The organism is Streptosporangium sp. G12, assembly GCF_052983175.1.
In genome coordinates this window covers 1-56,032 of record NZ_JBRIQO010000045.1, presented here as the reverse complement: position 1 = coordinate 56,032, position 56,032 = coordinate 1, and the positions used below count along the sequence as shown (strand labels likewise).

52 protein-coding genes and 2 pseudogenes are annotated in these 56,032 nt (G+C 70.8%); 30 read left to right on the top strand and 24 right to left on the bottom strand.

All coding sequences use genetic code 11. The features are described 5' to 3' along the window. Window positions 1–174 precede the first annotated feature (174 nt). A complete protein-coding gene (locus ACVCAG_RS42900) occupies window positions 175–516 on the bottom strand; it encodes a hypothetical protein (protein WP_440089078.1) in 342 nt (113 codons plus the stop codon). Continuing rightward, complete coding sequence (locus tag ACVCAG_RS42895) at window positions 456–971, bottom strand: hypothetical protein (RefSeq protein ID WP_440089077.1); 516 nt, start codon at window positions 969–971, stop codon at window positions 456–458. Before ACVCAG_RS42895 ends, ACVCAG_RS42900 begins: the two co-directional genes overlap by 61 nt. A 396-nt stretch (window positions 972–1,367) precedes the next feature. Between ACVCAG_RS42895 and ACVCAG_RS42890 the strand changes: the two genes are divergently transcribed. The 7 genes from ACVCAG_RS42890 (at window position 1,368) to ACVCAG_RS42860 (ending at window position 10,220) form a co-directional block, all read left to right on the top strand. After that, a complete protein-coding gene (locus ACVCAG_RS42890; protein WP_440089076.1) occupies window positions 1,368–3,461 on the top strand; it encodes a BTAD domain-containing putative transcriptional regulator in 2,094 nt (697 codons plus the stop codon). 143 nt (window positions 3,462–3,604) lie between these two features. After that, complete coding sequence (locus ACVCAG_RS42885) at window positions 3,605–4,165, top strand: NAD(P)H-dependent oxidoreductase (protein WP_440089074.1); 561 nt, start codon at window positions 3,605–3,607, stop codon at window positions 4,163–4,165. 112 nt (window positions 4,166–4,277) lie between these two features. Then, window positions 4,278–5,360, top strand: a complete 1,083-nt coding sequence (locus ACVCAG_RS42880) for a CE1758 family FMN-dependent luciferase-like monooxygenase (RefSeq protein WP_440089084.1) — start codon at window positions 4,278–4,280, stop codon at window positions 5,358–5,360. Next, the gene (locus ACVCAG_RS42875; RefSeq protein WP_440089073.1) at window positions 5,357–5,980 is read left to right on the top strand and encodes a CE1759 family FMN reductase; all 624 of its coding nucleotides are present in this window, start codon (window positions 5,357–5,359) and stop codon (window positions 5,978–5,980) included. The genes ACVCAG_RS42880 and ACVCAG_RS42875 overlap by 4 nt, the downstream gene beginning before the upstream one ends. 220 nt (window positions 5,981–6,200) lie before the next feature. Then, the gene (locus ACVCAG_RS42870; RefSeq protein WP_440089072.1) at window positions 6,201–7,562 is read left to right on the top strand and encodes an ATP-binding protein; all 1,362 of its coding nucleotides are present in this window, start codon (window positions 6,201–6,203) and stop codon (window positions 7,560–7,562) included. 271 nt (window positions 7,563–7,833) lie between these two features. Further along, complete coding sequence (locus tag ACVCAG_RS42865) at window positions 7,834–8,703, top strand: poly(ethylene terephthalate) hydrolase family protein (RefSeq protein ID WP_440089070.1); 870 nt, start codon at window positions 7,834–7,836, stop codon at window positions 8,701–8,703. 116 nt (window positions 8,704–8,819) lie between these two features. After that, the gene (locus tag ACVCAG_RS42860; RefSeq protein WP_440089068.1) at window positions 8,820–10,220 is read left to right on the top strand and encodes a carboxylesterase family protein; all 1,401 of its coding nucleotides are present in this window, start codon (window positions 8,820–8,822) and stop codon (window positions 10,218–10,220) included. Here the strand turns inward: ACVCAG_RS42860 and ACVCAG_RS42855 are convergent. After that, the gene (locus ACVCAG_RS42855; protein ID WP_447191527.1) at window positions 10,147–10,578 is read right to left on the bottom strand and encodes a transposase; all 432 of its coding nucleotides are present in this window, start codon (window positions 10,576–10,578) and stop codon (window positions 10,147–10,149) included. The genes ACVCAG_RS42860 and ACVCAG_RS42855 overlap by 74 nt on opposite strands. Window positions 10,579–10,631: 53 nt before the next feature. Here ACVCAG_RS42855 and ACVCAG_RS42850 point away from each other — a divergent pair, with 53 nt between their 5' ends. Both ACVCAG_RS42850 and ACVCAG_RS42845 read left to right on the top strand, forming a co-directional pair. Then, window positions 10,632–10,775, top strand: a complete 144-nt coding sequence (locus ACVCAG_RS42850) for a multicopper oxidase domain-containing protein (protein ID WP_440089066.1) — start codon at window positions 10,632–10,634, stop codon at window positions 10,773–10,775. A 150-nt stretch (window positions 10,776–10,925) separates the two neighbouring features. After that, the gene (locus ACVCAG_RS42845) at window positions 10,926–12,194 is read left to right on the top strand and encodes a mannosyltransferase family protein (protein WP_440089065.1); all 1,269 of its coding nucleotides are present in this window, start codon (window positions 10,926–10,928) and stop codon (window positions 12,192–12,194) included. Between the two features lie 80 nt (window positions 12,195–12,274). On the opposite strand, the gene ACVCAG_RS42840 is transcribed toward ACVCAG_RS42845, so the two are convergent. Further along, window positions 12,275–12,832 (bottom strand): GDP-mannose 4,6-dehydratase, encoded by a 558-nt coding sequence (locus ACVCAG_RS42840; protein WP_440089063.1) that lies wholly within the window; start codon window positions 12,830–12,832, stop codon window positions 12,275–12,277. Window positions 12,833–12,899: 67 nt separating this feature from the next. After that, window positions 12,900–14,012, bottom strand: a complete 1,113-nt coding sequence (locus tag ACVCAG_RS42835; RefSeq protein WP_440089061.1) for a helix-turn-helix domain-containing protein — start codon at window positions 14,010–14,012, stop codon at window positions 12,900–12,902. Window positions 14,013–14,202: 190 nt separating this feature from the next. Here ACVCAG_RS42835 and ACVCAG_RS42830 point away from each other — a divergent pair, with 190 nt between their 5' ends. From ACVCAG_RS42830 to ACVCAG_RS42815, 4 genes are all read left to right on the top strand, one after another. Then, a complete protein-coding gene (locus ACVCAG_RS42830) occupies window positions 14,203–15,801 on the top strand; it encodes a histidine kinase (RefSeq protein WP_440089060.1) in 1,599 nt (532 codons plus the stop codon). Next, on the top strand, window positions 15,792–16,439 hold the full coding sequence (locus ACVCAG_RS42825) for a response regulator (RefSeq protein ID WP_440089058.1): 648 nt from the start codon (window positions 15,792–15,794) through the stop codon (window positions 16,437–16,439). The genes ACVCAG_RS42830 and ACVCAG_RS42825 overlap by 10 nt, the downstream gene beginning before the upstream one ends. Window positions 16,440–16,741: 302 nt before the next feature. Next, entirely contained in the window at window positions 16,742–17,119 is a 378-nt protein-coding gene (locus ACVCAG_RS42820; protein ID WP_440089056.1) for a hypothetical protein, read from the top strand. 198 nt (window positions 17,120–17,317) lie between these two features. Then, on the top strand, window positions 17,318–19,357 hold the full coding sequence (locus ACVCAG_RS42815) for a glycosyl hydrolase family 28-related protein (protein ID WP_440089054.1): 2,040 nt from the start codon (window positions 17,318–17,320) through the stop codon (window positions 19,355–19,357). 156 nt (window positions 19,358–19,513) lie between these two features. On the opposite strand, the gene ACVCAG_RS42810 is transcribed toward ACVCAG_RS42815, so the two are convergent. The 3 genes from ACVCAG_RS42810 to ACVCAG_RS42800 form a co-directional block, all read right to left on the bottom strand. Next, window positions 19,514–20,275 carry an ABC transporter permease gene (locus ACVCAG_RS42810; RefSeq protein ID WP_440089053.1) on the bottom strand — a complete coding sequence of 254 codons (762 nt, stop codon included), beginning with the start codon at window positions 20,273–20,275 and terminating at the stop codon, window positions 19,514–19,516. A gap of 35 nt (window positions 20,276–20,310) precedes the next feature. Then, a complete protein-coding gene (locus ACVCAG_RS42805) occupies window positions 20,311–21,321 on the bottom strand; it encodes an ATP-binding cassette domain-containing protein (protein ID WP_440089051.1) in 1,011 nt (336 codons plus the stop codon). A 304-nt stretch (window positions 21,322–21,625) separates the two neighbouring features. Further along, a complete protein-coding gene (locus ACVCAG_RS42800) occupies window positions 21,626–22,081 on the bottom strand; it encodes a DoxX family membrane protein (protein ID WP_440089049.1) in 456 nt (151 codons plus the stop codon). Window positions 22,082–22,648: 567 nt separating this feature from the next. On the opposite strand from ACVCAG_RS42800, the pseudogene ACVCAG_RS42795 reads away from it, so the two are divergent. After that, a pseudogene (locus tag ACVCAG_RS42795) lies at window positions 22,649–23,005 on the top strand (helix-turn-helix domain-containing protein); the annotation flags it as partial. A gap of 94 nt (window positions 23,006–23,099) precedes the next feature. On the opposite strand, the gene ACVCAG_RS42790 reads toward ACVCAG_RS42795, so the two are convergent. Continuing rightward, a complete protein-coding gene (locus ACVCAG_RS42790; protein WP_447191526.1) occupies window positions 23,100–23,897 on the bottom strand; it encodes a thymidylate synthase in 798 nt (265 codons plus the stop codon). Window positions 23,898–23,952: 55 nt separating this feature from the next. Further along, on the bottom strand, window positions 23,953–24,465 hold the full coding sequence (locus tag ACVCAG_RS42785) for an Rrf2 family transcriptional regulator (RefSeq protein ID WP_440089082.1): 513 nt from the start codon (window positions 24,463–24,465) through the stop codon (window positions 23,953–23,955). An 873-nt stretch (window positions 24,466–25,338) separates the two neighbouring features. On the opposite strand from ACVCAG_RS42785, the gene ACVCAG_RS42780 reads away from it, so the two are divergent. From ACVCAG_RS42780 to ACVCAG_RS42770, 3 genes are all read left to right on the top strand, one after another. Then, the gene (locus ACVCAG_RS42780) at window positions 25,339–25,758 is read left to right on the top strand and encodes a hemerythrin domain-containing protein (RefSeq protein WP_447191525.1); all 420 of its coding nucleotides are present in this window, start codon (window positions 25,339–25,341) and stop codon (window positions 25,756–25,758) included. A gap of 460 nt (window positions 25,759–26,218) precedes the next feature. After that, window positions 26,219–27,556: a cytochrome b gene (locus ACVCAG_RS42775; RefSeq protein WP_447191524.1), complete on the top strand. Its 1,338-nt coding sequence runs from the start codon at window positions 26,219–26,221 to the stop codon at window positions 27,554–27,556. Further along, a complete protein-coding gene (locus ACVCAG_RS42770; protein WP_440089042.1) occupies window positions 27,553–28,656 on the top strand; it encodes an FAD-dependent oxidoreductase in 1,104 nt (367 codons plus the stop codon). The genes ACVCAG_RS42775 and ACVCAG_RS42770 overlap by 4 nt, the downstream gene beginning before the upstream one ends. Window positions 28,657–28,689: 33 nt before the next feature. Here ACVCAG_RS42770 and sigJ (ACVCAG_RS42765) read toward each other — a convergent pair whose 3' ends face one another. After that, complete coding sequence (gene sigJ / locus ACVCAG_RS42765; RefSeq protein ID WP_440089041.1) at window positions 28,690–29,652, bottom strand: RNA polymerase sigma factor SigJ; 963 nt, start codon at window positions 29,650–29,652, stop codon at window positions 28,690–28,692. 396 nt (window positions 29,653–30,048) lie between these two features. On the opposite strand from sigJ (ACVCAG_RS42765), the gene ACVCAG_RS42760 reads away from it, so the two are divergent. Further along, the gene (locus ACVCAG_RS42760) at window positions 30,049–30,255 is read left to right on the top strand and encodes a hypothetical protein (RefSeq protein WP_440089040.1); all 207 of its coding nucleotides are present in this window, start codon (window positions 30,049–30,051) and stop codon (window positions 30,253–30,255) included. Window positions 30,256–30,257: 2 nt separating this feature from the next. Continuing rightward, window positions 30,258–32,237, top strand: coding sequence for a SpoIIE family protein phosphatase (locus tag ACVCAG_RS42755; protein ID WP_447191523.1), 1,980 nt, complete (start codon window positions 30,258–30,260; stop codon window positions 32,235–32,237). Between the two features lie 84 nt (window positions 32,238–32,321). Here ACVCAG_RS42755 and aceE read toward each other — a convergent pair whose 3' ends face one another. The 4 genes from aceE to ACVCAG_RS42735 form a co-directional block, all read right to left on the bottom strand. Next, window positions 32,322–34,775, bottom strand: coding sequence for a pyruvate dehydrogenase (acetyl-transferring), homodimeric type (gene aceE, locus ACVCAG_RS42750; RefSeq protein ID WP_440089037.1), 2,454 nt, complete (start codon window positions 34,773–34,775; stop codon window positions 32,322–32,324). 202 nt (window positions 34,776–34,977) lie between these two features. Further along, complete coding sequence (locus ACVCAG_RS42745) at window positions 34,978–36,015, bottom strand: FAD-dependent oxidoreductase (RefSeq protein WP_440089036.1); 1,038 nt, start codon at window positions 36,013–36,015, stop codon at window positions 34,978–34,980. Between the two features lie 142 nt (window positions 36,016–36,157). Next, complete coding sequence (locus tag ACVCAG_RS42740) at window positions 36,158–36,886, bottom strand: sigma factor (RefSeq protein ID WP_440089035.1); 729 nt, start codon at window positions 36,884–36,886, stop codon at window positions 36,158–36,160. After that, window positions 36,879–37,061 carry a hypothetical protein gene (locus ACVCAG_RS42735; protein WP_440089034.1) on the bottom strand — a complete coding sequence of 61 codons (183 nt, stop codon included), beginning with the start codon at window positions 37,059–37,061 and terminating at the stop codon, window positions 36,879–36,881. Before ACVCAG_RS42735 ends, ACVCAG_RS42740 begins: the two co-directional genes overlap by 8 nt. A 446-nt stretch (window positions 37,062–37,507) precedes the next feature. Between ACVCAG_RS42735 and ACVCAG_RS42730 the strand changes: the two genes are divergently transcribed. The 8 genes from ACVCAG_RS42730 to ACVCAG_RS42695 all read left to right on the top strand — a co-directional run bounded on the left by ACVCAG_RS42730 (window position 37,508) and on the right by ACVCAG_RS42695 (window position 45,117). After that, complete coding sequence (locus ACVCAG_RS42730; RefSeq protein ID WP_440089033.1) at window positions 37,508–38,716, top strand: alpha/beta fold hydrolase; 1,209 nt, start codon at window positions 37,508–37,510, stop codon at window positions 38,714–38,716. A gap of 32 nt (window positions 38,717–38,748) precedes the next feature. Further along, complete coding sequence (locus ACVCAG_RS42725) at window positions 38,749–39,129, top strand: hypothetical protein (RefSeq protein WP_440089032.1); 381 nt, start codon at window positions 38,749–38,751, stop codon at window positions 39,127–39,129. A 103-nt stretch (window positions 39,130–39,232) separates the two neighbouring features. Next, window positions 39,233–40,210 carry an RNA polymerase sigma factor SigJ gene (gene sigJ / locus ACVCAG_RS42720; RefSeq protein WP_440089031.1) on the top strand — a complete coding sequence of 326 codons (978 nt, stop codon included), beginning with the start codon at window positions 39,233–39,235 and terminating at the stop codon, window positions 40,208–40,210. A 512-nt stretch (window positions 40,211–40,722) separates the two neighbouring features. Continuing rightward, a complete protein-coding gene (locus ACVCAG_RS42715) occupies window positions 40,723–40,911 on the top strand; it encodes a hypothetical protein (protein ID WP_440089030.1) in 189 nt (62 codons plus the stop codon). After that, window positions 40,901–41,851, top strand: a complete 951-nt coding sequence (sigJ, locus tag ACVCAG_RS42710) for an RNA polymerase sigma factor SigJ (RefSeq protein WP_440089029.1) — start codon at window positions 40,901–40,903, stop codon at window positions 41,849–41,851. The genes ACVCAG_RS42715 and sigJ (ACVCAG_RS42710) overlap by 11 nt, the downstream gene beginning before the upstream one ends. Window positions 41,852–42,177: 326 nt before the next feature. Then, complete coding sequence (locus ACVCAG_RS42705; protein ID WP_447191522.1) at window positions 42,178–43,395, top strand: FAD-dependent monooxygenase; 1,218 nt, start codon at window positions 42,178–42,180, stop codon at window positions 43,393–43,395. Window positions 43,396–43,411: 16 nt separating this feature from the next. Further along, window positions 43,412–44,128, top strand: coding sequence for a TetR/AcrR family transcriptional regulator (locus ACVCAG_RS42700; RefSeq protein ID WP_447191521.1), 717 nt, complete (start codon window positions 43,412–43,414; stop codon window positions 44,126–44,128). A gap of 248 nt (window positions 44,129–44,376) precedes the next feature. Beyond that, window positions 44,377–45,117 (top strand): isocitrate lyase/phosphoenolpyruvate mutase family protein, encoded by a 741-nt coding sequence (locus tag ACVCAG_RS42695; protein WP_440089025.1) that lies wholly within the window; start codon window positions 44,377–44,379, stop codon window positions 45,115–45,117. Window positions 45,118–45,346: 229 nt separating this feature from the next. Here ACVCAG_RS42695 and ACVCAG_RS42690 read toward each other — a convergent pair whose 3' ends face one another. Beyond that, entirely contained in the window at window positions 45,347–46,057 is a 711-nt protein-coding gene (locus ACVCAG_RS42690) for an acyl-CoA dehydrogenase family protein (protein WP_447191520.1), read from the bottom strand. Between ACVCAG_RS42690 and ACVCAG_RS42685 the strand changes: the two are divergent. Beyond that, window positions 46,010–46,576: pseudogene (locus ACVCAG_RS42685) on the top strand (CoA transferase); the annotation flags it as partial. The gene ACVCAG_RS42690 and the pseudogene ACVCAG_RS42685 sit on opposite strands and share 48 nt — an antisense overlap. Here the strand turns inward: ACVCAG_RS42685 and ACVCAG_RS42680 are convergent. After that, window positions 46,501–46,746 (bottom strand): hypothetical protein, encoded by a 246-nt coding sequence (locus ACVCAG_RS42680; RefSeq protein WP_440089023.1) that lies wholly within the window; start codon window positions 46,744–46,746, stop codon window positions 46,501–46,503. The pseudogene ACVCAG_RS42685 and the gene ACVCAG_RS42680 sit on opposite strands and share 76 nt — an antisense overlap. Before the next feature lie 57 nt (window positions 46,747–46,803). Here ACVCAG_RS42680 and ACVCAG_RS42675 point away from each other — a divergent pair, with 57 nt between their 5' ends. Then, a complete protein-coding gene (locus tag ACVCAG_RS42675) occupies window positions 46,804–47,190 on the top strand; it encodes a CoA transferase (protein ID WP_440089022.1) in 387 nt (128 codons plus the stop codon). Between the two features lie 102 nt (window positions 47,191–47,292). On the opposite strand, the gene fxlM is transcribed toward ACVCAG_RS42675, so the two are convergent. Further along, window positions 47,293–48,465, bottom strand: coding sequence for a methyltransferase, FxLD system (fxlM, locus tag ACVCAG_RS42670; RefSeq protein WP_440089021.1), 1,173 nt, complete (start codon window positions 48,463–48,465; stop codon window positions 47,293–47,295). Between the two features lie 233 nt (window positions 48,466–48,698). On the opposite strand from fxlM, the gene ACVCAG_RS42665 reads away from it, so the two are divergent. Beyond that, a complete protein-coding gene (locus tag ACVCAG_RS42665; protein ID WP_440089020.1) occupies window positions 48,699–49,154 on the top strand; it encodes a hypothetical protein in 456 nt (151 codons plus the stop codon). 154 nt (window positions 49,155–49,308) lie between these two features. Here the strand turns inward: ACVCAG_RS42665 and ACVCAG_RS42660 are convergent, their stop codons facing one another. From ACVCAG_RS42660 to ACVCAG_RS42635, 6 genes are all read right to left on the bottom strand, one after another. Next, window positions 49,309–49,737, bottom strand: coding sequence for a VOC family protein (locus tag ACVCAG_RS42660; RefSeq protein WP_440089019.1), 429 nt, complete (start codon window positions 49,735–49,737; stop codon window positions 49,309–49,311). A gap of 7 nt (window positions 49,738–49,744) precedes the next feature. Continuing rightward, complete coding sequence (locus ACVCAG_RS42655) at window positions 49,745–50,737, bottom strand: NAD-dependent epimerase/dehydratase family protein (RefSeq protein WP_440089017.1); 993 nt, start codon at window positions 50,735–50,737, stop codon at window positions 49,745–49,747. 68 nt (window positions 50,738–50,805) lie between these two features. Beyond that, the gene (locus tag ACVCAG_RS42650; protein ID WP_440089016.1) at window positions 50,806–53,055 is read right to left on the bottom strand and encodes a SulP family inorganic anion transporter; all 2,250 of its coding nucleotides are present in this window, start codon (window positions 53,053–53,055) and stop codon (window positions 50,806–50,808) included. A 72-nt stretch (window positions 53,056–53,127) separates the two neighbouring features. Beyond that, complete coding sequence (locus ACVCAG_RS42645; RefSeq protein ID WP_440089014.1) at window positions 53,128–54,726, bottom strand: hypothetical protein; 1,599 nt, start codon at window positions 54,724–54,726, stop codon at window positions 53,128–53,130. A 183-nt stretch (window positions 54,727–54,909) separates the two neighbouring features. Further along, the gene (locus ACVCAG_RS42640; protein ID WP_362681338.1) at window positions 54,910–55,476 is read right to left on the bottom strand and encodes a YbhB/YbcL family Raf kinase inhibitor-like protein; all 567 of its coding nucleotides are present in this window, start codon (window positions 55,474–55,476) and stop codon (window positions 54,910–54,912) included. A 159-nt stretch (window positions 55,477–55,635) separates the two neighbouring features. Beyond that, window positions 55,636–55,929 (bottom strand): hypothetical protein, encoded by a 294-nt coding sequence (locus ACVCAG_RS42635; RefSeq protein ID WP_440089013.1) that lies wholly within the window; start codon window positions 55,927–55,929, stop codon window positions 55,636–55,638. Window positions 55,930–56,032: the final 103 nt, after the last annotated feature.

Sequence of the window (56,032 nt, the reverse complement as noted above, 5' to 3'; positions counted from 1 at the left end):
CTCGATCGTCTCCGTTCGTGCCGCCATGTCGTCCACCGGGTGAAGCTAACAGCGCCCACGGTGTTTACTCAAGCTCGAACCCGCAGTGGCGGGGGAAGTAAGGCGGCCGGTACCGCCGGGCCGATCCCGTACGGCGAGTGCCGCCCGAGAGGCGCGCCGCGGCCTTCCCGGGCGTCACCTGGAGGCAGGACCACGTTGTTCGTCCCGGAGGACGGGGTCCCGGAAGAGGAGGGCCAGGCTCGCCACGTGCAGGAGGAAAACAGCGGTGCCCGCGGTCGATATCGCGTGCCGGTTCCACCAGGGTGCTTCGACCTCGGTGGCCACGTAATTGTGGAAAAGGCTCGTGTCGCTGTAATGCAGGGCGGACTCCAGCAGGGCCAGCGCGTAGGGCAGTCCGAGGACCCCGGCCACCAGGCCGGCCCATATCCGTGCGCGCCCGTGGCCGAACAGCAGGATCAGGCCGCCCACCACGACGGGGACGGCCGGGATCGCGAGGTGTTCGGCGTGGGCAACCATGACACTCCGTGACCGTCGGTCAGCAGAAGGAGACCCTGCACCTGCGCGACCGCGGCGACCACGAGCAGGACGCCACGGAGAGGGGAGTACCAGCCGGGCTGACGCAGATTGACGATGTGCGGCGATTCCCCCCTGCCGGTCACGACCATGTGGGTGGACAACTGCTCGAGGTGGACCGGCCAGAGCGCGGCCACGTAAACGGCGGTCAGTCCGGCGGCCACCGCGAGGAGGAGCGTGGGCCGGCGTGCGCCGCGCCGTACCTTCAACGCGATCACGCCGAAAGCGGCGGTGGTCACCGCGGCGAACACGCCGAGCCCGAGTAGCCGGTCACGGAAGCTCATGCCGGATAGGCTCGCCGCGGAGCGCCACATCGCCGCCGAGATCTCGCTCGGGTCCTCGTAGTACGGCAGGGTGAGCGAGCTCTGCGCGTAGGCGAGCAGCGCGATGAGTACCATCACGGTTCCGGTCAGGGCCGGAGAAAGGATCAGAACGATCGCGATTCTGATCCTGTGGGGGACGACCTCCATGTGATCTTTGACGTGACGGAGCTCACTCGTCGTTCCCGCGCCGACGAATCGCCGCGAGGTGACCTCCTGCCTCGTCCGTCTCGTGGTGTTCGTCGATCCCGTAGGGTTTCCCGGCGGTCTCGCGGGAGCTTCCGCACCCCGCCCGCTCCGGCATTTCGCGTCCACCGGCGGGCGGGCGGATGATAAGCGCAGGCCAGGGCGTTCTATGGGGCTGTGTGCCGCCGGGGTGCGGCGGCGTCATCACTATTCGCATGCGGACTCACGGGAGGCGGCGTGTCCACGTACCGAGTTCATCGCTCAGGTGGTTTGCAAGATGAGCCCGCGGTGACCGAAGGTCTGCGCTGGGAGCTGCTCGGACCGGTCAGGGCGTGGCGCGGGGAGGTCGAGATCGGCCTCGGCGCCCCTCAGCAGCGTGCGCTCCTCGGCGTCCTGCTGCTGCGCGAGGGCGCGGTGACGTCGCAGGACCAGTTGATCTCGGCGATCTGGGGTGAGGAGCCGCCGTCCGCCGCGGCGGGGATGATCCGGTCCTATGTCTCGCGGCTTCGCAGGGTCCTGGAAGACGGTTCGACGGCCGTGGTGATCGAGTCCGTGGCCGGTGGCTACGCGTTGCCGGTGACGGCCGGGACCCTCGATCTCGCCGACTTCCAGCGGCGGATCAGGGCCGCCTACGACGCCCGGCGGATCGGTGACCACGAGACCGAGGCGACCGAGCTGCGCGCCGCCCTCGGGCTCTGGAAGGGCACCCCGCTGGCCGGCGTACCGGGCGGGTACCTCGAGAACGAGCGCACCCGGCTGATCGAACTCCGGTTCGCGGCGATCGAGGACCTGGCCGCCGCCGACCTCCGGCTGGGCCGGCACGCCGAGGCCGGGCCCTCGCTGGCGTCGATGGTGGTCGAACAGCCCCTGCGGGAACGGCCCCGCGAACTGCTCATGCTGGCGTTGTACCGGTCGGGGCGGAAGGCGGACGCGCTCGCGCTGTTCCAGGAGACGCAGCGGTTGCTGGCCGACGAGCTGGGCCTCGATCCGGGGCCGGGGCTGCGGGAGATGCAGCGGCGCATCCTGGCTTCGGACCCCTCGCTGGACACCCCGAGGCGGGACGGGCCGGCGGTGGCCGGATCACGGCACGCCGGGGCCGGGGCGGTCGAGACTTCCAGATCACTGCCGCCGGACCTGCCGGAGTTCACCGGAAGGTCCGGCGAGGTGCGCCGGCTGGCCGGGATGCTGGAGGCTTCCGACACGCAGGTGCCGGTGATCGGTATCGCCGGGCTTCCCGGCATCGGCAAGACCACTTTGGCGGTCCACCTCGGGCACAGGCTGGCCGGCGAGTTCCCGGACGGCCAGTTCTTCGTCGACCTGGGCGCGTCGGGGGACCCTCTCGCGGTCCTGCTGCGCGCGGCCGGGGTCGAGGCACCCCCGGAGTCCTCCGGTGAGCGTGCCGCGCTCTGGCGGTCGCTGACCATCGGCCGCCGGTCGCTGGTGGTGCTGGACGACGCGCGCGACGCGGACCAGGTGCGGCCGCTCCTGCCCGGCGCAGGCGGGGCGGCGGTCGTCATCACCGCCCAGCGGTGGCTGTTCGGGCTGTCCCACGCGCGCTGGACCAAGCTCGACCCGTTCTCGGAGCCGGAGGCACGCGCGTTGCTGGAGCGGATGCTGGGCGCGGCACGGATCCGGGCGGAACCCGGCGAGGCCCGTCGCCTGTACGAGTTCACCGCGGGACTGCCGCAGGTGGTCCACACGGTCGGGGCCCGCCTGGCGTCGCGGCCGGACTGGAGCCTGGCGACCGCGGTGAGAAGGCTGGGTGTCCGCGGTCACCACCCGGAGTGGGGGTTCGAGGAGTGCGGGGCGATCGAGGGCAGGTACGAGTCCGCGGTGCGCGCCCTGCCCAGGAACCAGGTCCGGGCGCTCCGGCTCCTGGCCGTGCCACAGGCGGCCGACTTCTCGCTGAGCGCGGCGACGGCCGTGCTCGATCTGGCGCCGCACAAGACCGAGAGCCTGCTGGAGTCGCTCGCCGATGTTCACCTCGTGGAGACCGCCGGCGAGCGCTACCGCTTCCACAACCCGATTCGCAAGTACGCCCGCTCCCGGGCGTTGCTCGAGGAGGGCGAGGCCGCCTGCCACGCCGCGCTGGCCAGACTGACGCGGTTCTACGCGGCCACGCTGCGCAACGCCCTGCTGGCCACCGACCCCGGCCTCGTCCCCGGCCTCTCCCCCGGCCTCGCCCCCGAAGAGGCCGGGGGAGAGGCCGGGCTGGAGTTCGACGGTGCCGGGACGGCCCGGGCCTGGATGCGGGACGAGTGGGAGAACCTGCGGGAGACCGCCGCGCAGGTCGCCGGGATCGGCGAGGCGCCGGCACGGTGGCTGGCCGACATGATCGGTCGGGCGGGCCTGGGAGAGCCCGGCCGCCGTCAAGCCGGGTAGGCGGGTTCCGCCTGCGGGGAGGGGGCGGCCGCCCCTGCACAAAACGTGAACAAAAAATGCACGCCGAGGTACCAGGCTCAGAGCCGGCGCGGAATCTCCGTCGCCGGTGCGGGACGCCCGCGCGCAACCTCTGAGAGGACCTCATGCCCAAGATCGCGATCATCATCGGAAGCACCCGTCCTGGCCGTGTCGGCGAGGCCGTGGCCAGGTGGGTGCTCGACATCGCCGGACGGCGCGGTGACGCCGAGTTCGAGCTGGTCGACATCGCCGATTTCAAGCTGCCGCACCTGGACGAGGAGCTCCCGCCGGCGGCCGGTCGCTACAGCAGGCCGCACACGCTGGCCTGGGCGGAGAAGATCGCGTCGTTCGACGGTTTCGTCTTCGTCACGCCCGAGTACAACCACTCCACCTCCGGCGCGCTGAAGAACGCCATCGACTTCCTGTTCGCGGAGTGGAACGACAAGGCGGCCGGCTTCGTCAGCTACGGCTCCGTCGGCGGCGCCCGCGCCGTCGAGCACCTGCGCCTGGTGATGGCCGAGCTGAAGGTCGCCACCGTGCGCGCCCAGGTCGCGCTGTCGCTGATGACGGACTTCAAGAACTACACCGAGTTCGCCCCCGCCGAGTACCACGTCGCGTCGGTCGACGCGATGCTCGACCAGGTCGTCTCCTGGAGCAACGCCCTCGCGACGGTCAGGGCGGCGTGATCCGAGGCACCTCGACGGGAGTCGCGGTGTTCCCGGCCGGCCGGTACCGCCTGGGGAGCGGGGCCGCACCGGGGATCGATCAATAACAGATGCCGAAAAGACGGGGATGAAGATGCAAATCGGGATCTTCGGGGTGGGGGACGTGGTCGGTGACCCGGTCACCGGCCGCCCCGTCACGGAGCGTGAGCGGATCAAGGCGGTACTGGAGTACGCCGAGCTGGCCGAGCAGGTCGGGCTCGACGTCTTCGCGATCGGCGAGCACCACAACCCGCCGTTCATGCCCTCGTCGCCGACCACGATCCTGGGCCACGTCGCCGCCCGGACGAACCGGATCATCCTGTCGACCTCGACCACGCTGATCACCACCAACGACCCGGTGAAGATCGCCGAGGACTACGCGATGTTGCAGCACCTGGCCGACGGCCGGGTCGACCTGATGATGGGCCGGGGCAACACCGGGCCGGTCTACCCCTGGTTCGGCAAGGACATCCGGGACGGGATCGCTCTCGCCGTCGAGAACTACGCGCTGCTGCGCAGGCTCTGGCAGGAGGAGGTCGTCGACTGGGAGGGCCGGTTCCGTACGCCGCTGCAGGGATTCACCTCGACACCGCGGCCACTGGACGGCGTACCGCCGTTCGTCTGGCACGGCTCGATCCGCAGCCCCGAGATCGCCGAACAGGCCGCGTACTACGGTGACGGGTTCTTCCACAACAACGTGCTCTGGCCGAAGCGGCACGTCCGGCAGATGGTCGGGCTGTACCGCCGGCGGTTCGAGCACTACGGCCACGGCCCGGCGGACCAGGCGATCGTCGGTCTCGCCGCCCAGCTGTACGTCCGGAAGAACTCGCAGGACGCGATCCGCGAGTTCCGCCCGTACTACGACGCCTCGCCGGTCTACGGCGGCGGGCCGTCGCTGGAGGAGACGGCGCGGGACACCGCCCTGCTGGTCGGCAGCCCGCAGCAGGTGATCGAGCGGACGATGGAGTTCCGGGAGTTCGCCGGCGGCGACTACCAGCGGCAGCTCTTCAACGTCGACGCGCTGGGGGTGCCGCGCGCGGTCGTGCTGGAGCAGATCGAACAGCTCGGGGAGATCGCTCAGGTGCTCCGGAAGGAGTTCGCCGCCGACCGGCCCGCGCACGTGCCGGACGCGCCCACGCACGCCTCCCTGAAAGCGGCGAAGGAGGCCGGACGTTGAAGCGCACCATCGCGGTGGTGGCCGCCGGCCTGCGGCAGCCCTCGTCCACGCGGTTGCTCGCCGACCGGCTGGCCGAGGCGACGCGACGCGAACTGGAACGGCTCGGCGCGGAGGTGGATCTCGAGACGATCGAAGTACGTGACCACGGCCACGACCTGGTCAACAACCTGATCGTCGGATATCCGTCCGAGGAACTGGAGCGGGTGCTCCAGAAGGTCGCCCGCGCCGACGGGTTGATCGCGGTGACGCCGACCTTCACCACGTCGTACAACGGGCTGTTCAAGATGTTCGTCGACGTGCTCGACGACACCGCGCTGATCGGCAAACCCGTGCTGATCGCCGCGACCGGCGGCACGGCGAGGCACTCGCTGGTGCTCGAACACGGGCTACGGCCGCTCTTCTCCTACCTGCGGGCCGTGGTCGTCCCGACCGGGGTCTTCGCCGGTCCCGAGGACTGGGGCGCCGCCGAGGGCACCGAGGAGCCCCTGGCGAGACGGGTCGATCGAGCGGCCGCCGAACTCGCCCGCGAGGTCGACCGCCGCGACCCCCCCGACCCCGCCGACCCCGCCGACCCCTTCGAGGCCCCGGCGCCCTTCAGCAGCCTGCTTCACCCCTCGTAGCCGACCGCGACCGCTTCCCGCGTGACCGGCCGCACGCTCGCCTCCACCCCGACGAAGGTGAGGCGGGCTCTCCGTTCCGCTGCCCGGTGAGCGTTTACGGCCCGGGAGGGCGCGGGAGACGGCCCTCCGGGTGCCGCTCGGGCGCCGCTGGAGGCCGGCACCCACCCCCCTCACAGGGCCGGGTGGCCTATATGGTCCACTGGCCAGGGGGAACCGGAGGATGAGTACAGGACGGCGAAGCTCGATCACGACCCGCATCACTCTGTTCACGGGTGTGGTGGCGCTTCTGCTGTGCTCACTGGTGGCGACGATGCTCATGTTCTCGATCAACCGTTTCGTCACCGATTCCCTCATCGAGGAGATCACCGCTGCCGGCGGCCGCGTGGCCGTGCAAATAGAGCGGAACCGTCTGGAGTACCCCCTGGCGCAGCGCCGGTCCCGCAACCTGCAGGTCGTCGACTCGAAGGGCAGGGTCGTCGCCTCGACCCCGCGGCTGTACGGCAAACCGCCCATGGCGACGTTCACCCCCGACGGAATGAACGTCGCCACCTCCGTCGTGTGCGGCGGTGACTTCCTGCTCGGCGAATGCGACCTCGTGGTCGCGCAGTGGGCCCATCGGGGGGGAGAGAGGTGGGTCGTCTACAGTGCCTCTCCCACGGTTCCCCCGCTGGTCGATCCGTGGCTGGCCACGGCGGTCATCGGGGGCATGGCGGTGCTCGCCGGCACCATCACCTGCATCGGCCACCGGATCGTCACCGTGTCCCTCAAGCCGGTGACCGCCGTTCGCACCGAACTCGACGAGATCAACGCGAACTCCCTCGATCGCCGGGTGCCCGTATCACCCGGCGATGACGAGATCCACGAGCTGGCCGACAGCGTCAACCGCACCCTGGCCCGCCTGGAGGGTGCCATGGAACGTCAGCGGCAGTTCACCGCCGACGCCTCCCACGAGCTGCGCACCCCTCTCGCCGGGCTTCGCGCCCAGCTGGAGGAGGCTCAGCTGCACCCCGGCGAGACCGACCTGAACGATCTGCTCGCGCACTCGCTGTCCGACCTCGACCGGCTGCAGTCGATCATCACCGACCTGCTCCTGCTGGCCAAGATCGAGTGCAGCCCGCCCGGCCTTCGGGAAAGGATCGATCTGGCGACGCTGGTACGGGCGGAGGTCTCGCGGCGGGCGGATCCGCGGAAAATGCGGCTCGTCCTCGCTCCGGAAGTGCCCGTCGACGCCGTGCACAGCCAGATCGGCCGCGCCGTCACCAACCTGCTGGACAACGCCGAGCGGCACGCCAGGGAGACGGTGGTCGTCGAGGTGCGGGCGAACGGCGACGGCGCCGAGGTCATCGTCGACGACGACGGGGAAGGCATCGCCGAGACCGACCGGGGACGGATCTTCGAACGGTTCGCCCGGCTGGACGCGGCCCGCAGCCGCGACCGCGGAGGCACGGGCCTCGGCCTCGCCATCGCCCGTAGCATCGCCCACGCCCACGACGGGACGCTCCAGGTCGGAACCTCACCCTCCGGAGGCGCACGCTTCGTCCTGCGCCTCCGCAAGGCACCACCGGAGGACGACTCCTCGTAGCCGAGCCGTCTGATCCGTCCACGTCCAGCCACACCACCGAGCCGGCCCGCGCCGCCGGCGGCCTCCGCCCGGCCGGGTCCCGGCTCGTCGAACGTGAGCGGGAGGCGTCGCCCGCCCGTTCCCGCGGCGGTCGGAACATCACACAAACTCCGGCGTCGGTGATTGCCGCGATTGCGCAGAGACGGCCGTCGATTCCTCCTTCAGGATGTGCGATCAAACAAGGTGTGAGCCGGACGAAACCTCCGGTTCACCGTGGCGTCAGGAGTTCGCCGTGCTGTGGAGAAAACTGCTCGTCCCGCTGACCTCGATCGCCCTCGTCCTCGTCCTGTCCGCCCCGGCCGGCGTGGGCGCCGCCTCGGCGTCCGCCGCCCCCGCCGCCGGCGCCGCGTCGGCCGCCGACTTCGGCGCCCTCGGCCCCTACGCCACCGCCGTGGAGATCGGGACGGTGAACACCCTGTACTACCCGCGTGACATCGCACGGAGCGACCGCCGCCATCCGGTGATCGTGTGGGGCAACGGCACCTTCGCCTTCCCGGTCGTCTACCGGGATCTGCTGCTGCACTGGGCCAGCCACGGCTTCGTCGTCGCCGCCGCCAACACCCCGCAGTCCAACCTCGGCATCTCCATGCGCGCCGGCATCGACCTGCTCACCCGCAGGAACGCCGACCCGAGCAGCGTCTTCCACGACCGCGTCGACCTGGGGCGCGTCGGCGCGTCCGGTCACTCCCAGGGCGGCGCGGCGGCCGTCGTCGTCGGCGCGGACCCGCGGGTGGACACCGTCCTGCCCATCCAGCCCGGACCGCTGGCCAACATCAACGCCGTACACGGCCCGGCGCTCCTGCTGGCCGGCCAGCGCGACAGCATCGTCCTCCCCGCCCTGGTGAGGGTCTTCTACAACGCCGCCGACCACATCCCGGCCATCTACGGCGAGTTGCGCGGGGCCGACCACTTCACCGTGGTGGGCGGGGCCGGGCCGTTCGCCGCGCCGACGACCGCCTGGTTCCGCCTGCACCTCATGGACGACCAGGCGGCCCGTACCCAGTTCTTCGGCCCCGGTTGCGGCATCTGCGCCGACACCCGCACCTGGTCCGACGTCCGTCGCAACGCCCGGGCCACCCAGATCCCCGTCACCGCTCCCTGACCCGGCCCGGAAGATCGCTCCCGCCGCGACCCGCGGCGCCCGATCCCCGTCGCGCCCGCCCCCGGCCCCGCCACGGCCAGGGGCGGCCCGCCGGCCACCCATCGAAAAGGACCGAGATGGACATCATCGCGACCACCCGGCACGGCAAGGTCAGGGGCCGCGTCCAGGACGGGATCGCGACCTTCCTCGGCGTTCCCTACGCCGCCCCGCCCTTCGGCGCCCACCGTTTCCTCGCCCCGGCTCCCGTCGAGCCCTGGGAGGGGGTGCGTGACGCGCTGGAGTACGGGCCGACCGCCCCCAAGAGGCCCTACCGGCCGCCTCTCGACCGGCTGATCCCCGATCCGGACATCCCCGGCGACGAGTGTCTCAACCTCAACGTCTGGACTCCGGCCGCCGGTGAGGACCGGCTGCCGGTGATGGTCTGGATCCACGGGGGCTCGATGCGCAACGGCTCGGCGAGCCTGCCGCTCTACGACGGGCGGGCCTTCGCGCGCGACGGCGTGGTCCTCGTCTCGATCAACTACCGGCTCGGGGTCGAGGGGTTCGGCGTCTTCCCCGACGCGCCAGACAACCGCGGCCTGCTCGACCAGATCGCGGCCCTGACCTGGGTCAGGGAGAACATCGCCGCCTTCGGCGGAGACCCGGGCAACGTCACCGTGTGCGGGGAGTCCGCCGGAGCCATCGCCATCGCGGCCCTGATGACCAGCCCGCGCGCGGCCGGCCTGTTCCACCGGGCGATCCTGCAGAGCGGCCCGCCGCACACGGTGCCGCGCGGCGAGGGCGCGAAGATCGTGAGATCGATGGCGAGGGCGCTGCGGGTGCCGGCCACGGCCGAGGCGTTCGCGGCGGTGGACCGCGAGCGGCTGCTGGACGTGCAGGCCACGGTGGTCGGCAGGGCCGACCCCATCGGCGGCGGGCCCGGCTTCCACATCGTGGTCGACGGCGACGTGGTGCCCGCCGACCCCCCGCCTCCCGAGGTCGACCTGCTGCTGGGCTCCAACCGGGAGGAGTACCGGCTGTGGTTCGTGCCGGACGGGACGGTGGACCGGATCAGCGGTCTCACCCTGCGGCTGGCGCTGCTGAGGTTCCGGATCCCGGGGCGGGTGGCGCGGCTGTACCGGGCCACCCGGCCGGGGGTCGGACCCGGGGAGATCCTCGGCGAGATGGCCACCGACCTGCTGCTGCGCGGCCCCCTCAACCGGCTCGCCGACTCCCGGCCGTCCCGGACGTTCGTCTACGAGTTCGCCTGGCGCTCACCCGTCATGGGGCTCGGCGCGTGCCACGCGCTGGAGATCGGTTTCGTCTTCGACACCCTGCGCGCCGGCGAGGAACTGGCCGGGCCCGGCGCCCCCCAGCCGCTGGCCGACGCCATGCACCGCGCCTGGGTGGCCTTCGCCACCTCGGGAGACCCCGGCTGGGCCGCCTGGGACGCGCGCCGGCCCGTCATGGTCTTCGACCATCCCGGCATGGGCGTGGTCCTCGCGCCGCGGGAGGAGGAACTGCGCGTGTGGCTCTAGAGCCTGTTTCAAAGGCAGGTGAGCCAGTCGTCGATGGCGGCGGGATGGTGGCCTGGTAACGGACGGCGAGCTTGTCGTATCTGGTGGCGAGGGCGCGGTGGCGCTTGAGCCGGTTGACGCCGCGCTCCACGGTGTTGCGATCGCGGTGGTCGATCCGGTCGAAGGCCGGAGGCCGGCCACCGCGGCCACCGCGGCTGCCGCGTCGTAGCCGGCTTTGAACCCGGTCGGCCGGTTCGGGAATCGTGGCGCGGATACCGCGCCGGCGCAGGTGAGAACGGATGGCCTGGGAGGAGCAGGCCTTGCCCGCCCGCACCCGGGCCGGACGGGTGCGCGGCCGTCCCGGCCCTGAACGAAACATCCTGATGGCGGCCATGACCGCCTCGAACTGCGGCGCGTCCCCGCCCCGGCGAGGTGTGGGAGGTGGCGTTCCGCGCGGTCGATCCCGGCGTGTGGATGAACCACTGCCACAACCTCGCGCACGCCGACCAGGGGATGGCCCTGCATCTGCGGTACGAGGGCGTGACATCCCCCTTCCACGGCGGGCACGGCGGCTAGCACCGCGTGGAAGTTTCACGGCGGGGCGGGGCGTCCCGCCACCGGGCGGAAGTGGTCTTCGCAGGAGACGAGCGGGGACGGGCCGGCACGGAAGGATCATGCCGTGGGCAACCGGTTGCCCGGATTTTGCGGTTATATAAGGATTCTCGCGTGACTGATCGCGCGTCCGCCGGGCCGGTGGAGATCACGGAGCCGGAACCGGCCGACGCGGAACCCGGCGCACGTCCCGGCGAGACGACCGCCGAGACTTCCGGCGAAACTTCCAGCAAGGCGACCGGCGAGTCAACCGGTGAGGTGGCCGGGCGGCGGTGGGTGCCCAGGTTCCTGACCGACCCCGGCGACCGGCTGGCCCTGCTCCTCTGGGCGCTGTCGCACGTCGGTGTGCTGATCTACGCCTACCTGGCCGGCCCTGGCCGGACCACCGACCCCTTCCTCAACCGGTTCACCCGCTGGGACGCCGAGAACTTCATCGCCATCGCCCAGTTCGGCTACGACGGCCCCCCGGGCATGCAGGACGCCGGGAAGCTGCCGGCGTTCTTCCCCGGCATGGCGATACTGATCAAGATGATGCGGCCGGTCGTCGAGGACGGCCGGCTGGCCACGATGATCATCTCGCTGGTGGCCAGCGCGGTGCTCGCGGTGGCGCTGTCGCGGCTCGCCGAGACGTACGCGGCAGGCAGCGGCCGGTACGCGGTGGCGGCGCTGTTCCTCAGCCCGTTCGCCGTGTTCCTGTACTCCGGCTACTCGGAGGCGCTGTTCCTCGCCCTGGCCGTCTCGGCGTGGCTGCTCGCCAGGAACGGCCGTTGGGAGGACGCCGCGCTGTGCGCCACCGGAGCCGCCACGGTGCGCATCTCCGGCCTGTTCCTGGCCTTCGGGCTGCTCGTCATGTTCCTGGTGGCGGAGAACGGCCGCAAACGCCCGGGCGGGTGGCGCCTGCTGCCCTGGCTCGCGCTCCCCGGTGTGCCGCTCGTGCTGTACAGCGTCTACCAGTGGACCCGCACCGGCGACTGGCTGGCCTACAACTCGGTGCAGGACCGGTTCTGGGGCCGGCACGCCGTCTGGCCGTGGGAGGCGCTCGCCAACACCTGGAGCATGTCCGACGACGTCGCCTCGCTCACCACCTCCTACTACGAGGAGATCATCTCGGCCGCGGTGCTGCTGGTGCTGGCCGGCTGCCTCGCGGTACGGCGCAAGTGGCCGGAGTTCGCGTACATCGCCCCCCAGGTGCTGTCCTTCCTCACCCTGTCGTCGTTCTACATGTCGATCGGCCGGGGGTCGCTGACCTGGTTCCCCCTGTGGATCGCCATCGGCGTCGCGGGGGTGCGAAGACCCTGGGTGTGGCTGGTGAGCATGGCCATCATGATCCCGGTCATGGCGATCAACACCGGGAACTTCACCACCGGCGCGTGGATCGGCTGACACCGCCCGCGCCCGGCACTCCGCCCGCGCCCGGCGGTCCACCGGCGGGCGTCAGGGCGGGCGCGGGGCGGCGGGTGCCGTCAGGGCCAGGAGGAGTCCTGCTCGGGGTCGCCACCGTCGGACAGCAGCCGGACGTCCGCCTCGACCATCATGGCGACGAGCCCCTCGAACCCCACCGTCGGCTCCCAGCCGAGCTGCACCCTCGCCTTCTTCGGGTCGGCGCACAGCAGGTCCACCTCCGCCGGGCGGTGCAGCGACCGGTCGACCACGACGTACCGCTCCCCGTCGAGCTCGGCCGCCTCGAAGGCCGCGACGACCAGCTCGCGCACCGAGCGCGTCCGGCCGGTGCCGATGACGTAGTCCTCGGCGGTCCCTGCCCGCAGCATCAGGCGCATGGCCTTGACGTAGTCGCCGGCGTACCCCCAGTCGCGCCGGGCCTCCAGGTTGCCGAGCCGCAGGTCGGCGGCCGGGCCCAGCTTGATCCTCGCGGCGCCGAGCGTCACCTTGCGGGTGACGAACTCCGCTCCGCGCCGGGGCGACTCGTGGTTGAACAGGATGCCGGACACCGCGAACATCCCGTAGGACTCGCGGTAGTTCTGGGTGAGGAAGTGCCCGTAGGCCTTTAGTGATCGTGACACATCGCTACATACCGGACTTCGAAACAGGTCCTAGGCCCGCCATGCGAGCCGGACGAACTGAGGCGAACTAGGCGAGATCCCGGGAGATGAGCGCCGCCTGCAGCAACCGCGCCTCGGCGGGGACCGCCAGGTCCAACCCGGTCAGCGCGCGCACCCGGTGCAACCGGTAGTCCAGGGTGTTGCGGTGGATGCACAGCTCCAACGCGGTCCGGCGGCGGTTGTATCCGCGGTCGACGAACACGCGCAACGTCTCCAGCAGGTACGGATGCTCCTCCAGCGGGTCGAGCTTGGCCGCCAGCCGGACCAGCCCGTCACCCGGACGCGCGAGCTGGTACTCCAGCAGCACGTCGTCGAGGCGATAGCACCCGGGCGGGCGGCCGAGCCGCTGGACGAGTTCCAGCACGCGGCCCGCCTCCTCCGCCGCCGACGGGATGGCCGCCGGTTCGGCGGCCTGGGCGGCGGCGGCGAGAACGGGCTCTCCCACCTCCTCCGCGAGCCTGGCCACCAGGCCGGGCAGGTCGGACCCGCCGGGCAGCAGCGCGATCCCGGCGACGTGGTCCATCAGCACCGGGATGCCCGTATGGGCGTCGAGCGAGGACTGCACCAACCTGGCCGGCGGGTTCGACGCGAACGCGAACGCCACCACCTCGTGCTCGCCGGCCACCACGACCCGCGCCGCCTCCGCCGGTTCCTCGTACGGCCGGCCGGCCAGCAGGGCGGTCAGCAGGGCCCGCCGTATCCGCTTGTCCTCGCTGTGGATGTCCTCCTGGGCGTGCAGGTGGGCGAGCACGACGGCGGGCATGGCCGCGCGCAGGCAGGCGAGCAGGCTCGCACCCGCCCCGGCCAGTTCCCCGGGCTCCGCGACCTCGGTCAGTGCCTGCCACCACACGTCGGCGCCGATCAAATAGGCGGCGATCACCGCCTCCAGGGGCACGCGTTCCTCGGCTCGGCGCGCCGACCACTCGATGAGCCGGGTCAGGTCACCCGGGCCCATCGCGCCCTCGTCACGCAGTCCCCGCAGCAGCAGGCCGTGCACCGCAACGATCGACCGGGTCACCTCGCCGTCGAGGGTCTGGCGCGGCAGCGCCCCGTAGAACGGCACCTCCGCCGAGCAGCGCGCGACCACGGCCGCGGTGAGGTCACCGGCCAGGGAGGCCATCCGGGCGTGGAGATCGGGCATCGGCGAATCGTCACATCGCCCGAACCCCGCCGTCAACGCGTCATGACCGATCTTGGAAGCGTGGACCGGGCGATACTCTGGAGCGGGTGGCAACGCCCGCGGCCCCGCGGCCCCTCGGCGGCCGCGCGCCCGCCCCGTTTCCGGAGCCGGCCACGGATCGGAGGTCCTGATCGCCGCCGTCACCGACCTCGTGGATCCCGTTTCCGCCGTTCCGGCGAGCGGGACGGTCACCGCCGTCACGGCGGCGGGTGTCGCCGCGGCCTTCATCGGCGCCGGTCTGGTCGCCATCCGCGTACGGCCCCGCAACCGGGTCGGGCCGCTGATGATCATTATTGGCCTGTTCTGGCTCCTCGCCAGGTTCGCGCCCCTGCCGGCGACGGCGGGCGGTGTCCGTACGGCGCTGGCGGGCACGTGGGCGGCGGTGCTCGCGCATCTGGTGGTGGCGTTTCCCACCGGGCGCCTCGGCGCGCGGCTGCCGCGAGCCGTCGTCGGAACGGCGTACCTGAGCATGGCCGGTGTCGCGGTGCTGGGCACCACCGGGCTCGCGTCGAGCGCGGTGGTCCAGGGCGCCGCGACGGCCGGGGCCGTGCTGAGCGGCCTGGCCGTGATGGGCCTGCAGGTGAGCCGGTGGCGTGACAGCACCGTGACACGGCGCCGGTCGCTCAATCCCGTGTTCGCCGCCGCCGTGGTGGCGACGGCGCTGTTCGTGACGCTCAAGCCGGTGATGATCGCCGGTGTGGCGGTACAGGGTCTGACACCGGTGATGCAGGTGGCACTCGCCGCCGTCCCGCTGGCGTACGTGGGCGGTCTCCTGCGGCGGCGCATCGACCGCGGCGGGATCGCCGGGCTGGTCGTCCACCTTCGCGGCGTCTCACAGCCGGTGAGCATCCAGCGCGCCCTGGCCGGGGTCCTCCACGATCCGACCCTGCGGGTCGGGTACTGGACGCCGGAGTCGAGCCGGTACGTGGACGTCGACGGCCGGGCCCTGCCCCCGCCGGACGGCGGCGACCGCGTGGCGACCCGCGTCGACCACGACGGTGCCCCGCTCGCGCTGCTGGTGCACGATCCGGTGTTGCTGGACGATCCCGAGCTGGTCGAGGCCGCCTGTGCCGCGGCCGCGCTGGCCCTGTCGAACGAGCGGCTGACCGCCGAGCTGAGGGCACGGCTGCAGCAGCTCGCCGAGTCGCGCGGCCAGGTTCTGCGCGCGGCCGAGACGGAACGCCGGCGGCTGGAGCGAGACCTGCACGACGGCGTGCAGCAACGGCTCCTGTCCATCCCCATGACGCTCGGCCTGGCGGAGTCGAGGCTGACCACCCATCCGGACCAGGCGCGGGCGCTCGTCGGCGAGGCGAAGACCACCACGCTGGCCGTTCTCGACGAGTTGCGGGCCCTGTCGCAGGGCATCCACCCGCCGATGCTGACCGAGCGCGGCCTGCGCGGTGCCGTCCGGGAACTGGCCGCGCTCGCACCGGTGCCCCTGCGGCTGTCGTTCGAGATCCAGGCGCCGTTGCCGGTGGAGATCGAGACGACGGCGTACTACGTGGTCGCCGAGGCGGTGGCCAACATCACCAAGCACGCCGGCGCGCGGGAGGCACGGGTGCGGGTCGAGCACCGGGGAGGGCGGTTGCTGGTCGAGATATCCGACGACGGCCGCGGCGGGGCCGACCCGGCCCGCGGATCCGGGCTGCGCGGGCTCGCCGAGCGGGTGGCGGCCACCGGCGGAACCCTCAGGACGCACAGTCCCGCCGGCGACGGCACCCTGGTCCAGGCGGTGCTGCCATGCGGGTAGTCATCGCCGAGGACAACATGCTGCTGCGCGAAGGGCTCGCCCGGCTGCTGGCCGAGAGCGGCTTCGACGTCGTGTCGGCCGTCGCCGACTCCACGGCGCTGCTGACCGAGGTGGCGCGGCACCGCCCGGACGTGGCCATCGTCGACATCCGCCTGCCCCCCACCCGGACCGACGAGGGACTGCGGGCGGCCCGGGAGATCCGCCGGCGCCATCCCGGCGTCGGGGTGCTCGTCCTGTCCCAGTACGTCCGGGTCAGCTACACCGTCGAGCTGCTCGACGACGGCGCCCACGGTGTCGGCTACCTGCTCAAGGACAGGGTGTCCGACCTGGCGGGGTTCGCGGCGTCGGTCCGGCAGGTGGGCGGCGGCGGTTCGGCGTTCGACCCGATCGTCGTCGACCAGCTGGTCGGCCGCCGTGCTCGCGCCGACGACCCGTTGCGCGCGCTCACCGGCCGCGAGCGCGAGGTCCTCGCGCTGATGGCCGAGGGCCGCACCAACCAGGCCGTCGCGGAACGGATCGGCATCGCCGAACGGACCGTGGAGAAGCACTGCACGAGCATCTTCGCCAAGCTCGGACTGCCGGCGAGCGCCGACGACCACCGCCGGGTCCTCGCCGTCCTGCGCTACCTCGACACTTGACCTCCTCCCCGGCTTGAAGGGCCGGGGATTCTCCCGTCGCGTCGCGGTCAAGCGGCGCGCGGGCCTTCGCCCCCGGGCTGAAACCCGGAGCACCGGCCCGCGTTCCGGTAGCCGGCCGCACCCGTGGGGGACGGTCAACCGTCCCCCACGGGTGCGGCGAGCACGGCCCCGGACGGGTGCTGCCCGGCTTCCGGCGCCGGTGTCGCCGTCGCACACTCGGACGTCAGACGACTCGGACGTCCGAGGCCCACGGCCTCGGACGGGACGACGTCCGATCGCCCGGAGAAGAGGAGAGGACGGCGATGTCCGCCATGACGATGTCCGCCATGACGACGAGGAACGCGACGACGACGGCCCGGTGGTTGATCGTCGCGCTGACGGTGACGATGATCTACTACTTCGTCACCTCGAACGCGATACGCCCCGGGAACCCGTTCCTGGTGCCCGACATGATTCTCACGGTGCTGCTGCCCGTCTCGGCCGCTTTCCGGGGGCGGTTCGCCGTGCCGGCGATGATATTCGCCCTCGCCTGGTCGGCGGCCGTCTGGACCGTGTCGCTCTGCACGTACATCACGCGTGGAGCCTTCGCGGACGGAGCGAACCACCTCGCCCTGATCATTCCCAGCGTCGTGGCCGCCGGGCTGCTGGCGGTCAGCGCGAGACATCGCAACGACACATGACAAGCGCTGCAAGAACCTGAGAGGTGTCCGCAGCTATAAAGCAAGATTACGAAACTATTTCGCAGGAGCCTTGTGGAACGAGGCATCGGAGTCCTACTGTCACCTCACCCTCGTGGCGTTCGCTCCGCCCCGAGTGCCTTCAGGTGTTCACCCCCCGAGAGAAACGAGCATCCGATGTCACGGAGCATCACAGGAGCTGTGGCGAGATGGACCGGCAGGCCACCGCGAAGGGCGCCGGCGGTGGTCGCGGCGGTGGTCGCGGCCTCCGTCGGTCTCGGCGTCGTGCCCGGCGCCCCGGCCCTCGCCGGCACGGGCGGGGCACCGGCTCCCGTGGTGACGCGCGCCGCCCTCGACCCGTCGCTCGTCGCGGGCCGGGGCGCCGACGTCGCCTTCGCCGAGCAGGAGGCGGAGAACGCCACGACGAACGGCACGGTCATCGGCCCGGACCGCGCCGCGTACACGCTGGCGGGGGAGGCGTCCGGCCGCAAGGCGGTCAGGCTGACGCCGGGCCGGCACGTCGAGTTCACGCTGCCGAAGACGGCCAACGCGATCACCGTGCGCTACAGCATTCCGGACGCCCCCGACGGGGGCGGCATCACCGCGCCGCTCGACGTCACGGTGAACGGCGGGGGCAGGAAGGTGATGACCCTCACGTCGCAGTACTCGTGGCTGTACAACCAGTATCCGTTCACGAACGACCCGAACGCCGACCTGCTGCACCCCGACTGGTGGATCACCGAGTGCGCCTGCGTGCCCAGCGCCACGACGCCCGCCCCGACGATCACGAAGCCGTTCCGCCCGACCCACTTCTACGACGAGCAGCGTCTCCTGCTCGGCAGGACGTACCGCGCGGGTGACAAGGTGCGGCTCACGGTCCCGGCCGGGAGCAACGCGGCGTGGACGGTCATCGACCTGCTCGACTCGGAGCTCGTCGGCGCGCCGCACGTCAGGGTCGTCGCGGCGAACGTGCTGGCGTTCGGCGCCGACCCGCTCGGCCGGCGCGACTCCGCCGACGCGATCGACAGGGCGATCGCCTTCGCCAAGCGCAACCGCCTCAAGGTCTACATCCCGCCGGGCGTCTACCAGGTGAACCGCCACATCATCGTCGACAACGTGACGATCGAGGGCGCCGGCAACTGGTACACGATCATCAGGGGCAAGGAGGTCACCCTTCCCGCCCCGGCCCCCGACGGCTCGGTGCACACCGGTGTCGGCTTCTACGGCAAGGACGCGTCGGCCGGCGGAAGCAGGAACGTGCACCTGTCCGGCTTCGCGATCGAGGGCGACGTCCGCGAGCGCATCGACACCGACCAGGTGAACGGCATCGGCGGGGCGCTGAGCGACTCGACCGTCGACGGCCTCCACATCCACCGCACCAAGGTGGGCATGTGGTTCGACGGGCCGATGAGGAACCTGAAGATCACGAACAACATCATCGTCGACCAGATCGCCGACGCCCTCAACTTCCACGGCGGTGTCACGGACTCGGTCGTGTCGAACAACTTCACCCGCAACACCGGTGACGACGGCCTCGCCCTGTGGTCCGAGAAGATCGCCAACGCCCGCAACACGTTCGACCGCAACACCGTGCAGACGCCGACCCTCGCGAACGGCATCGCCGTCTACGGCGGCACGGACAACACCGTCTCGAACAACCTCGTCGCCGACCCGATCCGCGAGGGCAGCGGCATCCACGTCGGCTCCCGCTTCGGCGCCGAGGCGTTCGCCGGAAAACTGTCGATCAAGGACAACACCACGGTCCGGGCCGGCACGTACGAGCTGAACTGGAACATCGGCCTGGGGGCCATCTGGCTCTACGCGCTCGACAAGAACATCGAGGCGGACATCCAGGTGGTCGGGAACCACTTCCTCGACAACACCTACAACGCGATCATGCTGGTCAGTGACTGGGGCGTGAAGGACCTCTACTCGATCACGAACGTCCACTTCAAGGACATCAGGGTCGACGGCACCGGCACCTCCGTGGTCAGCGCCCGGGTGAAGGGGTCGGCCTCCTTCGAGAACGTGGACGCCCGCAACGTCGGCGCGGTCGGCGTCAACAACTGCGGCTCGTTCAACTTCCCGCCCACCGGTTCGGAGTTCTCGCTGACGGACCTCGGCGGCAACGACGGGGGCGGCACCACCGGAGCCTGGCTCGCCCCGTGGATGCTGCCGAACACCATCACCTGCGACGACCGTCCGCCGGTCGTCGCGCCGCCGGCGCCGTCCCCGTGGTGATCCCGTGGTGATCCTTCGCCGCGGCGCGTCTTCGGCGCCGTCGACCTGACCGGCAGGCCGCCCGGGGTTCCCGGGCGGCCTGCCGTTCCCCGTACCGGCCGAGGTGCGCGTCTCCACGGCGGGCGGCCGGGCCCATCGGTGACCGGTCAACGGGTGTCAGACGCCGCGGCGCATCGACCTGGTGCCGATCACCAGGCCCACCGCGGCGACGGCGCAGGCGCAGAGCGTCCCGTACAGCACCGACGTGTCCGCGAAACGGCCGGAGAACAGCGCCCGCTCCGCCTCGACGACGTAGGAGACAGGGTTCAGCGCGGCGACGGCTTGGAGCCACCCCGGGCCCGAGTCCACCGGCAGCAGCACCCCCGACAGCAGCATCAGCGGGAACATCACCAGCTGGGTGACCCCGTAGAACAGATCACCGCCCGGGCTGGACGCGATCGCGAGGGCGAAGGAGAGCGCGCCCAGGCCGATCCCGAACACGGCCAGCACCGCCAGGCCGGCCAGCACGCCCGTGGGGTGCGGGCGGAATCCCAGTGGCGTCGCGAGGACGATGATCAGCGCGGCCTGGGCCAGCAGGATGGCGAACTCCTTCATCGTCCGGCCGATCAGCATCGCCGTGCGGTTCAGCGGGGTGACCAGCATGCGCTCCATCGAGCCGCCGATCAGATCGATCAGCAGGGAGTATCCGGCCATCATCGGCCCGGACAGGCACATCATGATCAGGATGCCGGGCACGAACCACTGCCACGGCGAGCCCTGGCCCTCGAAGCCTCCCGTTCCCGCGAGCAGAGGGCCGAACAGGAACAGGAAGAGCAGCGGCTGGCCCATGGTGAAGAGGAGCCCGAGGGGTTCGCGCACCACGGGGGCGAACTCGCGGGAGAAGACGGTTCCGGTGTCACGGAAGAACTGCACGCTCACGGTGGGGCCTTTCCGGCCGGTGGGGGAGGGGACGGTCAAACACCGCTCGTGTCGTTCGGGAGCCCGCCGGCGTCGGCCGGGAGCTCGCCGGTCTCGTCGCTCTCGCGCAGGCTGCGGCCGGTCAGCGCGAGGAACACGTCGTCCAGCGTGGGGCGGGTGGTCTCGGCGGTGCCGACCTTCACCCCGGAGGACTCCAGCGACCGGAGATACTCCGGCAGTGCCACGCCCGCGTGGGGCACCCGCAGCCGCACCGTCGTCCCGTCGACGGTGACCGCGCCGGGACCGGCGATCCGCTCGGCGATGCCGGCGGCCCTCGCCGCCCCCGGCTCGTCGTGGACGGTGATCGTGACGCGGTCACCGGCCAGGTCGCTTTTCAGCCGCTCGGCCGTCCCGTCGGCGATGATCCGGCCGTGGTCGATGATCACCACCCGCTCGGCCATGCTGTCGGCCTCCTCCAGGTAGTGAGTGGTCAGGAAGAGGGTCGTGCCGTGCAGCTCGCGCAGCCGCAGGATGTGCTCCCAGATGTTGGCGCGGCTCTGCGGGTCGAGACCGGTCGAGGGCTCGTCCAGGAACAGCAGCTCGGGCCGGTGGATGAGCCCCAGGGCGACGTCGAGGCGGCGGCGCTGGCCGCCGGACAGGGTGCCGGGCTTGCGGGTGGCCAGCGGCTCCAGGTCCAGCAGGCCGAGGATCTCGTCGGCCCGCCGGCGCGCCTCCGGCCCGCGGAGGCCGTAGCAGCGCGCCTGGGTCACCAGCTCGTCGCGGACGCGGAAGTTCTCGCCCGAGCCGTTCTTCTGGCCGACGTACCCGATGCGGGCGCGAACCCCCGCCGGGTCCGACACGACGTCGCGGCCCGCGACGATCGCGGTTCCCGACGTCGGCGGGAGCAGGGAGGTCAGCATCCGCAGGCTGGTGGACTTCCCGGCACCGTTGGGGCCGAGAAAGGCCACCAGCTGGCCCGCCTCCACATCGATGTCGAGGCCGCGTACGGCGTCGACGCTTCCCTTTCTCACCTTGAATCGCCGGGTCAGCCCTCGGGCATGGATCATCGTCCCCTCCTCGGGGTGGGCACGGGCGGTGGGTGGCATGCCGAACAGACCCCTGGTCGGGGGCTCGGCCGGAGATGCTTCATCCTTGACCGGGCGATCCGGGTTTGGCAAACGTGAAAGATGTGTTCACGTTCTGCCTGACCTGCGGAAACGTGCTCCCGTGCGGCGTGCCGTACGGCCGTGTCGACCTTCGCCCCGAACCGGTCCACGCGCGCTGACGTGGGCTTTTCGTCAATCCCGCCGAAGAGATGAAAAAGATGCGGATTTCCGCCGTGAGCTCGCCGGACCCCGTGCGTTCCGGCGGTCAGTTCCCCCCGGAACGCACGGCGACATGGGCGGGACCGGGCTCCGGGGAGGCTTCCCGGTGGCGCTGGAGCAGGCTGTCGAGTGCCCACGGGCCCGCGCCCAGCACGGCGATGAGCAGGAACGACCAGCAGAACATCGCCGAAGGCTCACCGCCGTTGCGCAGCGGCAGGAGCTCCTGCGGCAGGTGCACCACGAAGAACGCGTACGCCATCGAACCGGACGCGAGGATCGCGGCGGGACGGGTGAGGAGTCCGGCGAGGACGAGACCGCCGCAGAGCACCTGGACGAGCGCGGCCCACCAGCCGGGCCAGACCGCGAAATCGACCGCCCGGCCGGTGGCGGGGTTACCGCCGAAGACGCCGAACATCGACGCCACGCCGTGGCAGAGGAAAAGGAAGCCCGTCACCATGCGGAAGAGCGAGAGCACCGGCCCGCCGAATCGGTCGATCTTCATCGATTCACCCCTGTTCTCGCGACGCGAGGCCGTCCCTCGTCCCAGCCTCGCATCGCCACCGCCCGGGAACGCGCCCGCGCGCGCGTCCTGGTGATCCCCTGTCAAGATTTGGCGTCGCCCGGGGACCCGGCACGGGAGAAGCGGTTGTCCCGGACGGGGCGAGGAGACGAGGGCGACTTTCACGGCTCGTGCGTGCGCTTGTCGCGGATCTTGACCACCCAGGTATCCCGTTGTTCATCCGGCCGTCACCATCTGATGGGGAGGTGGGTTTTGATCAACCTGCCCCTCGGCACGCCGCCGGCGGGCGAACACAGGCTCCGAGTCCTCCGCCGCCTTCTTCGACGCGTTGGGTGGCCAACTGGACGGGCGGGGCCCGAGCGTTCGCGACGACCTCTTCCACCTGGCCGGCGAGCGCGGCTGGGTGCAGCCCACGACCGCGCTGCGTGTGCTGCCGCCGGGTGACTCGATCACCCATGGCGTCGGCGGGAGTCCCGAGGGCGTCGGCTACCGCGCTCGCCTGTGGAGCGAACCGCAGGACGACACCAGCACGCTGGACTTCGTCGGCTCCGTGGACTCCGGGCAGCGGAGCGGGAAGAGATCGCGTTGTGCCGTGCTCAGAAGGTCGGCGTGCGCGAGATCGCGCGGCGTCTGGGGCGCTCGCCCTCGACGATCTCCCGCGAGATCCGGCGCAACGCCTCAGCGCGGACCCATGACGTGGAGTATCGCGCGACGGTCGCGCAATGGCACGCTGAACGTCGGGTCCGGCGACCGAAGACCGCGAAACTGGCCACCAACCAGCGGCTGCGTGAGTATGTGCAGGAGCGGCCGGCCGGACGGGTCCGCTACCCGGACGGCACGGCGGTGGCGGGGCCACGGACGGCGTCGTGGAAGGGGCCGGCTCACCCCCGGCAGCGCCCTCGCCGTCGTGCTGTGGATCGTCGCCTCCGCCGTTTCCGCTTCACCACCCTCCCGCCGCCGATCCCGCCACCCGGGGTTCGCGCCCGGATCAGCCCGGCGTTCACACCGCCACCGGGGCTTTGATGGCCGGATGATGCCGGTAGCCGAGCACCTCCACGTCGGAGTAGGCGTAGTCGAAAAGCGAGTCGGCCCGGCGTAGACGCAGCCCGGGGAACTCGAACGGGGTGCGCGAGAGCTGCTCGGTCACCTGCTCGACGTGGTTGTCGTAGATGTGGCAGTCGCCGCCGTTCCAGATGAAGTCGCCTGGTTCGAGGCCGGCCTGCTGCGCCACCATGTGCGTGAGCAGGGCGTAGCCGGCGATGTTGAACGGGACGCCGAGGAACAGGTCCGCGCTGCGTTGGTACAGCTGGCAGGAGAGCCTGCCGCCGGCGACGTGGAACTGGAAGAGGGCATGACATGGCGCGAGTGCCATTTCGGTCAGCCCGGCGACGTTCCAGGCCGAGACGACCATCCGGCGGGAGTCCGGATCGCGGCGCAGGGTGTCGAGAACGTCGCTGATCTGGTCGATGTGCCTGCCGTCCGGGGCGGGCCAAGAGCGCCACTGCGTGCCGTAGACCGGGCCGAGTTCGCCGTCCGCGTCGGCCCACTCGTCCCAGATGGTGATGCCGTGCTCGCGCAGCCAGCCGACGTTCGAGTCGCCACGCAGGAACCACAGCAGTTCGTACACGATGGGCCTGATGAGCACTTTCTTAGTGGTGATCAGCGGGTATCCCCGCGAGAGGTCGTAGCGCAGTTGGTGCCCGAAGACACTTCGGGTGCCGATGCCCGTCCGGTCGGCTTTGGCCGTCCCGGTGGTGAGCACCAGCCGCAACAGGTTTTCGTACTGGGCGTCCGCCACAGCCGTCGATCCTCCCAGCTCAAGGGCGTTTTTCCGGGTGAGGGGCCGGGTCGGCTCACATCGCCTGGAAGCCCGAGGCCAGGGCTCCCGGTTCGGCCTCGCCCGCGTCCAACCAGGTCCTGATCCCGGCCAGTGCGCCGGGGCCGAGGTCCGAGCCGACATCGTGGGCCAGATCGGTCACGGAGACGGAGCGAAGTGCCTCTCGCCAGGCCGTCTCGGCGCCGGCCATGGCGCGGGAGATGGGGCAGGGCGTGGTGCAGGCCTGTGGCGCGGCGGCCAGCGGGCCGCGTCGGCGGATCTCGGTGCAGACGAAGGGCGAGCCTGGCCCGTCGACGGCCTCGACGATGTCGAGCACCGTGATCAGCTCGGGCGAGCGGGTGAGGACGTAGCCGCCCGCCTTGCCCTGGACCGAGTGGACGAGTCCGGCGCGCGAGAGGGCTTGAAGGTGCTTGGCGAGGTAACTGGGCGAGACGTCGTGCAACCGCGCCAGCCGCGCGGCCGGCACCGGTTCTCGCACCGTGGTCAGGACGACACAGCAGTGCAGTGCCCACTCGACCCCGCTGGACATCTTCACATGTTCACCGTGTTCCGGTGATACGGCGGAACCCCTGGTCGGGGCAGGCCGAGGATCTCCCGTTCCCAGCCCGCGTCAAGAGGCCCCGGTTCGGCGCGCACACCCCGATGACCTTGGCGCCCTGCGCGCCCGACGCCGGGGCCGTGGGCGGGCCGTCAGGGTGTCGCACGGATGGGTGGGCACAGGGTTGGCCGTTCCCGGCCGCCGGTACGGACGCGAAAGCCGGCTCGATAGTGCCCGCCGCGATCGCCGAAAGCATCACATCGGCCGCGGCGACGCTCGGGTCAACCCTCTTCATGTTCTTCGGGGACATAGAACTGCTCCTCCCGTTCCCGTTCCCGTTGACGTGACGAGGCGGATCGATGCCCGGCGGTGGACGATCCTCCCCACGCTCTTACCCAACACGACGAGACAGGACGTCTTTGTGTGATGGTGCCGGCTGGACACCCGTGATCCGGTGCCGAGGCGCTCGCCATGGGGCGGCGATCCTGACGGGATCATCACAAAGCCCTGCCCTGTGTCGTCGTACCGGGCAAAGAGCGCGGGAGAGGGCGATGGAGCGCGGGGCCGAGCTCTCCGGCGGGGTGGAGGTCAGGGGCCGCCCACTCACCTCGATCGACCGTGAGGCCGTACGCGACCCGCGACGATCCAGGGCGGCTGCTCAACCCTCGTGCGCGACGAACAACATTTATCGAGAACGGTGCACTTTGTCAGGATTATTTATTGTCATTGATGGCCAATTACCGCGTCGGCGATCGAGGGGGAACACCTCCCGCCCCGCACAACCTGAAACGACATTCGATAAACCGATCTGTTGAGGTTTCAATGCATCCGATCGCCGACGGGCCCATGGCCGATGTTCGCGATATGTACATGGCACACACCGCGATGCGTCGCGAGTTCACGCTGCTCCCGAGGCTCGTCTCCGACGTCGCGCCGGGCGACGTCCGGCGTGCCGAGGTCGTCGGAGCCCACGCCGAGCTGATGTGCCGCGTCCTGCACCTGCACCACGAGGGCGAGGACCACGTGTTGTGGCCGAAGCTCCTCGATCGCGGCGGTGAGGAGACCGCGGCCATCGTGCCCGCGATGGAGGAGCAGCACCATGCCATCGAGAAGGCCCACGCGCGGGTAACGGCGCTGCTTCCCGGCTGGCGCGCCACCGGGCGGGGCGGCGCCGAACTCGCGGAGGCCCCGGGCCCGATCATCACCAGCACGTCCGGGCCGGCCCTGGTCAGGGTCTCGCGGAACGCCGCGACCCTGCGCGCCCACCGAGCCGTAACGGGATGAGGCCGCACACCTGCGAAGACGGTGCGACGGTGGCTCGTCGGCCCCGCCGAGCAACCGAGAGTTCCCCCTGCCCCGCTCCCCGTGAGTTGTCTCCTCCAAAACCTCGCCAGCTCGTGGGTTGTCTCTTCTGAGACCTCGCTAGCTCGTGGGTCGCCTCCTCCAAGACCCCGTTCGCTCGCGAGTTGTCCCCTCTAGGACGAGACGGCACGAGCTTGTGCGAGGTCGTTCGCGACGCCTCACCCATCACCTGGCGCTCAAGCGCCGTCCGGGGCCGACGCGGTCGTGTCCAGCCCTTATGGACGCCGGTCCGGCAGTAGTGACGCTTATCACCGTTGTCGACGCGCCATCACCGTCACAACCGTTGGCTCTGTTTCGTCGTGTGAGTAAGGCAAGGTTAGGGGCCCGAATGCTTTCCTTGACGGCCAGGCGCCGCTCATTTCAGTTCTCACACTGGTCATTCATGTTCGCGGAAATCGCCGTCTGGTCATTCGTCGTCCTGGTGGTGACCGGGGCGGTGCTGATGGTGTTCTACGACCCGGGCATGTCCCAGGTGACCTATGACGGCTCGTACGGCCCGCTACGCGGACTCCTCGTCAGCAAGGCCTTCGACTCGACCATGCATCTGAGCCTGGAGCTGCGCGGCGGCCTGCTCATCCGCCAGATCCACCACTGGGCGGCGCTCGTCTTCGTGGCGGCCGTCGTGTCGCAACTGCTGCGCATGTTCCTCACCGGCGCGTTCCGCCGCCCGCGCACCGGGCAGTGGCTGATCTGGGTGACGCTGCTGGCGCTGGGCATGGCCGCGGGCGAGACCGGCAACGTCCTCCCCGACGACATGCTGTCGGGTGGCAGCCTATGGCTGATCATGTCGGTGGCGCAGTCCATCCCCGTGGTCGGAACCTGGGCGCTGTCGCTGTTGTTCGGCCCCGATTTCCCCGGTGACCGGGTCGTTCCGGTCATGTACGGCGGGCACCTGCTGATCGCGGTCGTCATGGCCGCGCTGCTGATCGCCCGTGAACTGCTGGTGCGGCGGCACGGCCACTCCCGGTTCGTCGCCTCGCTGCCGGCGCGGCGGAGCGCACGCCCGACGATGGCGCTCGCGACGATCGGCATGCTGATCATCCTCGGATTCGGCTTCCAGATCGCCCCCATATGGCTGTACGGCCCGGCCAAGCCGACGCAGATCTCGGCGGGCTCGGTTCCCGGCTGGTACATGGGGTTCCTCGACGGTGCCCTGCGGATCATGCCCGGATGGGAATTCACCATCGGCGACCACACGCTCAGCCTCGCGGTCCTCGTCCCCGCACTGGTGATACCCGGGATCTTCTTCACCGCCCTGGCCGTCTACCCGACAGCTGAGCGCTTCCTTGTCTCGCGACGCGGCCGCCGCGACGCGCTGGGCCGGCCCAAGAGCGCAGGCCTCAAGGTCCGCGAGACGCTCGCGCACGACCTGCTCGACCGGCCGCGCGAGACGCCGGTGAGGACGGCCGTCGCGGCCGCCGGCGTCACGTTCTACGGCCTGCTGTGGGCGGCCGCGGCCAACGACCAGATCGCCCTCTGGTTCCACCTCACCGTCGAGGCCGTGACGATCTTCTTCAAGTTCGCCGTGGTCACCGGCCCCGTCATCGCCTTCGTCGTGACCCGGTGGATCTGCCTCGCGCTCCAGCAGGCGGATCACCACGTGGCCGAGCACGGCGTGGAGACCGGGATCATCACACGATCCCCAGATGGCGGGTACCACGAACGGCTGGCACCGGCGCGACAGGAGCGCCGGGAGCCGACGATCACCTCGGGGAGATGAGAGTGACACCGAACAGGCCACAGGTGGTGATCGTCGGAGCCGGGGTCGCCGGATACCAGGCGGCGCTGACCCTGTCCCGCGAGGTGGGCGGCGGCGTGGAGATCGTGCTGGTCAATCCGGCCGCCGTCACGCTGCCCCCGGAGTTGCTCCCGCAGCTGATGACGGGCGCCCTCGACCCGGGTCAGGTGAGCAGGCCGCTGGCCGCGATGCTGCCGCGGGTGCGGGTGGTGCTCGGCACGGTCACCCACATCGACACCCACGCCCGGCGCGTCCTTTACGAGCGCGGCGTGCTGGAGTACGACCGACTGATCATCTCGGCGGGAGGTGTGAGCGAGGTCGCTCACACCTCCACGATCTCGGCGCACAGCGTCGGCTTCCACAACGTCGGCCAGGCCCTCCATCTGCGCGATCACATCCACCGGCAGCTTTCCCTGGCGGCCGCGAGCACCGATCCCTTCGAGCGCGCGGCGTGCTGCACGTTCGTCGTGCTCGGCGCGGGATACGCGGGTACGGCGGCGGCCTCGGCTGGGCAGTCGCTGTCCCAGTCGATCGCCCGTCGCTGTTCGCGGTTGCGCCGGCAGCCGATTCGCTGGATCCTGGCCGATCCCGCCGAGCGACTGCTGCCCGACATGCGGCACCGCCTGTCCAGGACCACGGCGCGGGTGCTGCGGTCGCGGGGCGTGGAGGTCCGGACGCGGACCTCGATCGGCCAGCTCACCTCCCGGGGGCTGCGGCTCACCGACGGCGAGTTCATCCCCACTCGCACGATCGTGTGGAGTTTCGGGGTGCGTCCCGATCCGCTCGTGGTCACCCTCGGACTCGCGGCCGAGCAGGGCAGGATCAGGGTGGACGAGCACCTCGCCGTGCCCGGCGTTCCAAACGTCTACGCCTGCGGCGACGTGGCCGCCGTCCCCGACCCCACCAGGCGCGGCAGGATCGCCCCGATGAGCGGGCGGCATGCGCTGTGTCAAGGCAGGCTGGCGGGCGCCAACGTCGCGGCCTCCCTTGGCTACGGCTCGCGCCGGCCGTACCGGCACCGGATCCAGGACTCCATCGCGGGCCTGATCCGTACGCCGGAGCAGCCGCTGCGGGTGGCCTGAAGCGTGTGGCCCGGAGGCGGCGGCACGCTCCGGTTACGAGCCCGGAGGAAGGCCGCGTGTCGTTCGGTCGGCGCCCTGGCCGGTCCAGGCGCGCAGCTTGTCGGGGTTGACGACCATCCATATCCGGGTGAGCACCTCGCCGCGGGTGTCGGTCGCGATCACCGCCACGGCGACGCCGCCCCTGCGGATGACGGCGCCCGGCCGTCCGTTGACGTCCTCTTCACCGAGTTCCATGTCCGGTTGCTTGCGCAGCAGGCCGAGGAATAGACGGGCCACCTTCTGGGCGCCGACGACCGGGCGCAGAGCGGCGTGCACTTTGCCTCCGCCGTCGGAATGAACGACCACACCGTGATCCAGCGTGGCGACCAGAGCGTCGATGTCCCCGCCCTCGCAGGCCTGCCTGAACGCGGAGATGACCTCGCGGTGCCGCTCGGCGTCGTTCGCCGGGCGGGCCCGTTCCCCGGCCAGTCTGCGTCGGGCGCTGACGGCGAGCTGGCGGCAGGCCGCCGGGCTGCGGCCGGCCACCTCGGCTATCTCGGTGAACGGCATGCCGAAGACGTCGTGCAGCACGAACACGACACGTTCGGCGGGTGTGATCGTCTCCATCACCGTCAGCACGCCCATGCTGACGGAATCCTGCAGCATCATCTGGTCGGCGGGGTCGTCGGCCAGGTCGGCGGCGCTGGTCCAGGCGCCGTGGTCGCGCAGAGGCTCGGGTATCCACTCACCCACGTATTGTTCGCGCCGTGCTCTGGCCGACATCAGGTGATCCAGGCAGATCCGGCTCGTCACCTTGCTCAGCCACGCGATGGGCGACTTGATCTCGCGCCGCTCCCGCTCGGCCATCGTGTACCAGCGTGAATACGCCTCCTGCACGACGTCCTCGGCGTCGTGCGCGGAACCGAGCATCCGGTAGGCGAGCCCCAACAGGGTCCGGCGCTCGGCGAGAGCCGTGTTGTCAAGGATCCGCACCATCTGCCGTACTTCGTCTGTCATGCACCTATGACGATATTGCCGACGCGAATGTGAGGATCCGTACCCGCCCGCTGCCGTCCCCTCATCGGAGGGGGTTCCCTGGGGTGGCGCACACTGCCGTCCGATCGTCGCGCCGCCCGCTTCGGCCCGTCGTCGCCAGCGGGTTCGTGTCCCGGTGGTGGGGATCGACGTGCCGGGGCCCGGCTCGCGAGGCGGCCTTGCGCCGCCCATCCCGGCCGAAGTAAACAAAACTTTACATTGGCATGCGGAAATCGGCTGACGAATGTCCAGGCTGCGTCGTCAGGATGACATGCGAGCCATCACGCCGTCATCGGCGATCACGGTCCCTGTCCCTGCTCCCTACCTGGCCGGACTACCACGGCGAGCGCCCGGCCGTCCGCCGGCTCGGTGCAGCGCATGACGGTCGGCATCGACCACGCGACGATGGTCTTTCAGCGGCTGGAGGAGCGACCGGAGTACATGGTCATGACCCTGCACGGCCGGCGGACGTGGTCGGACACGGCCCGGACCGCCTTCTTCGCCGTCCCGGAGGTGTCGTGGAGCACCTTCACCGCCCGTGCCGGTCACACTGCCGGTCGCGGTGGTGCCGGCGGGGTGTCGTAGCGGTGACGACTCCGACGATCGCACTACTTGACGCCCATGGCATCGTGATCAGGTGGACGCAAGCCGCGGAAGACCTCCTCGGCTACCGCAGCGGCGACGTTCTCCATCGTCGAGGCGTGGACCTGCTCATGCCCGGGGATCGTGCGGCCCAGGTGTCCGCCTGGGCTCGCGGGTACGCTCACCAGAACCACTGGTCAGGCCTCGTCGAGGCCCGGCACCGCGACGGCCACCCGCTCCCGCTGCGCCTCGACGCCTGGCGGCTGGACCTGCTGGGCGGAGGTGTCGTCTGGCTCCTGCTGGCGACGCCGACGCACGCCGACCAGCCGGGGGGCCAGGTGCTGGAGCCCTTCTTCGGACCATCCCTCGCGGCCCTGTCACTCTGGGACGGCGACCTTCGGTGCGTCGGGCGCAACGAGACGGCACGACGCCTGCGGGCGCCCCTCCTCCCCAGCCGGGCCGCCGGCTCGCCGGAGGAGGTCGTGCCGGCAGCCGCGCTGCGACAGGTGCTCTCCGACGGCATTCCCCTGATCGCCAGAGAGTTTTCCCGGCCCCCGGCGGACGAGCGCAAGGGCCGCACCTTCTCCGTCTCGGTCTTTCGCCTTGACGACGAGGAGGGCCGATCGCCGGTCGTCTGCTCGCTGGTTCACGACATCACCCACACCACGGCGCGCCGGCGGTTGTCGCTGCTTCTCGAAGCGGGCGTCCGGATCGGCGCCACGCTCGACGTCAGCAAGACCGCGCAAGAGCTGGCCGATCTGGCCGTGCCGGTGCTGGCCGACTATGTCACGGTCGATCTCGCCGAATCGGTCCTGCCGGACGACGAACCTCTGCACAGGCTGGCCGCCTCGGACACGAGGATTCCCGTCTTCCGCCGCGCGGGCAAGGCGTCGAGCCACCCCGGACGCCGGGAGTCGCTGTGGGATCTCGGGGACGCCGTGTTCGTGCCTCCCCTGTCTCCCTTCATGAGGGTCATGTCCTCGCGCGCGTCGTATTTCGAACCCGTGCTGGACGCCTCGCCCGGCACCTGGCTCGACGCGGACCCGGACCGAGCCGAGATCATTCACAGCACCGGGGTACACAGTCTGATCATCGTTCCGCTCCTGGCTCGCGGTGACATCCTGGGCATCGTGGTGTTCGTCCGCACCGACAATCCCGAGACGTTCACCGTGGACGACCTCATGCTGGCCGAAGGGCTGGCCGCCCGCGCCGCGCTGAGCATCGACAACGCCCGCCGCTACACCCGTGAGCACACCGCCGCCCTGGCCCTGCAACGCCATCTGCTGCCACGTGCCCTGTGCGGCGGTGGCACGCTCGAGGTGGCCGCGAGTTACCGGCCCTCCGACATCCATGCGGGCGTCGGAGGAGACTGGTACGACGCGATTCCCCTTCCCACCGGTCACCTCGCCCTGGTCATCGGCGACGTGACCGGCCACGGCATCCCCGCCGCCGCCATGATGGGACGCCTGCGCACCGTCGTACGCACCCTCGCGCACCTGGGGCTTCCGCCGGAGGAGGTGCTCACCCACCTCGACCATGTGATCGCACAGATGATCGAGGAGGAGACCACGGCCGACGGCATCGGGCCCGACATCATGGCCGCCACCTGTCTGTACGCGGTTTACGACCCGGCGACCCGGCACTGCACGATGGCCGGCGCCGGTCACCCGCCCCCCGCCATCGTCGACCCAGCCGGCGACGTCACCTTCCCCCGCCTGCCGACCGGCACCCCGATCGGCCTCGGCCTGTGCTCCTACCGATCCCTCGACCTGTACCTCGCCGAAGGCAGCCTGATCGTTCTCTACACCGACGGCCTGATCGAGAGCCGCACGGACGACCTTGAGGCGGGAATGAAGCGACTGGGCGACGTCCTGGCCCGGACGACCCTCCCCGCGCCGGATCTGTGCACGGCGGTGCTCGATGCCCTGACGGGCGAGTCCTTCGAGGACGACGTCGCCCTTCTCATCGCCCGCACCCTTGGATGAGAACACTGTCCCGTTTCGGCAGGGCCGGGCGGGCGACACCGGGACAGCTCGGTCGCGGCGGCGGTAGAGCCGGGCCGGTCATCTTCAGCCGGCCCCCTCGACGGACTTGAGCACGGCGTCGGCGATCGAACGCGGGTCGACGCCGAAGTGCTCGCGCACGGACTCCCGGGTGCCGGAGAGGCCGAACCCGTCGGTGCCGATGGAGGTCCACGGCCGGTCGATCCACGGGCTGATCTGATCCGGCACGGCGCGCATCCAGTCACTGACCGCGATCACCGGGCCCTTGGTCCCGGCCAGGGCCTGCTGGAGGTAGGGCACCGCGGTGGAGGTCATCGCGTCGCGGCGCAGCTCGCTCCACGAGGTGACCGACCAGACGTCGACGCCCACGCCGTACTCCTCCTGGAGCAGCCGCTGCGCGGCCAGCGCCCAGTGAATCGCGGTGCCGCTGGCGAGCAGATGGGCCTGGCCGCCGCCGCGGGAGTACCGGTAGATGCCCTTGAGGATGCCCTCGCGCACGCCCTCGGGCATCGCGGGCTGGGGAAGCGGCTCGTTGTAGAGGGTGAGGTAGTAGAAGACGTCCTCGCCGTCGGGCCCGTACATGCGCCGGAGCCCTTCGCGCACGATCTCCGCGACCTCGTAGCCGAAGGCGGGGTCGTAGGCGAGACACGCGGGGTTGGTGGAGGCGATCAGCTGGGAGTGCCCGTCGCCGTGCTGCAGTCCCTCGCCCGTCATCGTGGTCCGTCCCGCGGTGGCGCCGATCAGGAATCCGCGGCCGAGTTGGTCGGCCAGCGCCCACATCTGGTCGCCGGTCCGCTGCCAGCCGAACATCGAGTAGAAGATGTAGAACGGGATCATGGCCTCGCCGTGGGTGGCGTAGCTGGAGGCGGCGGCCGTGAACGACGCCATCGATCCCGCCTCGGTGATGCCCTCGATCAGGAGCTGGCCGTCGACCGCCTCCTGATAGGACAGCAGCAGGTCCCGGTCGACCGATTCGTAACGCTGGCCCAGCGGCGAGTAGATCCTGGCGGTGGGGAACAGCGACTCCATGCCGAAGGTCCTGGCCTCGTCGGGCACGATGGGCACCCAGCGGCGCCCGGTCTCCGGCTCCTTCATGAGGTTCTTGACCAGGCGGACGAAGGCCATCGTGGTGGCCATCGGCTGCTTGGACCCCTTGTGCAGGGACTGGAACGGTCCCTCGGCCGGCGCCGGCAGCGGCCGGTGGGAGACGGTCCGGCGGGGGATGGGCCCGCCCAGTGCGCGGCGGCGCTCGGCCACGTAGCGGACCTCGGGCGAGTCGGCCCCGGGATGCAGGTACGGCGGCAGGTCCGCGTCGAGCGCCTCGTCCGGCACCGGCAGCCCAAGCCGGTCGCGCAGCGCCCGGAACTCGTCCTGGGTGAGTTTCTTCATCTGGTGGTTGGCGTTGCGCGCCTCCACGCCGGCCCCGAGCGTCCACCCCTTGACGGTCTGCACGAGGATCACCGTGGGCGCGCCCTGGTGGTCGAGGGCGCGGCGGTAGGCGGCGTGCACCTTGCGCGGCTCGTGGCCGGCCCGCGAGCCGCCGACGATGCGCCGCAGGTCCTCGTCGGAGTACGGCACGTCCAGCCCGCGGAACAGATGCTGCCTGATGTAGGCCCCGGTCGAGGCGGCGAAGGTCTGGAACTGCCCGTCCGGTATCTCGCCCAGCCGGGACACCAGCTCGTCCGAACCGAGCAGCCCGTCCCATTCGGCGCCCCACAATGCCTTGACGACGTGCCAGCCCGCGCCCCTGAAGACACCTTCGAGCTCCTGCACGATGCGGGTGTTGCCGCGCACCGGCCCGTCGAGCCGCTGCAGGTTGCAGTTGATCACGAAGGTCAGGTTGTCCAGTCCTTCGCGGGCGGCCAGGGTGAGGGCCGCCGTGGACTCCGGCTCGTCCATCTCGCCGTCGCCGAGGAAGGCCCATACGTGGCTGAGCGAGGTGTCCTTGATACCGCGGTTGTGCAGGTAGCGGTTGAACCTGGCCTGGTAGATCGCGTTGAGCGGTCCGAGGCCCATGGACACCGTGGGGAACTGCCAGAACCCGCGCATGCTCCGCGGGTGCGGGTACGACGGCAGCCCGCCCTCGGGCTCGCGCCGGAACAGGTCGAGCTGGCCCTCGGTCAGCCGTCCTTCCAGGAACGCGCGGGCGTAGATGCCCGGGGACGCGTGGCCCTGGAAGTACACCTGGTCGTGGCCGCCGTGGAAGAAGTGGTTGAATCCGACCTCGTACAGCCAGGCGGCCGAGGCATAGGTGGCCAGATGGCCGCCGAGCCCGAACCGGCTGCCCCTGGTGATCATCGCCGCCGCGTTCCACCGGTCGTAGGCCGCGATCCGCTCCTCCAGTTCGAGGTCACCGGGGTAGCCGGGCTCCTGCGACGTCGGCACGGTGTTGATGTACCGGCTGCTCGTGGCCAGCCGCTTCAGCAGGTACTCGGCCCGTTCCGGACCTGCCGCCCCGCGGACCGCCTCCAGCGATTCCAGCCATTCCGCGGTCTCCTGCGGGTCAACGTCCTTCTCCATGTCTCCATTAAACATCCTATGATTGGTCATCGGACATTTTCGCCGTCATTGTGTACCGGTGAAACCTGTCACACGACTCCCGCCCCATGATCGGATCCGGTGGCGTGACGATCTCGTTGAACGACCGGCCAGACGAGACGACCAGGACGATCCCCTCACGCCCTCCGCGATCGCGGCCCTGACCCGCACCGAGGTGCCGATCTCACCGGTGCCAGGCGGTGTGGCGATACGGCTTGAGCCGCTTGCCCCGCACGTGCGCGACCAGGTTGCGCCCCAGCAGCCGAGCCTGCCGCACCGCGTGCCGGGCGCTGGGCACGATGAACTCTCCCGGCCGGGTAAGGTCCGGCACTGCGGCGCCCTCACCGGCCGCGAACGCGTCGGGGACGCCCGCCACCGTCAGGTACTCGGTGGTGATGATCCGGCCGCCGCGGTCCACCGGCAGCACACCCTCGGCCACGTGCGAGCCCGGCGGCTCACCCGCGGCCCACACCAAGGTGCCCGCGTCGAGCCTCGTCCCGTCCGAGAGCACCGCCACCCCGTCAGCCGCCGATGTCAGCCGGGTGCCGAGCCGCACGTCCGCAGTGCGGCGGGCGAGGATCTCCCGCGGCCCGCGCAGGATGTCGTCACCGGCCTCGACCAGGGTCCAGCTCAGGTCGGTGAGATCGATCGTTTCGTGGTCGGTCAGGGCCTCCTCGGCCAGTACCTGCATCTCGGCCAGCGCCCTGACGCCGGAGAACCCGCCTCCCACCACCACGAACGTCAGCGCCCTGCGCCTCACCCGTTCGTCGTCGGTACGGGCGGCCGAGAGCTGGGCAAGCACGTGGTCGCGCAGGTGTACGGTCTCGAAGCCGTCCTTGCAGCCGATCGTGTGTTCCGCCAGACCCCGGATGGGCGGCCCTTCGGTGATCAGGTCGGCCGTGACGACGAGGATGTCGTACAGGATGGTCCTGGCCGTGCCCTGGGCCGGCCGGAACTCGGCGGTGCGGGCCTCGTGGGCCGTCGGCGTGACATGTCCGGTCAGCACCCGCACCTCCTCGGGCACCCCTGCGGGCGAGGCGGCCACGGAGCGCGGCTCGATCGTGCCGCCGACCACGTCGGCGAGGATCGACGGGTCGTTCGTGGAGCTACGCGGGTCCACCAGCGTGACGCTCGCTTCTCCGGAACGGATGATCTTACGCAGCCTCATGGCACTGTGCGTGCCGACGCACCCGCCGCCCACGATCAGAATGTGCTTTGCCACCGCCTGTCTCCTTTCGGGCTCTTCATCTAACGACGGGATGGCATGGCCGTGTATAAGGACGTGCGCGTGACCGGCGCGGGAAACAGGTCGGCGCGGACGTGGGAACGCGAGCCCTGGACGACGTCGTCCAGGGCTTACGTCGTCATGTTCGCGTCGCGCCCGCCGGAGGGTCCTCGTGCCCTCGAAACGCGCCGAGCTTGTCAGGGTTCATCACGATCCACACGTCCGAGACGAGACCCCCGCAGAGGTGCAGGACGACGACCGCGGCCGTGGTGCCGGCCACGCGGACGACGAGCCCCGGCCCGCCGTTGATCGACGCTTCCACAAGGGTCACATCGGCCTGCCCGCCGAACAGATCGAGGATGTAGCGCGCGGCCTGCTCGGTGCCGCTGACCGGCTGCAGCGGGACGCGGACCCGGCCGCCGCCATCGGTGATCACGACGACGTCAGGGGCGAGCAAGGCGGTCAAGGTGGCGACCCCGTCCATCCCCTCGCAGGCGTCTTTGAACACCTGGACGATGCGGTCACGCCGGTGGCCGGGCGCCAGGGGGTCCGCCGGTCGGCCACCGGCCGCGCCTTCCCCGGGACGCGGGCGCCCGGTCGCGTGCGGCGGGCCCGGACGTGCCCTGTTCAGCCGGTCACAGCACAGGCGGCTCGTGACGCTGACGAGCCAGGCGGTCGGCCAGCCGACCTCCTCCTGCATGTCCTCCGGCATCGCGTACCAGCGGGCATAGGTCTCCCGCACCACGTCCTCGGCGTCGCGCGCCGAACCGAGCAGACGCTCGGCGACCTCACCCAGCAGCCGCCGCTCCCCCACGATCGCGCTGATCCCCGCGTCGGCACAGCGCACGGGCCGGTGCGGCTCAGACATGACGCACACGACGACGGCGGACGTGCCGGTTGTCGATCTGGTCGCGCCGGGTGCCGAGTACGGTGCCGCAGGGCATGCCGCCGGCCGCCCGGATCGTTCCGGACAGGCGGTCCGGCACCGCGTCCGCGTGGCCGCCGCGCGGGGGGCGGGCTTTCCACAGTTGTGTGAGGCTCATGTCCTAACGACGACGCAGGGGCCCTCCGAGTGAGGTGAACACGCGGGGCTCAAGCGGAAGCCGACGAGATCTTCCGGCAGCACCTCAAAAATCATCACATAACGCCGCGCTGTCCCGTCGTACTGAGCGAGGAGCCGAGAGGAGGCGGGTGCGGACCGGTGCGGCATGGCGGGCGACCACGAAGTCGATCCCATGAACCGATCGACGACCGGTGGGTCGCGATCCGGGCGGCACCGCTCGTAGCACTCCGCTCGCCGGGCAGAGCCCGGCACCCGCACCGGGAACGAGCCCGTCCACGGGCTCGTGTGACGGCGGGGGCGGGCGGGTGGTCGAGCGCACATCTCGTGAGACCCATTACGCCGGCCTCGTCCTTTCCCGTCGACGGTGACGGCGACAACGACCCCGGATTCGCGGACAGCGACTGGACGAACGCAGGAGATGATCCGATGCAAGCCAGGATGTTCCGAGCCGCCGCGCTCGGCGTGGCCGTGGCCGCGACCCTGTCCGGGGGGATCGCGCCCCCGGCCCACGCCGGCGGCGGAAACGCCACGACCACGGTGCGGACGGTGGGCGGCTCCGAAGGCCCGGGGCGCCTGGTGTCGGCCAAGGCCATCGCCGGCCTTGACCCGGTGCTCGGCTCGGTGGCCGGGCGGGCGGATCGGATCACCTATCGATCCCGGTCGCTGAGCGGTGAGGACATCGTGGTCAGCGGAGCGCTTCTCAAGCCGAAGGGCAGGGCCCCCAAGGGAGGCTGGCCAGTTGTGTCATGGGCACACGGGTCCAGCGGCATCAGCGACCGGTGCGCCCCGTCCAGCGTGCCGAACAAGGACGGCAAGGTCGACCTGTACGGTTACGGCGCCCTGGTCGCGGAGCTGCTGAAGGCCGGTTACGCGGTGGCCGCGACCGACTACGAGGGTCTGGGCACCACCGGCGAGCATCCCTACATCGTGGCCGACAGCGAGGGCCGTGGCGTGATCGACGCCGTTCGCGCGGCGGTCCAGGCCGATTCGACCCTGTCGACCTCGTGGTTCGCCGTCGGGCACTCCCAGGGCGGGCAGGCCGCCATCGCCGCCGGGGAACTCTCCAAGAGCTGGGGCGAAGGCCTCGACTTCCGAGGCACGGTCGGGCTGGCACCGGTGACCGACGTCGGGCAGGCCTACAACTACGGCTCGCCCTCTCCAGTGGACCGCGGCTTCTACCTGCTGGCTCTGCACGGCCTGAAGACCGTGCACACCGGACTGCGGTACGAGCGGTTCCTCGGCGGCCAGGCGATGGACATGCTGCCCAAGGTGGAGACGGACTGCACCGCGAAGATCTGGGAGGACTTCTCGGCCGACCTCGGCGACAAGCTGAACGACTACCAGTTCACCCCGCAGACCCCTGAGGCGGCGCTGCGGCTGCAAGGTTGGCTGGACGCGCAGAGCGTGCCGCGCGGGAGGACTCCGGGCCCGATGCTGCTGCTCCAGGGCGATCGGGACCCGTCCATCAAGATCGCGGTGACCAGGCAGGCGGTCCGCAACGCTCGCGCGGCCGGCACCGCGGCCGAGTTCCGTCTCTACCGGGGCAAGGACCACTACTCCGTGCTGACGCCCCGCGACCAAGGCGGCGCGGCCACCGACGTCATCGACTGGCTCGACAGGCACAGGACCCGTTAGCGGCAGGCCGTACACAGATCGGAGTGAAAGTCATGTCGACGGTACGCGCCGCGAGCGCCAGCCCGTTCACCGCCGTCCGCGACGGTGAGCGTGACGCCATCTACGCCGAGCTCCTGAGCGAAGGACCCGCCCATCCGGTGGCGGGGCGCTCGGGACCGATCGGGTGGCTGATCACCGGGCACGAGGAGGTACGGTCGCTGCTGTCCGACCCACGGCTGGTCAAGGGCGGCTGGCGGTACGGGACGTACGCGGCCAGGTTGCCGCGGGAGCTGGCCCGCGGGGCCCGCATCGCCCTTGGCACACTGCTGACCCGCTATCCCCGCCTGCGACTCGACACCGGCCCCGGCGCCGTGACCCGCTACCCGTCCATGGTCATGAACGGGCTCAACGCCCTGCCCGTACACCTGCGCTGAGTCTGGACGGCGTCAAAGGCTCTTTGCCCGCGACGGGGGATAAACATGGCGCACAGCGGCATAAATCGGGCACTGGTACCCCCTTGGATCGTGAAGGAGTGCCGTGGTGCCACCTGACCGGGAGCAGGCCGTCCCCTCCCTGCGCCTGATCTTCGAGGGAAGCGGCACCGGCGTGCTCGACGAGCGCGTCACCTTGGTCAACATCGCGTTCAGGATGCTCGGCTCCGCCAACGACGCCGAGGACGTCGTGCAGGAGGCCTACGCGCGGTGGTTCGCCCTGTCCGACGAGGCGCGGCGCGAGATCCGGTCGCCGGCCGCCTGGCTGGTGCGGGTGACCTGCAGGATCTGCCTGGACCAGCTCGGTTCGGCCCGGGTACGCCGGGAGCGGTACGTGGGGGACTGGCTGCCCGAACCGCTCCCGGACGAGGCCCGGTGGACCAGCGCCGGGAAGTCCCGGCCGGGCGATCCCGCCGAGCAGGTGAGTCTCGACGACTCCGTCAGCATGGGCGTGCTCGTCATGCTGGAATCCGTCACCGCCGCCGAGCGGGTCGCCTTCGTCCTGCACGACGTCTTCGACCTGCCCCATACCGAGATCGCCGAGATCGTGGGGCGCAGCCCGGCGGCCTGCCGTCAGCTGGCCGCCTCGGCCCGGCGCCACCTGCGGTCCGACCGGCGCCGCGCCGTGACCGCCCACCAGCATCGCGGCATCGTCTCCGCGTTCAGGATCGCCTGCGAGCACGGCGACTTCGACGGCTTGATCAGCCTGCTCGACCCCGAGGTCCGCGTGCGCGCCGACGGCGGGGGAAAGGCCCGCGCGGCTCTGCGTCCGATCCTGGGCGCCGAGAAGACCGCGCGCTACTTCCTCGGCCTGTTCCACAAGCGATTCGCCCAGGAGATCGTCGAGGAGAACGTCAACGGCTGCCCCGGGCTGGTCGGCTACGCCGACGGCGAAGTCCACTCCGTCATGGCCATCGCCGTCCGGGACGGCCGCATCACCGACATCTGGCGGATCGTGAATCCCGACAAGCTCCACGCCTGGAACGGGCCGGGGCAAGGTCGCCGCGCGGCTGACCGGCGTTGACGGCGCCTGCCTCCGCTTCACCGAAGATCGTCAAGGCATACACCGAGAAGGCGCCCCGGGAGCTGACGCACGGGTCACGCCCGCGGCGAGACGATCGGATCCCGCGAGCGGCCGTCGCGTCCGGCACCCGCTCGATGGCCCTCACGGTAAATCTTTCCAGCCGTACCCCGAACGTCATCACAATCGACGGTCCTGTTCCGTCGAAGAGGAGGAGACCGATGGAGACGGGGTGATGAGGAGAGCGCACAGTGCTCATGGGTGACGATGTGGACGATATGTCGGCACGTGAGCACGACAGGGCGACGTGGCGGCGCGTGCGCCGACCCGGTTCGGCACCGTCCCGTGCTCTCGGTCCGACGGCCGTGACGCCAGGGACAGGTTCACGGGCCGACCCGTCGCACCGCCGGAGCCGGGAGTGCGCGTGCCCGAGGACGAAGTCGTCTCGCGGCGGCCCCTTGATCGCCTCCCTCCTTGGACCACTTCCCGGTACACGAGAGAACGGGGACGGCCATATGACGAATCGTGGGATCGAGCAGCAGCTCAGAGCGGGTCTTTCCGGTCCGGGGGACATCGGTGAGCCGATGGCGCGGCGCATCGCCGAGGATCTCGGCGGGACCTGCCGTTCCGTCGACGTCGACGTCAGCGGACCGCACGGCATCGCGGTGCGGGCCGGAACGCGGGAGAGTCGTCGTGCCGCCTGACCGGGAGCAGGCCCCCTCCTCCCCGCACCCGATCTTCGACGAGCGCGCCGCCGTGATGGTGGATGAGCGCGTCACCCTGGTCAACATCGCGTTCAGGATGCTGGGCTGCGCGCATGAGGCCGAAGACGTCGTACAGGACGCCTTCGCACGATGGTTCGCCCTGTCCGACGAGGCGCGGCGCGAGATCCGGTCGCCGGCCGCCTGGCTGGTGCGGGTGACCTGCAGGATCTGCCTGGACCAGCTCGGTTCGGCCCGGGCGCGCCGGGAGCGGTACGTGGGGGACTGGCTGCCCGAACCGCTGCCCGACGACTCCCGGTGGGCCAGCACCGGCAGGAACAGGGTCGGCGATCCCGCCGAGCGGGTGACTCTCGACGACTCCGTCAGCATGGGCATGCTCGTCATGCTGGAATCCGTCACCCCCGCCGAGCGGGTCGCCTTCATCCTGCACGACGTCTTCGACCTGCCCCACACGGAGATCGCCGGCATCGTCGGGCGTACCGCGGAGTCCAGCCGTCAGCTGGCCGCCTCGGCCCGGCGCCACCTGCGGTCCGACCGGCGCCGCGCCGTGACCGCCCACCAGCATCGCGGCATCGTCTCCGCCTTCAAGAACGCCTGCGAGCAGGGTGACCTCGACACCCTGATCAGCCTGCTCGACCCCCAGGTCACCGTGCGCGCCGACGGCGGGGGGAAGGCCACGGCGGCCCGGCGCGCGATCCTCGGTGCCGGGAAGACGGCGCGTTACTTCCTCGGCCTGCTTCGGAACAGGTTCGCCCAGGAGCTCACCGAGGAGAACGTCAACGGCTGCCCCGGGCTGGTCAGCCATGTCGGCGGCGAGGTCAACGGCATCGTGGCCTTCGCCGTCCGCGGCGGCCTCATCACCCAGATCTGGGTGATCGTGAACCCGGACAAACTCCATGCCTGGAAGGAGTCCGGCCTCTGAGGGCCACGCCCCTCCGCGGGCCGCCGGCGCCGGCGGCCCGAGCCTCGGCACGATCGAACGCCCGGATCCTCATCACATTCGCCCGGCTCATTTCGTCTTGTTGGCAAGGCGTAGCCAAGGCAAAGGTGGAACGACGATGAGAGCCGACTCGCTGGCGCGAGCACTCGACGAGCGGGTCGGCGGGGCCGGCTTCGTAAATGGCGGCGCATGCGGAAGGGGGTATATCTCTGACGATTCAGCGGGCGGAAATGTGAGGTCCGGAAGGTATGAGATATGACCTACTGACCGACTGAGGGAAATGGTCAGTCATTTCCTATACTGAAGACATGAACAATGAAAACAATCGGCGCGCACTAATCGTCGGAATGGGAATCAGCGGTATGGCGACGGCGATCCGGCTGCGTCAGATCGGCTGGGAGCCCGTCATCGTCGAACGAGCGCCGCGGCGCCGAAAGGGCGGCTATTTCGTGCTGCTGTGGGGAGCGGGACGCGCCAGCGCCGAGCGGCTGGGCCTGGGATCCGGCGTGGCGGACCACACCTCTCCCAATACCATTCACTACGAAGTCGACCGGCACGGTAACAGGACCAGCATGGCCATTCTCGGTAATCTCCCGGACGGTCCGCGCATGATGCGCCGGGGCGAGGTCGAGGACGCCGCGTTCGAGGCGCTGCCCGACGACGTCGAGATTCGCTTCTCCACCGTCCCGACCGAGATCGAGCAGGACGACGACGGCGTCGACGTGACCCTGCACAACACCTTGAGTGACGAGACCGTGATCGAACGGTTCGGCCTGGTCGTCGGCGCGGACGGGCTGCGGTCGACCGTACGCAGGCTGGTGTTCGGCCCGCACGAGCGGTACATGCACCGGATGGGCGGGATCACCTGCGCGTTCCAGCTGTCGAAACCCCTGCCCGGCCTCGCGCAGGAAGACACCGCCGTGCAGCTCGAACCGGACCGTGGCCGCGCGATGTGGGTGTTCGGGTTCCAGGACATCATCCCCACGGTGATGCTCACGTACCGCACCGATGACATCGACGCCGAGTTCCGGCTGCCCCCGGCGAAGCGACTGCGCCAGGTCTTCGGTGACCGGCCGACGGGCAAGCTGCTCGGCGCCGTCCTCGACGAGGCCGACACCGTGCAGGACATCCTCTTCGACTCGGCCGAACAGGTGCGGATGGATTCCTGGCACCGGGGCCGGGTGGTCCTGATCGGTGACTCGGCATGGTGCGTCACCCTCTACGCCGGGATGGGCGTCTCGGCGGGGCTGGCCGGATCGGACCTGCTCGGCACCATGCTGCGGCGGCATCCGGACGACCTCGCAACAGCGATGACCGAGTGGGAGCGCAAGCTACGGCCGGCCGTCACCGAGTGGCAGGGCTCGGCCGAACCGATGCGGCAGTGGTTCAATCCCTTTGGCCGCCGCGAGGCTCTCGTGCGCCATTTCTGGACCCGAGGCGAGGATTGGCCGGTCATCGGGCATTATGTCCGGCAGTTCTTCATGCGCGGCAGGGTCGCGAAGAACGCGGACATCGCGGCGGCCTGAGCCTGAAGGAGTCGCGGTGACCGAGCTCGTGCGGCACGACCCGGCCAAGGTCGCGCGCATCCTGAAGGTGACGCGGGAGCTGGTGCTCCGCCACGGAGTGCGGAGCATCAGCGTCTCGGAGATCACCCGGTTGGCGCACATCGGGAAGGGGACGCTCTACCTGTACTGGCGGACGAAGGAAGACCTGATCGCCGAGCTGATCGTCCGTGACTTCCTCGACGCGGCCGAGTACCTCCCCGACCTCGGCGCCGACGTCGACGCCGTGTGGCCGCACCGGCTGTGCTGGGAGATGCTCCGGACCACCCTGCTGGGTCACCCGTTCGTGCGCGCGGTGCAGGAGGCCGACGTGCACATGATCGGACTGCTCACGGAGCGGGAGGAGACCCGGCGCCTGCTCGACCTGCTCGGGCCCGGTGTCCTGTCCCGTGACCTGCTCAAGGTGTGGCGCACCCACGGCCTGGCCAGGGACGACTGGACCTTCGCGCATCAGACGTACGCCATGCGTGCGCTGGTGGGCGGCTTCTTCGGGCTGATGACAGGGGCCGGCGCGGAGGCGCTCGACGATCGGCGGGCGGTGTTCGAGGCGAGCGTACGCGCTCTGCTCCACCCACCCGACCGGACCGGGGCCGATGCCGCCGATGTCGCCGATGTCCGGGCCGCGGCGGCCGCGGCGCTCACGCTGCTGAACGAGCGCCGCGCCTTCGTACGGCGCCTGCTGCCCCCTGACCGGTGACGCGTGACGACCGTGCCGATGCGGGCCGCCGCCGGAGAGGGGGTGGATCAGGCCAGTGGCGCGCGCCGTCCAGCGGGCCCGATCCGGCGTGACGTCCGGGACCTGTACGAGGTCCGGATCGGACGGTCGGCCACGGCCACCCGGCCGGCGGATCGCTGTGGCGACAATCACATCGCGGTTCTATCACAAACGGAAGCCCGATTTCTTCGTATTCATGACGCACCAACCCCGACGACAAGGGACGGCCGATGACGAACACCCAGACTGCGCTGCTTCGTGACCTGCACAGATCCGGTGACCCGCTGATCCTGCCGAACGTGTGGGACGTGGCCTCCGCCACCATCGTGGCCGAGGCGGGAAACCCCGCCCTGGCGACCGCCAGCGCGTCCATCGCGGCCATGCTGGGGTACGACGACCACGAGGGCGCGCCCGTTGACGAGATGCTGGACATCGCGGCCAAGATCATCCGTGCGGTGGACGTACCGGTGACCGTGGACGCCGAGGCCGGATACGGCCTGCCGCCCGCGGAGCTCGTCGAGCGGCTCATCGCCATCGGCGCGGCCGGGTTCAACCTCGAGGAGAGCGACCATCGCGCGGGCGGCCTGCTCGACGTGGACACGCAGGCCGCCCGCATCGCGGCGCTGCGGGCGGCGAGCCCTGACCTGGTGATCAACGCCAGGATCGATCTCTTCCTGACCGGTTCGCCCTCGGTGGAGGAGGTCGCCGAACGCGGCCGCCGCTATCTCGAGGCCGGCGCCGACTGCGTCTTCCCCATCCTGGCTCCCTCGGAGGAGGTAATCGCCGACCTCGTCAAGGCCATCGCAGGACCGGTCAACGTGACCTTCCTGCCCGGCATGGACCTGGGCAGGCTGGCCGCGCTCGGCGTGGCACGGGTGTCCTTCGGTCCCATGACCTACTTGACGGCTCTGGAGGCCCTCAAGTCCATGACCGGCCGGATCCTCTCGGGCCAGGACCCCTACAACGCCTGACAGTCGTACAGGACACCCGCGCGGACACGGCCCGGGCTCGGCCGGTCGCCTGTTCGGGCGGAACCATGAGGTGAGAGGGACGCGTGGCGGCGAGTATGCGGCCCCCCGCGGTTTCGAGCCCGGTGCGCCCTCACGGGGCGGGAAGAGGACGGCGGCCGCCCCTTCCGCCGGGTCGCGCCTCCGCGCATACGTGATGACGAGGCCGCACGGCGGCGCCCGTCCGGTGAACTCAGCCGAGGATCCTGCGAGCCACCGCGGTGATGTGCAGTTCGTCGGGGCCGTCGAGGAGGCGGGCCATCCGGCCGGTGCGGAACAGCGCGGGCAGCGGGGTGTCGGGGCCCAGCCCGGCCGCGCCGTGGACCTGGATGGCCGCGTCGGTGACCTGGTGCAGCATCCGGGCGGCGGCCACCTTCGCCAGGCCGGTCTCGACTCTGGCGTCCAGTCCCGCCTCCACCAGGGCCACGGCCTCGAACACCAGCGGGTGGATGGTCCTGATCGCGAGCAGGGCGTCGAAGACAAGCGCCTGGACGAGCTGGAGGTCGGCGAGTCGTCCTGAGGATGCCGGCCGTGAGCGGGCCCGCTCGCGCATGAGGGTGAAGGCGCGTTCGGCCTGGCCGAGCCAGCGTAGGCAGCGCAGCAGGCGGCCGAGCCGTACCCGTTCGGCGATAACCCGCAGTCCTCGCCCGGCCTCCCCGGGGAGGTGGCCGGGTGGGACGGTGACGAACCACTTGCGCCCGTGAACCGTCCGGGAGCCGTCGGACTCCTGGACGGCCCGGGTGGTGGTGAGGCCGGGTTCGGAGCCGGGCGCGTACGGTTCGGTCATGGCGTTGCACATGGTCAGCTGCCCGCTCGCCACCCGGGGCAGGTAGAGGTCTCGGACGGCGGGCTCGGCGTGTCCGGTCAGGGCGGTCACGTCCAGCACCGCCGTGGAACCGAGCACACCTGGGCCGAGATCGCCCTACGGGAGGAGGTGAGCGACGAGGCCACCGCGCAGGCCGCGACCGGGGTCGCCCACGTGCACGGCCGCCGCGACGGCGAGCCGCGTGGCCTGGCCGCCGACTACCTGACGACCGCGTGCTCGGTACTGGCCGTCCAAGCACTCCTGGCCGCTCTGATCGGCCGGGCCCGCGGCTGCGCGGTCGAGACCGTGCGGACCGGGGTGGACCTGGCCGGGCTGCTCGTCGTCGGCCAGTATCTGGCCGCCGCCACGGCCGAGGACGAGGAGGCGGTGCCGTTCTCGCCCGGCGGGCCGCCCTTCACCACGGCCGACGGCGTGTGCTTCGAGGTCGAGACCCTCGACCCGGCTGTGTGGACGACGTTCTGGCGGGCACTGGGCTTGGCCGAGCGCCTCGCCGGATCGGCGTGGAAGTCCTTCCAGTTCCGCTACGCCACCGCCTGCTGCCCGCTCCCCGAGGAACCGCACGCGCGGGCTCGCGCGGCGAACTGGGAGGGGGTACGGCACGCCGCGAAGGAGTCGGGAGCCTCGGTGTGCGCGCTGCGCTCCCTCGCCGACCGGCTGACCGAATCCCGCCCGGCGGCGCCCTGGCGGCTGTCGCCGCTTCTCTCGGTCTCCCGGCCACCCTCGCGGGACGCGACAGCCGCGACCGCCCGGCCGCTGGCCGGGCTCATGGTCCTGGAGGCCGGGCGGCGGATCCAGGCGCCGCTCACCTGCTGGGGGCGGGCGTGGTGCGGATCGAACCGCCCGGCGGGGATCCGCTGCGCGGCATGCCGCCCATGTGCGGTGACCTGTCGGCCCGGTGGCTCGCGCTCAACCGGGGCAAACGCGCGGTGGAGATCGACATCAAGTCGGCCGCGGGCCGGGCCGAGCTGCGCGACCTGGTCGCCGGCGCGGACGTCTTCGTGCACAACTGGGCGCCGGGCACGGCCGAGCGCCTCGGCCTGGACGACCGCGACCTGTCGGCGGTCAGCCCCGCCCTGGTCTACGCCTACACCAGCGGCTGGGCCGATCGGCTGGCCGACGTGCCGCTGGACTCGATGAGGCAGCCGCCGCCGTTGGCCGGGGATCGCAGCGCTGCTGGATCCCCAGCCATGATCACGGGCCATTTTCCCTGAAAAGGGGCCGGGTATCGAGAAAGTCTCACGTCCGCCATCTATCGTTCACAGCCGCCGACTACAGATCACCGGCACAGAAGTCTCAGGTGCGGCGTGTGCGGGTCAGAGGTCTTTCCAGGAGAGGGCGAGCGTGGTGTGGCGCTTGCGGATGAGCAGCCCGCCGTCGGGCGGGTCACCCCGGTAGGCGTCGATGCGAAGCCCCGAGGTCATGGGCCTGTCCGCCATGTCCCACGCCTGGATGTGGGCGACCAACTCGCTCGCCAGCCGCATCCTGTCCGGACCGTGGCCGCGCGCGATCAGAGTCCCGTCCGGTGACGGCTCCAGCAGGCAGAGGTTGTCGCGCTCGACGATGCCGACGGCCATCCTGAAGCCCGTCATGTCGAGCGGGGGCGAGGCCAGCCACCCGGGCCGCGCCTCCGAGATCGTGCACCAGCGGGGCTCGTGCACCGCGAGCCACAGGCTCAACCCGTCGAGGAGCTGGGAGAGGCTGGCGCTGATCTCGGTGGACAGCTCGACCACGGGTCCGTCGAGCGCCCCCAGCACGTCGCCGATCTCGCTCGTCTCGGGCAGCGAGATCGCCAGGTCGGACTCCCGGTCCAGCACCAGCGTCGTCTCCGGACCGGCGAAGGGGCCGCGCATCCGCATGAACCCGCAGGGCAGCACCGAGCGGCTCGTCCAGTGCCCGTTGTCCCGCTCCATCGCCACCGAGCGCTGCACCCCCCGCAGGTCCAGCGGGGCGACGAGGCGCCCGCCGGGCGCGAGCTGATCCAGCCACGCCGGGGCGAGATCCCACACGCCGACGGTGGCGATCACCCGGTCGTAGGGCGCCTCCGGGGAGAACCCCTCGGCGCCGTCGCCGCACACCAGCCTCACCTCGGGGTGGCCCGCGGCCGCCAGGTGCTCGCCGGCCGCCGCCACCAGATCGGGGTCGATGTCGACGCTCACGACCAGGCCCTCCGGTCCCACCAGATGGGCGAGCAGGGCGGCGTTGTAGCCCGTTCCCGTCCCGATCTCCAGCACCCGCTGTCCCGGCCGCACGTCGAGCTGGTCGAGCATCAGGGCCATGATCGCCGGCTGGGAGGAGGAACTGATCGGGCGGCCCTCCGCGTCGCGCTTGGTCACGATCGCGTCGTCCTGGTAGACGGCCTCCGCCGCGAGCCGCGGCAGGAACACATGGCGCGGCACCACCCGCAACGCGTCGGCCACGACCTTGCTGATGCCCCGCGCGCGTACCCGCGAGACCAGCTCTTCCCGTAACGCGTGCCACTCAGTCATCGCCGACCTCCGTGCCGTATGCGTAGTGCCCTGAGTTATATGCCCCCGCACATGTGGAACGTCCCCGTGGTACGCCGTCTCCCGGCGCCCGTGCTGGAATCGGGAGGGAAAGCGCACGGGTCCGGGCGCCGTGACGGTACCCCTCATACAGGTGCCGCGCAACGCCCACGCGGGCGCGAGATTTCTATGCCCGACTGGCTGAGAACGTAAGGGAACGGCTTTAACATCCCAGCATGAACAGCGATTTCGACTTCCTGCACGGCACCTGGGACATAGACAACCGCAGGCTCCTCAAACCGCTGAGCGGAGAAGACGAGTGGGAGGAGTTTCCCAGCGTCGCCGTCTGCCGCGGTTTTTTCGACGGCGCCGGCGTCTTCGACGAGATCACCTTCCCCACGAAGGGCTTCAAGGGGGCGTCGATACGAACCTTCGACGTCGAACGCGAACTGTGGGCGATCTACTGGATCGACAGCAAGACCGGAGTCATGCACAGTCCCGTCTTCGGCAGGTTCGCCGACGGGAAGGGCGTGTTCCACGGCGACGAGACCCGCGAAGGCACGCCCATCCGGATGCGGTACACCTGGTCGGAGATCACGCCAACCTCGGCCCTGTGGGAGCAGGCGTTCTCCGCGGACGGGGAGAAGACCTGGGAGACCAACTGGACGATGAGGCACACCCGCCGCGCGTGACACGGCACGGGGCCCAGGTGGGTGGAGGGCGGAATCGGCCGCCCTCCACCTTCGGCCCTGGGAGCGTGGACCGCTGTCCGGCATTCGGGGGACGGAGCCGGACAGCGATGAATCTATGCGTCCACCAGCGCGATGTATGCGTAGAAATGCATGCCTACTGCAGGCAGAACTCGTTGCCCTCGGGATCGGTCATGACCGTCCAGTACTCGCCGTGCTCCTCCACCGTCCGCACCTCGACGGCCCCCAGGGCGGCGAGCCGTCCCACCTCCGCCTCCACGAGCTTGCGGCGCTCCTCCAGCGGCGTGCCGGGCGGACCGCCCACGTTGACGTCCAGGTGGAGGCGGTTCTTGGCGGTCTTGCCCTCGGGCACACGCTGGAAGTAGAAGCGGGGCCGCCCCTCGTCCGGGTCCACGATGGCGGACCGGTCGGAGTGCTGCTCCTCGGGGATGCCCTGGGCGTTCGCCCACGCCTCCCAGCTGTCGAACCCCTCGGGAGGCGGCTGGAGGCGGTAACCGAGGGCCTCCGCCCAGAAGGCGGCGAGCGACGGCGGATCGTCGGCGTCGAAAGTGAGCTGGATGTCCATGAAGCCCCTATGCCCACTCGGCGAGGATTCTGGCCTCCTTCTCCGGATCGATGCCGTGCCCGCGGAACGACCGCTCCGCCGGAGGGATCTCGCGGAGCCACGCCCAGGTGTCGCGTACGGTCTCGGCGGCCGGACGGCAGTTCAGCCCGGCCGCGAGGGCCTTCGCCGACGACGTCAGCCAGACCGCGGCGAACTCGGGACCGTCCGGCGCCCAGACGGGGAACTCCGTCCACGGCCGCACCTCCCGGTCGAGCAGGAACCGGTCGTCGACCCAGACGAACTCGGCGTCGGAGCCGGTCACCGCGCGGCACTCGGCCAGCCAGCCGCCGTAGGTGACGTTGCCCGGCACCCCGCCGGCGAGGAACCGGTCGGCCTTCCCGGCCTCGGTGCGGTCGAGGACGAACGAGGCGAGGTCACGCACGTCGATGACCTGCATCGCGCGGTCAGGGTCGCCAGGTGCCAGGACCCGTCCGCCCCGGGAGATCCGGTCCAGCCACCAGGGCAGGCGGCCCACGTCCTCGTGCGGGCCGAGGATGAGACCCGGCTGGATGATCAGAGCGTTGCCCTCGAAGCCCTCCTCCACCGCCCGCTCGCACCCCGCCTTGAGCATGCCGTACTCGCCGTCCTCCGGTCCCGCGTCCGGCGCGCACTCGTATCGCGGCGAGCTCTCGTCGCACTCCTTCGCGGGGAAGTCGACGAGCGCCGAGATGCTGGAGATGTACGTGTAGACGCCCGCCCGGCCGCTGAGCCGGCGCACCGACTCGCCGACCACCCTCGGGATCCTGCCCATGACGTCGATGACGGCGTCCCACTCCCGGCCCTCCACCAGGCGGTCCAGGTCGGCCGGCACCTCGCGGTCGCCCCTGACCGCCTCCACGCCCGGCAGGTCCACCCCGCTGCGCCCCCGGTTGAACGTCGTGACCTCGTGCCCGCGCCGCAGCGCCTCTTCCGTGATCGCCCGGCCGACGAAGACCGAGCCACCGATGATCAGCATTCTCATGGCGCCTCATCCTGGGCGCCCGGCCGGTGCGTGACCACAGGCTTTCACCCGTGGCGCAAGGCATCCGCTCAGAGCGGACGGCTCGCGGTCGGAGGATGCTCCAGCAGGTGCACCCGGGCGGTGCCGATGTCGAAGTACATGCCGACCAACTCCAGGTGCCCGGCCCGGAACAGCCGGTCCACCTGCGGGTAGGTCCGCAGGTTCTCCAGCTGCTGGATCACGTTGACCCGGCAGAGGCGGTCCAGCGGCCCGTCGTCCTCACCGGCGCTCTCGCCCGAGATGAACCGCGCCAGGGTGTGGTTGCCGTGGCGCATCCAGCGGCCGAACGCGGGCAGGCCCGCCGCCTTCTCGCCCCCGCTGAGCAGCGCGGCCATCGCCCCGCAGCCCGAGTGCCCGCAGACCGTGATGGTGCGGACGTTGAGCGCGCCCGTGGCGTACTCGATCGCCGCCGCCACCGAGTCGTCCGCAGGCACCGACCCCAGCCGGGGCACCAGGTTGCCGAGGTTGCGGACGGTGAACAGGTCGCCGGGACCGCTGGCGGTGATCAGGTTCGGCACGATGCGGGAGTCGGCGCAGGTGATGAAGAGGTGCGAGGGCTCCTGCCCGCGGGCCATGTCGTGCAGGAGGGGGCGGACCAGCGGAGCCGTCCGCCGGTGGAACTCCCGCGCCCCGGCCAGCAGGTCGGGCACGGCGGGACTCTCCTCGCGGGGCGCGTGCCGGGCGGCGAGCAGCGGCTGACGGTTCGTCCGCTGCCCGTTCCTCCGGTGGGACCAGGGCAGCCACCACCGGTCGGGAGCACGGGGCGGCGTCTTGGCGGGGAACACCCGGACCCCGCTGGCCGCCATGGCGTACCACTCGTCGTGGATCTCGTCGATGTTCACGGTCCCGCCGGCGCGCTCGTACTCGTTCCGCCAGTCGTGGATGGCCTCGAAGGCCGCGTTGTCCATGAAGTCGATGTTCAGGTCGAGGTCGACCGCGGCCCCCGCGGGGATGGCCCGCAGTTCCGAGGTGAGCGTGGGCACCCCCAGGAAGGTCAGCGAGCCGGCGATCACCACGTGCCAGCGGCCGTCGGGCTCGGCCATGGCCCGCACGGTCACCCGGGTGAGGCGGCGCAACGCGAACAGCGCGGCGAGACCGAGGCCGACCAGCACGCCCTCGGCGAGACCGAGCAGCACCACCCCGGCCATCGTGACGACGTACACCGGGACCTCGCTGTGGCCGCGCAGGTTGCGCAGATGCCCCATGTTGACCATCTGCACGCCGATGAAGACCAGGAGAGCGGCCAGCGCCTCCATCGGGATCAGCGCGATCATCCACCCCAGCCCGACCGCGAACAGCAGGATCCAGATCCCATGCATGATCGTGGACCACGGACTGCGGGCCCCGGCGCGGACGTTGGTGGTGCTGCGGACGATGACCCCGGCCACGGGCAGCCCGCCCAGCGCGCCGGTCACCATGTTGGCCACGCCCTGGCCGGTGAGCTCCCTGTCGAGGTCGGAGCGCCTGCCGTCGTGCAGTTTGTCGACGGCCACCGAGCAGAGCAGCGACTCCACTCCGGCGAGCAGGGCCACGAGCAGCACCGCCCCGATGATCCCGTGCCAGTCGCCCTGGGGCCAGACGGGGCCGGCCCAGGAGTCCAGGCTGGCCGACAGGTCGATCCGGGTGACCTCCCAGCCGAGAGCCCAGGCGGTCACCGAGGCGACGAGCAGGGCCGCCAGCGGCGCCGGGAGGTTCCGCAGCTGCTGCGGCAGGCGGGTCCAGGCGATCAGGACCGCGATGGTCAGCAGACCGGCGAAGACCGCGTGCGTGTGATTGTGGATGATCTGGTGGGGCAGCTCGATCAGATTCTCGATCGCGGAGCGCTGCGGGCTTCCGCCGAGCACCACGTGCAACTGGGCGAGGGCGATCACCACGCCCACCCCGGCCAGCATGCCGTGCACCACGGCGGGGGAGACCGCCAGCGCCGAGCGGGCGACCCGGCAGACGCCCAGCAGCAGCTGCAGGGCGCCCGCGAGCAGAGTGATCATGCAGGTGGCCCGCCAGCCGTACGTGATCACGAGATCGGCCACCACCAGGGAGAGCCCGGCCGCCGGCCCGCTCACCTGGACGACGGAGCCGCCCAGGAAACCCGCCACGACGCCGCCCACCACACCGGCGATGAGTCCCGCCGCCAGTGGCGCTCCCGAGGCGACCGCGATGCCCAGGGAGAGGGGTACGGCCACCAGGAAGACCACCAGGGAGGCGGGCAGGTCATGTCGCAGCACGGGGGCGAGGCCACCCGCTGTCAGAACACCGTCGCTCTTCGTGTCCGTCTCCATGGGGCAGACCTTACGGTGCTGCCCCTCACCATCCGGGTGTTTACCCGAGGCCTTTACGGAGGGCGGAAAGAATCAGCGGTAATAGTCGGGGTAGTCGGGCTCCTGTGCCCGGTGGTGGTTGCCCCGCGAGCTTGCCCGGCCTCGTGCGTCGGAACCGGTGGCCGCGGCCTCGGGGGCCGGCGCCGTGCCGTAGAGCTCGCCGTAGCTCGGCCAGCTCGCCGCGTCACTCCCGTTGGGAGTGCCGGGCTCCGGCCAGGCGGCCGGGCTGGCCGGGCTGGCCTGCCGGGGCTCGTAGCCGTATCCACCCGACGGGCCGCCCGTCGCCGCCCCGCCCCGCGGGTCGGCCGGACGGTCCGGGGTGGAGGAGAAGGTCCGGGAAGGACCGGTCGAGGTGGAGACCGCCGGGCTCGGGCCGGTGATCGCGTCGTCCTCGATGGTGGCCCAGCCCGAGCTGACCTCGTACGAGCCGGCGGGCGGAGCGCTGTAGACCGGCGTCTGGTAGGAGGAGTAGGACGGGCCGGGGTCGTCGAGGATGTCGGCGGTGTTCGCCGCCGGCCAGCCCCCCGACGAGGGGTTCGTGGCCTGAGCCCACGGGTTGTCCGCCGGGTTACCGGTCTTGGGCGGCTGCGACGGGGTGCGGTAGGAGGCGGCGAGCGGGTCGGGCACGGCCGCGGCGGGGAAGCCGCCGCTGGTCGTGGGCCCCATGGGGGGCATCGGGGCACTGCCGCCGGGACCGGCGCCGGGCCGGCCGCCGGCCGGGCCGGGCCGGGCGCCGGGAGCGCCGTTGCCGGCCGCCGGGGAGGCGGCGCCGCTGGGCCGGGAGCCCGCGCCGTTCGCCGCGGAGCCCGCGCCGCGGCGGGAGTAGGAGCCGCCGAGCGGGTCGTTCAGCGGGTCGGGCCGGGACGGGCCGCCCTGGGCGGACCGGGGCGAGCCGCCGTTGCCCTGGGCGGCCGGCTGCGAGGACGCCCTGTTGCCGCCGCGACGGGAGCTCGCCCGGGAGGGGCGGGCCTCGCCGAAGGCGCCGGGAGTGGGAGCCGCGAAGGTCACGGTCTTCTGCTCGGCGAGCGAGGCGGCGGTGGGAGCCGGGTTCGGCTGGACCGGGGCCACCAGGTCGGAGAGACCGGAGGGCAGCGAGGCGGAGGCGATGGCCGGTTCGGCGGCGGGCCTGGCCGGTGGGGCCGAGGGGCGTTGCGGGGTGCCGCGGGACGGCTGGGGCCTGGTCGGCAGCGGAGCCTGCACGGTCACCGCGTCGGCGTCGACCTTCTGGTCGTCCTGCTCGACGGGACGGCTCGCGCCCATCCGAGCCGCCAAGGACCCTCCGAAACCGCCCTCGTCGGCCTGGAGCCGCGTCCAGTAGTCGTCGTCGTAGTCGTCCACCTGGCCGAACTCGTTCAGCCCGCGCTTGCCCCGCGAGCTCGGCGGCCGCGGCTGGCGTGGCGGCTTCGGCTCGTCGAACGGGGTCAGGTCGGGGGTGAAATGGTTCATCTTCGGTTCTCTGGTGGCGAAGTCGTCGCTGGACATGGTCGGAGTCAGCGCCTCCTTCTCCGCCATCTCCCGCAGACGCTCCGCGGGGAGTGCGCTCTCCCTGCGGTTCATCGACCGCATTCCCAGTGCCACGACGACGAGCACGAGGAGCACGACGGCGACCAGGCTTACTACGACCGCGATCATTGCACCACCCTCAAGGCCATGGCCTTACAGCGGCGCCGGTGAGGTCGCGCGGCCATCGACGCGACCTGCCCCCATGCATCACCTGCGCTTGGACATTGGATCTGATTGTGTCGGACCACTATGAGCGTTGTCACACCCTAAGTGAAGAATCGGTAACCATTACTACCTCCGGTGTTTGACCAGTCACTCGATGTGCGCCGCGGTGAGCCGTCCCCAGGCGATCGTCTTGTCCGCGATGCTCTTCAAGGTCTTGTCAAGGAGGGATCCCTTACGAAGCTCGACCTTGCCGTTCAGCGCGTAGACAGTGAAACGATAGTTCTCCTGGGTGTCGCACGGAGGGCTATAGCCCACCTTGCCACTCGTCGTGCTCCCTTCGACGGCTCCCACCGGGACGCTACCCTCCGGTAGCTCGTTAGTCCGCGGATCGATGCCGAAAACGACCCAGTTCACCTCGCCGCCGGTCCGTGAGTTGTTGTCCACCACGATCGCGACGGACTCCGTTCCCTCCGGCACGCGAGACCAGCGGAGCGGCGGGTTACCGGCCGAACCCTTGCACGAGTAGTCGGACGGCAGGGGGCCGCCGTCTCTGACCTGAGGGCTGGAGACGGCGATCGGCTCCAGCTGCAACCGTTCCGTCGAGGCCATGCCGTTGGCCATCCCGCAGCCCGAGGACATGACGACGAGCGCCGCGGCCACCGTCACCTTCGAGATGTGCCGCAGGCGGCGCGTAGACGTTTTCGGCTGCCCCATGCCCGATGATGCTACGCGGGTCTGGAAGATGTGCAGACCGGATCGCGAGGTTCTGCTGCGGGGAAAAAGCCGGAAATATGGGAAAATCGAGGGACGGAAGGGGTTGGAGTGACTTCCAAAACGAGTTTCGCCCGCCCGCCGGACCGCCGGGTCCGGGCCTCAGTCACCGCCCAGCTCCCGGTAGGGCTTCCTGAGCAGATCGACCAGAGGGATGTGCCGCACCTTCACCGCGGGCGGTTCAAGAGCCCGCAGCAGCAGGTCGGCCGGGGCTCCGGTGACGTCGGGCCGGGGCCGCAGGCGGATCAGGGAGACGGCGGGGGAGTAGAAGTCCCCGATCCGCTCCTCGAAGGTCTGTTCCTCGAAGGTTCGTTTCCCGGAGGCCCGCTCGTCGGCGGTCCGTTCTTCGGAGGCCCGCCCGTCCAACGGCCTGCCGCCGGATCCGGTGTCGTCCATCAGATTCTCCCGAGGGGGCCGTCGCTTTTAGGCGACGGGGGAATCGGGAGCGGGAGGGCCGTCAAGGCCCGAGCGTGCCCTGGCCGGTCAGGTCTGCGCATGT

What these genes read in the sequence shown, in the direction of transcription:
- ACVCAG_RS42825 (WP_440089058.1), top strand. Translation starts at nt 15,792, where the DNA reads ATGCGGGTAGTCATCGCCGAGGACAACATGCTGCTGCGCGAAGGGCTC.
- ACVCAG_RS42895 (WP_440089077.1), bottom strand. Translation starts at nt 971, where the DNA reads ATGGTACTCATCGCGCTGCTCGCCTACGCGCAGAGCTCGCTCACCCTG.
- ACVCAG_RS42680 (WP_440089023.1), bottom strand. Translation starts at nt 46,746, where the DNA reads ATGAGCCCGGCCAGCGGCCGGGCGGTCGCGGCTGTCGCGTCCCGCGAG.
- ACVCAG_RS42855 (WP_447191527.1), bottom strand. Translation starts at nt 10,578, where the DNA reads ATGTTTCGTTCAGGGCCGGGACGGCCGCGCACCCGTCCGGCCCGGGTG.
- ACVCAG_RS42645 (WP_440089014.1), bottom strand. Translation starts at nt 54,726, where the DNA reads ATGATCGCGGTCGTAGTAAGCCTGGTCGCCGTCGTGCTCCTCGTGCTC.
- ACVCAG_RS42665 (WP_440089020.1), top strand. Translation starts at nt 48,699, where the DNA reads ATGAACAGCGATTTCGACTTCCTGCACGGCACCTGGGACATAGACAAC.
- ACVCAG_RS42900 (WP_440089078.1), bottom strand. Translation starts at nt 516, where the DNA reads ATGGTTGCCCACGCCGAACACCTCGCGATCCCGGCCGTCCCCGTCGTG.
- sigJ (WP_440089041.1), bottom strand. Translation starts at nt 29,652, where the DNA reads ATGACAGACGAAGTACGGCAGATGGTGCGGATCCTTGACAACACGGCT.
- ACVCAG_RS42760 (WP_440089040.1), top strand. Translation starts at nt 30,049, where the DNA reads ATGACGGTCGGCATCGACCACGCGACGATGGTCTTTCAGCGGCTGGAG.
- ACVCAG_RS42705 (WP_447191522.1), top strand. Translation starts at nt 42,178, where the DNA reads ATGAACAATGAAAACAATCGGCGCGCACTAATCGTCGGAATGGGAATC.
- ACVCAG_RS42740 (WP_440089035.1), bottom strand. Translation starts at nt 36,886, where the DNA reads ATGTCTGAGCCGCACCGGCCCGTGCGCTGTGCCGACGCGGGGATCAGC.
- ACVCAG_RS42770 (WP_440089042.1), top strand. Translation starts at nt 27,553, where the DNA reads ATGAGAGTGACACCGAACAGGCCACAGGTGGTGATCGTCGGAGCCGGG.
- ACVCAG_RS42695 (WP_440089025.1), top strand. Translation starts at nt 44,377, where the DNA reads ATGACGAACACCCAGACTGCGCTGCTTCGTGACCTGCACAGATCCGGT.
- ACVCAG_RS42725 (WP_440089032.1), top strand. Translation starts at nt 38,749, where the DNA reads ATGTCGACGGTACGCGCCGCGAGCGCCAGCCCGTTCACCGCCGTCCGC.
- ACVCAG_RS42800 (WP_440089049.1), bottom strand. Translation starts at nt 22,081, where the DNA reads ATGAAGATCGACCGATTCGGCGGGCCGGTGCTCTCGCTCTTCCGCATG.
- ACVCAG_RS42870 (WP_440089072.1), top strand. Translation starts at nt 6,201, where the DNA reads ATGAGTACAGGACGGCGAAGCTCGATCACGACCCGCATCACTCTGTTC.
- ACVCAG_RS42785 (WP_440089082.1), bottom strand. Translation starts at nt 24,465, where the DNA reads ATGTCCAGCGGGGTCGAGTGGGCACTGCACTGCTGTGTCGTCCTGACC.
- ACVCAG_RS42775 (WP_447191524.1), top strand. Translation starts at nt 26,219, where the DNA reads ATGTTCGCGGAAATCGCCGTCTGGTCATTCGTCGTCCTGGTGGTGACC.
- ACVCAG_RS42635 (WP_440089013.1), bottom strand. Translation starts at nt 55,929, where the DNA reads ATGGACGACACCGGATCCGGCGGCAGGCCGTTGGACGGGCGGGCCTCC.
- ACVCAG_RS42640 (WP_362681338.1), bottom strand. Translation starts at nt 55,476, where the DNA reads ATGGGGCAGCCGAAAACGTCTACGCGCCGCCTGCGGCACATCTCGAAG.
- ACVCAG_RS42860 (WP_440089068.1), top strand. Translation starts at nt 8,820, where the DNA reads ATGGACATCATCGCGACCACCCGGCACGGCAAGGTCAGGGGCCGCGTC.
- ACVCAG_RS42780 (WP_447191525.1), top strand. Translation starts at nt 25,339, where the DNA reads ATGTACATGGCACACACCGCGATGCGTCGCGAGTTCACGCTGCTCCCG.
- fxlM (WP_440089021.1), bottom strand. Translation starts at nt 48,465, where the DNA reads ATGACTGAGTGGCACGCGTTACGGGAAGAGCTGGTCTCGCGGGTACGC.
- ACVCAG_RS42660 (WP_440089019.1), bottom strand. Translation starts at nt 49,737, where the DNA reads ATGGACATCCAGCTCACTTTCGACGCCGACGATCCGCCGTCGCTCGCC.
- ACVCAG_RS42650 (WP_440089016.1), bottom strand. Translation starts at nt 53,055, where the DNA reads ATGGAGACGGACACGAAGAGCGACGGTGTTCTGACAGCGGGTGGCCTC.
- ACVCAG_RS42715 (WP_440089030.1), top strand. Translation starts at nt 40,723, where the DNA reads ATGACGAATCGTGGGATCGAGCAGCAGCTCAGAGCGGGTCTTTCCGGT.
- ACVCAG_RS42805 (WP_440089051.1), bottom strand. Translation starts at nt 21,321, where the DNA reads ATGATCCATGCCCGAGGGCTGACCCGGCGATTCAAGGTGAGAAAGGGA.
- ACVCAG_RS42730 (WP_440089033.1), top strand. Translation starts at nt 37,508, where the DNA reads ATGCAAGCCAGGATGTTCCGAGCCGCCGCGCTCGGCGTGGCCGTGGCC.
- ACVCAG_RS42880 (WP_440089084.1), top strand. Translation starts at nt 4,278, where the DNA reads ATGCAAATCGGGATCTTCGGGGTGGGGGACGTGGTCGGTGACCCGGTC.
- ACVCAG_RS42885 (WP_440089074.1), top strand. Translation starts at nt 3,605, where the DNA reads ATGCCCAAGATCGCGATCATCATCGGAAGCACCCGTCCTGGCCGTGTC.
- ACVCAG_RS42735 (WP_440089034.1), bottom strand. Translation starts at nt 37,061, where the DNA reads ATGAGCCTCACACAACTGTGGAAAGCCCGCCCCCCGCGCGGCGGCCAC.
- aceE (WP_440089037.1), bottom strand. Translation starts at nt 34,775, where the DNA reads ATGGAGAAGGACGTTGACCCGCAGGAGACCGCGGAATGGCTGGAATCG.
- ACVCAG_RS42835 (WP_440089061.1), bottom strand. Translation starts at nt 14,012, where the DNA reads ATGCCCGATCTCCACGCCCGGATGGCCTCCCTGGCCGGTGACCTCACC.
- ACVCAG_RS42820 (WP_440089056.1), top strand. Translation starts at nt 16,742, where the DNA reads ATGTCCGCCATGACGATGTCCGCCATGACGACGAGGAACGCGACGACG.
- ACVCAG_RS42655 (WP_440089017.1), bottom strand. Translation starts at nt 50,737, where the DNA reads ATGAGAATGCTGATCATCGGTGGCTCGGTCTTCGTCGGCCGGGCGATC.